Origin of the sequence: Lelliottia sp. AC1, assembly GCF_023278595.1 — a bacterium.
In the GTDB taxonomy this organism is placed as follows: Bacteria; Pseudomonadota; Gammaproteobacteria; order Enterobacterales; family Enterobacteriaceae; genus Enterobacter; species Enterobacter nimipressuralis.
In genome coordinates this window covers 2,164,620-2,222,290 of record NZ_CP025699.1, presented here as the reverse complement: position 1 = coordinate 2,222,290, position 57,671 = coordinate 2,164,620, and the positions used below count along the sequence as shown (strand labels likewise).

Genomic DNA, 57,671 nt, shown 5'->3' with positions numbered 1-57,671 from the left:
GGGCGCCGGATAAGGCAAACGCCGCTAACTGATTAAATCCACGCCGGTTAAACAGCCCCGTCAGCTCATCCGTCGTCGCCGCACAGGCGGCAGCGAACTCGTCTTCCGCCAGCGCTGCCAGGTCGCTCAGGGCGTTAAGATCGGCCGCAACAAAATCGCGGGGGACATAGTCCATCAAACACAGCGTGCCGACGATAGCGCCGTCGGGCAGACGCAGCGGATACCCGGCGTAAAAACGTACGCCAGGCTGGCCTTTTACCAGCGGATTATCGGCAAAACGGGGATCATGTCGCGGGTCAGACACCACCAGCGGTGCGTTGTTAAACAGCGTATGCCCACAGAAAGAGAGATTGCGCGGCAGAACGGCGGCCATGGCATTGTCTAAAGAGAGCGCCACCAGCGAACGTTCGTCGATCAGGTTCACCCTCGCCACCGGCACGGCAAACAGGCGTTTTGCCAGCCGGGTGATGCGATCGTAGGGTTGATGGTTGTTCGACTCCAAAAGCCTGGAATCACGCAGGGACAGCAGACGGTCTGATTCATTGGCAGGGATCGCGGGCGCTTTCATGATGTCTCCTGACACGCAGCTTTTTAATAGCTTAGCCTAAAGAAACGACTTGTCAGTGCGCAAAAATTCGATTTTTACCGCCGCGCTTAGCCTGGTAAAGCGCAGTGTCCGCCGCCTGCAGCCAGTCCGTTACGTTTGACATCTCGCGGGTCGCCCCCGCTATGCCAATACTGAGGGTGCAATTGACGGTTTCGTGCGCCACATCTTGCATAATGGCGGCGGCCTCCATGATCCGCGACGCCACCACGTGCGCCTCATCGATGCTGGTATCCGGAAGCAGGATCACAAACTCATCGCCGCCCAGCCGCGCCGGGGTGTCTGTCTGACGTGTGGCAATGTGTAAAATCTCCGAGACCGAGGCGAGCAACGCATCCCCGACTTTATGCCCGAAACGATCGTTCACTTCTTTAAAATTATCGATATCAATGAACATCAGCGCCGATTCCCGGCAGGCCTGCTGAAGTTTATTCAGCTCGTGTTCGATGCGCTTTTCCAGCAGGCGCCGGTTCGCGATATCCAGCAGCGGATCCATCATCGCGATCCGCTCCAGCTCGCGGGATTTGATCCGCAGACGAATGGCAATACTGTCCGTCAGCACGCTAAGCGCAATGATGTAGATCGCAATCAGGGGCAAGGTGGCAAACATGGTCTGTTGCGAAACGGTGATAATAATCGCCATGCCCTGCAACAGCCAGGCAGCGAGAAACACCGCCAGCATGGCTATCGCCGCGCGCTTCATCAGGGCAAAACCGCCTGCGGAGAGACGATCGGCCAGCAGGATCGTGGCAATCACCACCGAGGGCAGCGGATTCACGGCCATCATCGCGATCCAGAACCCTCCCGCCCCTGCATCAATCACCAGATTTTGATGTTCTGCGGCCAGCGGCGTAGAAGACCGACTGGCGCGCAGCCAGGCGACGGTCGGCCAGACAAACGCGTTTAGCGCCAGCAAAAGCATTAGCCACACTGAACGTTGATGTTCAGTCAGGACAGAAAGAATAGGAATAAAGCAGAGAAAGGTGCCCAGGATACGCATCAGATACATGCGTTTAACAAAACGACTCCCTGGTAAGCGATGGTTTTTACTCAGTTTATCAGTTCCGTTCATTACGCGATTTTTCCGATGTGTTATCACCGGTATCTTATTGAGCTTAAAAATACGTAGCAAGCAATTTATCAGCAAAGTGATAACATCAGGGCCGCATTCTGCCTGGGATGGATACGTTTACATCTGTTCCGTACTTTTTTGCGGTTCGACGACGCGCAGATCGTCTGGATGACGCGCACTGGTACGATTTCGCCCAGCTTTTTTCGAACGATAGAGATACTCGTCGGCTTCGGCTAACAGCTTATTAAAGACCTCCGTGAGTTGCCAGGATTCTGCTTTCGCACTCCCAAGCCCAATACTCACCGTCAAAAACAGCGTGTGCTGACCCCAGCTGAAGGGATGCGAAGCAACAGATTCTCTGATACGTTCTGCCAGCTCAACGCCCTGACGGGCATCAACGGTATTGGCCACGACCGCAAACTCTTCCCCGCCCATGCGCGCCACCAGCCCGTCCTCGCCCACCACCTGCTGAACCTGCCCGGCGAAAGAGGCCAGCACCCGGTCGCCACACTCATGACCATAGTTGTCATTAATGCTTTTGAAGTAGTCGATATCGAGCAGCATCACGGTCAGAAAACGGGGATGACGATGGGACTCCTCGTGTTTCAGCGCTTCATACAAACCTGAGCGCGAATAGACGCGCGTCAGGAAGTCATAATCGGCGCGCAATGACACCTGATGAATCAGAGAGTTAATCGCCGCCACGCTCACGGAGACCATCACCGGGCAAATTGCCATGGTCGCGATGCCCAGACGCGCAGAGAACATCATCGGCGTCGAAAGCGGCGTCGCCACGGCAATATTAATAATCGAGTTTGCCACCAGGATGATCTCCACCCCGCCAGTGACAAAGGTCAGCAGACAGGTCGCGGGAAGCGAATAACGCACCGCACACCAGATCAGCGCCGGGAGCGGAAAGGCCAGGCTGCCCGCCCCGCCGATCACCACCGAGGCCAGGACAGAGACGATCAGCGCCACCACGGGCATAAAGTGTTCTACCCGCACCGGGTTCTTGATCTCAGGGATTTTAACGGTCAACAGGCACGGCAGAATCAGCACGCCAGTCGAGAACTGCTCGCTAAACCAGTCGGCAAACAGCGGCCAGAAAGTTTGACTGTCGATTCCGACGGAACCCATCGCCCCCACCAGTGCGCATAGCAGCGCGGCGATAAGGCAAAAGTTAAACAGGCGTAAGGCATTGATCGGGTCCGGAACCGTGCGGCCCCGACGTCTGTCCCGCGTCACCAGCAGCGCCACGGTCACGATAAACACCATATTGGAGAAGTTGATCACCACCGAGGCCATCCCCCAGTTGGTGGTCACCGCGTCGTACATCAGCATCGCGACATAGGACACCGCGTAATAGTGCAGGCGGTTAAGATACGCGTAACGGGCAAATACCCCGGCCATTACGCCATTCAGCGGCCAGAACAGTGAGAGCGCTTCCACCAGACGCAGTTCCGCACCAATAAAATAGAACAGCGTGGTCAGAATAAAAATACCGACCGCATTGCGAAGCGGATTATCGGGCAGAAAAGGCTTAAAGGATGTCAAAGAAGAAGGCATCAAATATCAATCCATATAATTGCTTAGCGCAATTATTTCGCGGTCATCAGCAGAATAATAAAAGATTAGCACGTATCTATAACATACATAGCCGGCATGCATAACCCATCAAGGTTGGGCGTTCATTTGCAGCACCAGCCAGTGGTGGATGACCGTCACAATGTAACGCTGCTGATCGGCATTTAACGCCTCGCCCTGGGGAATATGGTGCCATTTAGCGAGACAACCGCGACAGCAGGTTGCCGTAGCATGCTGGGCGATAAAGACCGGATGCCCGCGCATTGGGGTCTGCTTGCCGTCGTTGACGGGCATGGCCGCCGCCAGACGACGGGCAACGAAATCCGCGGCGTGTTGATCGATAGTTTCCGCCCCTTTATCCCAGCAGTACTGCCGCTCTTTCGCGCCCAGTTTGAAGCGAGAACGAAAGGTTGATCGCCCCAGCCGGGCAAACAGATCGTCAAGGGTGTTCATCAGTAGACGGACCGCCCCAGCCGCTGGGTGAGTTGCTCCAGCACCGCCACGCCTGCCAGCGAGTTCCCGGCGTCATCCAGTTCCGGGCTCCAGACCGCAATCGCCATTTCGTGAGGGACAATGGCCACCACCCCGCCGCCAACGCCTGATTTAGCGGGCAGCCCGACGCGCCAGGCAAATTCCCCGGCGTTCTGATACATCCCGCTTGTCGCCATCAGTGCATTGACCTGACGCGCCTGCATCGGCGTGACAACTGCCTGATTATGCAGCGAGGAGAAGCCCTGGTCGGCCAGAAACAGGAAAGTACGCGCGAGTTCCACGCAGCTCATTTTCAGCGCGCAGTAGTGGAAATAGTTTTGCAGCACGGTAGCCACATCGTTGTGGAAATTACCGAAAGACTTCATCAGCCAGGCGATGGCGGCGTTTCGCGCCGAATGTTCAAACTCAGAGCGAGCAACGTTAGCATCGTAACTCAGATCCGAAACGCCGCTCAGCTGGCGCACAATCTCCAACATTCGCTGACGCGGCGCGCTAAGACGGCTCTGCAGCATGTCGCAGACCACCAGCGCACCGGCGTTGATAAAAGGATTGCGCGGTTTGCCCTGTTCGATTTCCAGCTGGAGCAGCGAGTTAAACGGCTGACCGGAAGGATCTTTCCCCACCCGCTGCCAGATCTCGTCTTCGTCATACTGACGCATCGCCGCAACCAGACTTAACACTTTGGAGATCGACTGAATCGAAAAGCGCTCGGCGGCATCGCCGGCCTGATAAAGCTCACCTTTCACGGTGCAAATGGCGATACCCAGCTTATTGCCACTGACGCACGCCAGCGCCGGAATGTAATCGGCAACCTTTCCCTGCCCGATTAATGGACGAACCTGCGCCAGAATCTCTTCCAGCATCTGATTATCGATGACCGCAGCCACATGTTGCTCCTTGCCTGGAGGCCAAAAACGGGCTGCGAGTATAACAGAGGCGAATGTGTCGCGTCAGGCGGGAAGACGAAAACGCGAAACCGCCTGCATCAGCAAATACGACTCATCGTGTAAGCGACGCGACGCCTGGGAGGCGGTGGTCACCAGTACATCCGTCTGTTGCGACACCTGATTCAGCGCCTGCAGCTGGCGCGTCATCTGATGAATACTCTCCCCCTGACTCATCGTGGCAGCAGAAATATCGTCAAGCAGACCGCTCAGATTTGCCACCAGCCCGGTCACCTGCTGCAGGTTGTTCTCAAGCTTCACCACCGCTTTCGATCCGTCTTCAATTCCCTGTAACGAGTGATTAATCAGCTCCTGAATGGTTTGCGTCGAGTGACTGCTTTTTCTCGCCAGCAATCCCACCTCACGCGCGACAACCGCAAACCCTCGCCCCTGATTGCCCGCATGGGCGGCTTCAATAGCGGCGTTCAGCGCCAGAATGTTTGTCTGAAACGCCACGCTGTCGATCATCGAGACGATCCCGCGCATCTCTGACGATCGTTCTACGATCGCCTGCATGGAGGCATTAACGGTCGACATCATGATATCGCCCCCCGCCGCCGTCTTACGTGCCTCATCCGCACGCGAGCTGGCGAGCTTCGCGTACCCGGTATTGCCCTCCACGTGGGTTTCCAGCGTGGCGATGTGCGCCGTCACGTCGCTCAGTTCCTGGGCCTGCCGCGCGGATTGCTGATACAGCTTCTGATTGCCTTCCGCCAGTTCGCCGATGTTTTCTACCATTGCGGTTGTGGCTTCACTCACCTGCGTCACCAGCTGCTGTAATCCGCGCTGCATGGTGCTAATACTGGCGCTCAACTGCCCGATTTCGCGGTTAAAACTGTTTACAGCTGGTGCGGCACCTGAGAGATCTCCGGCAGCGAGCTGGTTAATATGAGCGATAAGCCTGCGCAGCGGGGCAATCACCCAGCGCGACATCCCAAACCACACCGCCACCGCAATCAGCAGCAGGACCACTGGCGCCAGCAGGAACAGCGAGTGCAAATCGGCGAGGCGATCCATCAGCGACTGGCGCCCTTCTCCTGCTCGTTGCTCGCTCAGCTGCTGATAGCGCGCGTAGTTATCATTAAAGTCGGTCTGAAACGCCTGGGCGGGGACGGCAAAAAAGGCGTCAATGGAGTGGGTCTTTACCAGCCCTTCCGCCTGCTCATTGATGGCGCCGTAGAATAACTGATAGCTATTAATCAGCGCCTCGTCTTTGGGCGGATTCAGCGCCAGCCAGCCCTTCCAGGCCTCCTGGGAAGCATTAAGCGCCTTTTGCGCTTCATCCATCAGGCTGTTCCAGCTCCCTTCAGAGCCGGTCTCTTTATCCTGCATAAAATAGACGCCCGAGCGATTGAGCAGATCGCTTGCCGCCAGCAGGGAGACACGCGCCAGATCCAGTTTGCTTTGCTGCTGTTGCGCCAGCTGATTTTGTTGTTCATTGCGCTGGGCATCACGAAGCGAGGCGGTCAGGAGAATTGACGATGAGAGCTGCAGGGCGGAGAAAAGCCCGATAATACAAAAGATGCCCGCCAGCAGACCAAACTGACGCTTCGCAATACGGCTAAAAATTTGCGTTAGGTTCATAATATTCTTCTGTAACAGTACGTTAGACGCGTGGGAGTCTACGAAACGCAAATGACAGAACCATGACACAAAAATGACAAAGGCCTTCGCGGTGAAGGCCTTTTAAGCAAGTTTAACAAGACCTACACGCGGTCTTTCCATACGGTCTGGATATTGCAGAACTCATGCAATCCGAAGTGAGATAACTCACGACCAAAGCCGCTCTTCTTCACGCCGCCAAAGGCCACGCGCGCATCGCTGGCGCTGAAGCCATTAATGAACACCCCGCCACACTCCAGCTGGCGAGCAAACGCCTCGGCACGTTGCGCATCGGCGGTAAACACGGTCGCCGACAGACCAAAATCACTGTCGTTTGCAAGCATCAGGGCATGTTCCGCGTCTTTCGCCACGGTGATCGCGGCGACCGGCCCGAACAGCTCCTGACGAAACGCGGTCATCTCTGGGGTGACGTTGCCTAATACGGTCGCCGGATAGTAATTCCCCGCACCGGCCACTTTCTCTCCGCCGAGTAGAAGCGTTGCGCCCTCGTTAAGCGTCGCCTGCACCTGCTGATGCAGTTCATCACGCAGATCGAACCGCGCCATCGGCCCCAGATAGTTCTCTTCGTTATCGGGCGCGCCCATTTTCAGTGCCGCAGCGGCCGCAACAAAGCGTTCGGTAAACTGCTCAGCGATACCCTCTTCGACAATAAAGCGTTTAGCGGCCGCGCACACCTGTCCGGTATTCTGATAGCGCCCGGCGACGGCCGCTTTCACGGCCAGATCCAGATCCGCATCGTTCAGCACAATAAAGGGATCGGACCCACCCAGCTCCAGCACGCATTTTTTGAGAGCCGCAGCCGCCTGGGCGCCAATCGCCGCCCCGGCACGTACGCTCCCGGTGACGGTAATCGCAGCGATGCGACGATCGTTAATCGCCTGGCTGACGCCGTCGTTCGTGGCGTTGACCCAGCCAAACACCCCTGGCGCAAAACCGGCATCCGCGAACATCTCGCCGATAAGCGTCGCCGACCCCAGAACGTTCGGCGCGTGTTTAAGCAGATAGCTGTTACCGGCGAGCAGAATCGGTACCGCCCCGCGCAGCACCTGCCACAGCGGGAAGTTCCACGGCATCACTGCCAGCACCGGTCCCAGCGGGCGATACTCGATCACCGCTTTTTGATTTTCAACCTGCGTCGGTTCCGCAGCCAGCATCGCCGGGCCGTGCTCGGCGTACCAGTCGCACAGACCGGCAGATTTCGTCACTTCGGCGCGTGCCTGCAAAATAGGTTTACCCATCTCACGGGACATCATTTGCGCCATCTCTTCTGCGCGCGCCCGCAGTGCGGTAGCAAGATCGCGCAGTTTCTGCGCCCGGTGAGTAACGCTTTCATTGCGCCACTGACAGAAACCGCGATCCGCCCGCGCGATTGCCTGATCTACCTCGGCGGCGGTGGCCCACGGATAGGTCGCGAGGGTTTCGCCGTTAGCCGGATTAACTGACAGCGCATGGGTAGCCGGTGAATGAGTCATAGTCTTCTCCACGTAATAAGGGTTGATTGATTGTGGCTCACTCTGCTATTTCTTAAAAATGAATAATACTGACTCACTTATTCACGAAAAGAGAATGCTATGGATTTAACTCAGCTCGAAATGTTTAACGCCGTCGCCCAGACCGGGAGCATCACCCAGGCGGCGCAAAAGGTGCATCGTGTGCCGTCCAACCTGACCACCCGAATCCGACAGCTGGAGGCGGATCTTGGCGTTGAGCTGTTTATCCGTGAAAACCAGCGTTTGCGCCTCTCACCCGCCGGGCATAACTTTCTGCGCTACAGCAAGCAGATCCTCGCCCTGGTCGATGAGGCGCGGATGGTGGTCGCCGGGGATGAGCCGCAGGGGCTGTTCGCTCTGGGGGCGCTGGAGAGCACCGCCGCGGTGCGCATTCCTGAATCCCTGGCGCAGTTTAACCAGCGCTATCCGCGCATCCAGTTCGCCCTGTCCACCGGACCTTCCGGCACGATGATTGATGGCGTGCTGGAGGGCACGTTGAGCGCAGCGTTTGTCGACGGGCCGCTCTCGCATCCGGAGCTGGACGGGATGTCGGTCTATCAGGAAGAGATGATGCTGGTCGCCGCCGCCGGGCATGAAAAGGTGTCGCGCGCCACGCAGGTAAGCGGTCGGGACGTGTATGCGTTTCGCGCTAATTGCTCCTATAGACGGCATCTGGAGAGCTGGTTTCACGCAGACCGCGCCACGCCGGGGCGGATCCATGAGATGGAGTCGTACCACGGTATGCTGGCCTGTGTGATTGCGGGCGCAGGTATTGCGCTGATGCCCCGCTCGATGCTGGAGAGCATGCCGGGGCATCTTCAGGTGGAGGCGTGGCCGCTGGCAGAAAACTGGCGCTGGCTCACGACCTGGCTGGTGTGGCGACGCGGCGCAATGACGCGTCAGCTTGAAGCGTTTATAGCACTGCTAAACGAACGTCAGCCACCAGCACCTTCTCCATAAACAGGCTCAGCGGATCTTCGTCGTAGGGCGGAAACGCCGGGCGCGCCTGATAACCGCAGCGCTCATACAGCTGGATAGCCGCGTGCTGCTTGATACCGGTTTCGAGGCGCAACGTGTGGCAGTGGCGGCTCAGGGCTTCGTCTTCCAGTGCCGCCAGCAGTTTTTCCCCAAGCCTTTGTCCGCGATGGGTGGGATCGATATACACCCGTTTCATCTCCCCGCTGCCGTCGCCGTTGAGCACGATCGCCCCGCAGCCCACGGCATTCAGCTGGTTATCACGGATCACCATCATTAAAAGCGACCCCGCCGCCAGCTGGGTGAGATCGACCAGATGGTTGCTTTCCGCCGGGTAAAGCTCAGTTTGATAGCTGTCCAGGGCGGCGATCAGCGCCACAATATCCGGATGAGAGGCAGATTCAGAGGTAATGGAATACATGGCAGGCTCCTTTTGTTGTTTGTTATCAACATAGCTGCCACCTCGGTTCAGGTGTTCATACTTTTAACTTATCTCTGCACCTCGTTTGAGGATTGCCTGATAAAGGGTGCCAAAAATGCGGGACACTGTAATTATATACAGTCATTATATTTAAACCGCGATAACCTCTCCCCCTACTGGCAGCATGCCCGCAGGCTGCGGGCATGTAGACGGATAGGCGAACCCTATTGGCGCAGGAAGATTTTTCCTTTGAGATACAGCGTGGCTTGCCCGCCAATCAGCACCCGGTCGCCCTGTAGCTCACAGCGCAGATCCCCGCCTCTGGCCGACACCTGGCGCGCCTGCATCTGCGTTTTGCCGAGCTTTTCGCTCCAGTAGGGAATCAGCATACTGTGGGTGGAGCCTGTCACCGGATCTTCTGGCACGCCTTCGCCTGGGCAGAAGAAGCGGCTGACGAAATCCGCTTCGTCACCGGGGGCCGTAATACAGACCATTTTGTCGAGCGGGATCATGGATGAGATATCCGGGCTGATGGACTCAACCTGCTGCTGGTTTTCCAGCACCACCATATAGTCTCGCGCCACGCGAACCTCTTTCGCGCTGGTGATCCCAAGGGAGTAAAACAGCAGCGCCGGAGGATTATCGACGGACTCACTCGCCCACGCCGGGAAGTTGAGCGTCAGCCAGTCGCCGTTGCGCTTCACGGTCAGTTTGCCGACAAAACGGGTAGTGAAGGTAATTTCCGTATGCGGATAGTCGAGATATTCGAAGATCACATGCGACGCCGCCAGCGTGGCATGCCCGCACAGGTCAATCTCATCAAGTGTCGTAAACCAGCGCAGCTCAAAACCTTCGTCCGTACGTACGAAGAACGCCGTCTCCGACTGATTATGTTGCTTCGCCATGCTGAGCAACGTCTCGTCCGGAAGCCACTCCTCCAGCGGACACACTGCGGCGGCGTTGCCACCAAAGGCTTTATCGCTGAAGGCATCCACCAGATAAAAATCAATTTCTTGCATCGTCGTACCGCCTGTTTTTATTGTGCTGTTCTTTATATTCAAGGAAAACAACGTCCTTCGCTACAGGACGAATAAGCAAAATATTGAGATCTGCATCACATAATGATTGTCTTTTAGCCAGTTAAGGCTTTAAGATCGCCCTCTCATCTTTTCAGCAACGAACCCCAAATCTTATGCCTTCGAACACAGTTTCACGCAAGGTCGCGTGGCTACGTGTGGTCACGCTTGCCATTGCCGCGTTTATATTCAATACCACGGAATTTGTTCCCGTGGGTCTGCTTTCCGATATCGCTCAAAGTTTCCAGATGGAAACTGCGCAGGTCGGGATCATGCTGACCATCTACGCGTGGGTGGTAGCGCTGATGTCCCTGCCGTTTATGCTGCTGACCAGCCAGATGGAGCGACGCAAGCTGTTGATTGGCCTGTTTGTGCTGTTTATCGCCAGCCATGTGCTGTCGTTCCTCGCCTGGAACTTTACCGTGCTGGTGATAAGCCGCATCGGTATTGCGTTCGCTCACGCCATTTTCTGGTCGATTACCGCCTCGCTGGCCATTCGACTGGCACCTGCAGGTAAACGCGCGCAGGCGCTGAGCCTGCTGGCGACCGGCACCGCGCTGGCGATGGTGCTCGGCCTGCCTATCGGGCGCATCGTCGGGCAGTATTTCGGCTGGAGAACCACCTTCTTTGCCATCGGTATGGGCGCATTAATCACCCTGCTGTGCCTGATCAAACTCCTGCCGAAATTACCGAGTGAACACTCTGGCTCGCTTAAAAGCCTGCCGGTGCTGTTCCGCCGCCCGGCGCTGATGAGTATTTATCTGCTGACGGTCATTGTCGTTACCGCCCACTACACGGCCTACAGCTATATTGAACCTTTTGTGCAGGTTGTCGCGGGCTTTAGCGCTAATTTTGCAACGGTCTTGCTGCTGCTTCTCGGTGGGGCTGGCATTATCGGCAGTATCCTGTTTGGTAAACTGGGCAATCAGCACGCGTCGCTACTGGTGAGCGGCGCTATCGGTGCCCTGATGCTGTGTCTGGTGTTGCTGATGCCGGCGGCAGGCAGCGAAACAAATCTGGCGATACTGAGTATTTGCTGGGGCGTGGCGATGATGATTATCGGCCTCGGTATGCAGGTTAAAGTCCTGGCGCTGGCACCGGATGCCACCGATGTAGCGATGTCGCTCTTCTCCGGGATCTTCAATTTAGGCATCGGCGCGGGTGCGCTGGTGGGAAATCAGATCAGCCTGCATTTTTCTATGTCAGCGATTGGCTATCTGGGGGCGATTCCGGCGCTGGCAGCGTTGATCTGGTCGATTCTGATCTTCCGCAAATGGCCGGTGGCGCTAGAAGAGCAGACACATCATGGGTGATGTCTGCCGAAAAAAGTAGCAATTGCCCGGGCCTACAGATTGTGTAGGCCCGGCTGTTTTAGTGGTAGGTCTTAATAATTTCCAGTACGCCGTTAATAATAAACTGCACACCCATACAGACCAGCAGGAAGCCCATCAGACGGGAAATCGCCTCGATACCGCCTTTACCCACCCAACGCATGATCGCGCCGGAACTGCGCAAACATCCCCACAAAATGACGCCGATAATGGCAAAGATCAGCGGTGGCGCCACCATGACGACCCACGCGGAGAAGGTTGTGCCATCACGTACCGTTGACGCGGAGCTGATGATCATCGCTATCGTCCCTGGCCCTGCCGTGCTTGGCATGGCGAGCGGTACAAATGCGATATTAGCGGAAGGCTCAGACTCCATCTCTTCCGATTTGCTTTTCGCTTCCGGCGATTCATGGGCTTTGTGCGCCGGGAACAGCATGCGGAAACCGATAAAGGCGACGATTAAGCCCCCTGCAATTCGTAACCCGGGAATCGAAATTCCGAAGGTATTCATCACCACCTGTCCGGCGTAATAGGCCACCATCATAATGATGAAAACATACACCGACGCCATCAACGACTGGTGGTTACGTTCGGCACTGTTCATGTTGCCCGCCAGCCCTAAAAACAACGCCACGGTTGTTAACGGGTTCGCCAGCGGCAACAGCACCACCAGCCCAAGTCCTATTGCCTGAATTAATTCCACCATAGTGCGTCGTCGTCCTTATCCATAATCAACACTGACAGTATACGGTGAAATGGCCTGACACAGCCACGCAGACAACGTAAGCAGTGTTTTCCGCTGAATTACGATAACCCTGCGTTATGTTTATGATTTAAAAGGACTCAAAAAAAGTTCATGAAACGTTTTAGCAAATCGTGGCATCGGCGGATACATTCGGTTGACTTATACTTGCCTGAGCAATAATATCTGCCGTGATTAAACTACTTGCCAGGGCAACCATTGTGAAAAGCACCAGTGATCTCTTTAACGAAATTATTCCACTGGGCCGTCTTATTCATATGGTGAACCAGAAAAAAGATCGCCTGCTCAACGACTATCTGTCTCCGATGGACATCACTGCGACCCAGTTCAAAGTGCTGTGCTCCATTCGCTGCGAAGTGTGCATCACCCCGGTTGAGCTGAAAAAGGTGCTCTCTGTCGACCTTGGCGCGCTCACGCGCATGCTCGATCGTCTTGTCTGCAAAGGATGGATTGAAAGGCGACCTAACCCCAATGACAAGCGCGGCGTACTGGTGCAGCTCACCAGCGATGGTGCGGCCATGTGCGAACGCTGTCATGAGTTAGTAGGACAAACACTGCACCAGGAACTAACAAAAAACTTAACGGCGGATGAAGTGGTCACTCTTGAGCATTTGCTGAAGAAAATCCTGCCGTAAACAGAAGAGGTATGACGATGTCCAGACGCAATAATGACGCCATCACTATTCATAGCATTTTGGACTGGATCGAAGATAACCTGGAATCGCCGCTCTCACTTGAGAAGGTGTCTGAGCGTTCAGGTTACTCAAAATGGCACCTGCAACGGATGTTCAAAAAAGAGACCGGTCATTCTTTAGGGCAATACATCCGCAGCCGTAAGCTGACGGAAATTGCGCAGAAACTGAAAGAGAGCAACGAGCCGATTCTGTATCTGGCTGAGCGTTATGGGTTTGAATCGCAACAAACCCTGACCCGCACGTTCAAGAACTATTTCGACGTGCCGCCGCACAAGTACCGAATCACCAGTATGCCCGGCGAATCCCGCTATCTGCATCCGCTAACACATTGTAATTGCTAATCGCCTGTAATAAGACGTAACCGAGGAAATCATGAAACGTATCGCCTCCGCCGCTCTCACCTTACTGGTGCTGGTCTCCGGCCAGACTTTTGCGGAGCAAACCACTCACGCTAATCAGCAGAACAGCCGCACCACGATGGTTCTGCCTACCGCACACGATCAATCACCGTTTGATTTCAATCATATGGGTGCGGGTAGCGACAAATCCGACGAATTAGGCGTGCCGTATTACAATCAGCACGACCTCTGATTCGTTTTTGCCCCGCGTTTGCGGGGCTTTTTTCATCCCCTGATGCGCGTCGCCCGACGCAGCCGCAATCCAAAGACATTGATGTACAACCCGGCCATGATCAGCACCGCGCCGATCAGTTGCAGCATCGTCAGTTTTTCGCCCAGCAGAATTGCCGCACTCGCCAGCCCGACCACCGGCACCAGCAGCGACAACGGCGCCACGCGCCAGGTTTCATAACGCCCGAGCAGCGTACCCCAGATGCCATACCCGACAATCGTCGCGACGAAGGCCAGATACACCAGCGACAAAATGGTGGTGAGGTCGATCTCAATCAGGCTTTTCAGCATCAGCGCCGGGCCGTCAAACATCAGCGACGCCACCATAAACGGAATGACCGGGATCAGCGCGCTCCAGACCACCAGCGACATCACCGCCGGGCGCGCCTCGTGCTGCATAATGAGCTTGTTGAAGATATTTCCGCACGCCCAGCTCAGCCCTGCGGCCAGTGTGAGCATAAAGCCCAGCATCGCCACGTGCTGACCGTTCAGACTCGCTTCGGCGAGCACCAGCACGCCAAATACCGCAAGCGTAATCCCCGCCAGCTGTTTGCCCTGTAAACGCTCACCAAAGACAAACGCGCCAAGAATGATGGTGAAGAAAGCCTGCGCCTGTAACACCAGCGACGCCAGCCCGGCTGGCATCCCAAATTTGATGGCGCAGAACAGAAAGGCAAACTGACCAAAGCTGATGGTCAGGCCGTAGCCGAGCAGCAGACGAAACGGGATCTTTGGACGGGCGACAAAAAACAGCGCCGGGAAGGCCACCAGTAAAAAGCGCAAACCGGCGAGCATCAGCGGAGGCATATTGTGCAGCCCCACTTTAATCACCACAAAATTCAGTCCCCATACCACGACCACCAGCAACGCCAGCAGTCCGTCTTTGCGCGTCATACCCTGCCCCTGATTTATTAAATTTTTGTAAACAGATTCAAGGTAACGAAAAAAGCGAGTGAGGAAAAGATCATTAATTCTGGCAGTCAGACAAAGCGCTTACGGAAAAATTGGGTGGTATACAACTCCCCTTATGGCGTGATAATCATTGAGACATAAAAAAAGCATAAGCATATGTCGGGCAGGAAAATGAAATCATCACTCAGGCGCTCAACCGCAGCGTTGTTGGCATCGTCATTACTGTTAACCATCGGTCGGGGGGCCACGCTGCCCTTTATGACCATCTACCTCACGCGCGTTTACCAGATGAGCGTGGCGAATATCGGCTATGCCCTGACCATTGCCCTGACCATTGGCGTGGTGTTCAGCATGGGGTTTGGCATCCTGGCGGATAAGTTCGATAAAAAGCGCTACATGCTGCTGTCGATTCTGGCGTTTATCGCCGGTTTCGTGGCCATTCCGCTGGTGAATAATGTCACCCTGGTGGTGCTGTTCTTCGCGGTGATTAACTGCGCGTACTCTGTGTTCTCAACCGTACTCAAAGCCTGGTTTGCAGATGTACTGACGCCTGGCGAGAAAGCGCGCGTCTTCTCTCTCAACTACAGTTTTCTGAATATCGGCTGGACGGTCGGGCCGCCGATTGGCACGCTGCTGGTGATGTACAGCCTGCAGTTGCCGTTCTGGCTGGCGGCCTTCTGCGCCGCGCTGCCGCTGGTGTTTATTCAGGTGTATGTGCAAAAGAGCATTGCGGCAGACAGTGACAACGTCACCGTTCCGTGGCAACCCTCGGTGCTGCTTCGCGACCGGGCGCTGTTCTGGTATACGCTCTCTGGTCTGCTGGCCTCTTACGTCGGTGGCTCATTCGCCAGCTGTATCTCCCAGTATGTACTGGCGGCGGATTACACCAGTGAATTCGCAGAAAAAGTGGTCGCCGTGGTGCTGCCTGCCAACGCCGCGATGGTGGTCTCTCTGCAATATTTTATCGGCCGCAGGCTGAAGGCCAGCAACATTCGTCCGCTGATGGCGCTCGGGACACTCTTCTTCCTGCTCGGGCTGGGCGGGTTTATGCTCTCGGGCACCAATTTGATCTACTGGGGAATTGCCTCGGCGGTGTTTACCATCGGCGAGATTATCTATGCACCGGGTGAATATCTGCTGATCGATAACATCGCGCCGCCGGGGATGAAAGCGAGCTACTTCTCGGCGCAGGCGCTGGGCTGGCTGGGCGCGGCGGCGAACCCGATGATTACCGGGCTTATTCTGACCCACCTGCCGCACTGGTCGCTGTTTGTGATTATGATGGTTGCGATTGTGGTGGCCTGGCTGATGATCCTGCGCGGGATGAGCGTGAAGCCCTGGGCTGAGCGAGTGGAAACGGCGTAGCGTGTTGCCGGGCTGCGTTTTGCGTGCCCGGCGTTTAACAGCATGTCTTGCAGGAACCTTAGTGGTGCAACATCTCCTCCACCACCTGCTTTTTAAACATCTCATTCGGATAATAGGTCGGCCAGTTATCCATCTCTTTCAGCAGCGCCTCATGGGAGGTATTGCCCATAAAAAGATGGAAATGCGCCGAGGCACGCGGGCCGATAGTGTGGTCGCTGAACTGCACAAATTTTGGTGCTTTAGAGCTGGCGTCTTTACACTCAAACAGGTAACGCACGCCCTTCTTGCCTGACGCGTAGGTCAGGATCTTGAACCCGCTGTAGTCATAATGACAACTCGCCACCGTTTTGCCGGTGTGAAACTCCATCACGTTATTTTCAATGCCGATGGTGTCTACGTCCGTGGCGTATCCTTTGCGATAGTAGGCTTTCACCTCGCCAAAGGATTTGCTTCCCTCTTTTTCCGCTTTCTTTTTGAAAACCGGATCCAGTGAACCGTCAACCAGGAAAGGATAAACGGACTGCCAGGTACCGTCCCAGTCGGAGAGCGTGCGGTCTTTAACGTCTTTATCCTCGAATACCCCGTTCGCCGCTTGTTGTTCCGCTTCGGTCATCTGGTGACCGTGCGAGTGGGCAAACAGATGGCCGCTGACCAGCAGCGCCCCCAGAGTCATTGCAAATTTTCCAATATGTGCTGCCAAAACGCGATCCTCACTCCATGTTATGAGAATGCGAATGTTATAATATAACATTTCAAAAAACAATAACCCTCAGATCGCCACTAAGCCGCGAACGCCCTCCTGCTCCATGTTTTCTCCACGCCCGCGCTGAATGATGCTTCCGCGCGACATCAGCAGATAGTTATCCGCCAGTTCCGCGGCAAAATCATAGAACTGCTCCACCAGTAAAATCGCCATATCGCCCCGGCTGGCGAGCTGGCGGATCACCACGCCAATCTCTTTAATCACTGATGGCTGAATGCCTTCTGTTGGCTCATCGAGGATCAGCAGCTGCGGACGGCTTGCCAGCGCGCGGCCAATTGCCAGCTGCTGCTGTTGCCCGCCAGAGAGATCGCCCCCGCGACGGTGCTTCATCTCTTTGAGCACCGGAAACAGCTGCCAGATATCCTCCGGGACGCTTTTTGCCTCTCGTGCGGAAAAACGCGACATCCCCAGCAACAGGTTTTCCTCCACCGTCAGACGCGGAAAAATCTCACGCCCCTGCGGCACGTACGCCACACCAGACTGCACGCGATGGTGCGGCCTGGCGTGAGTGATGGTTTTGCCCTGCCAGACAATCTCCCCGCTGCGCGCCGGAATCAGCCCCATCAGGCATTTGAGTAAGGTTGTTTTTCCCACGCCGTTGCGCCCGAGCAAGCAGGTGACCTCCCCGCCGGGCGCATCAAAACTCACGCCGCGTAAAATGTGGCTGCCGCCGTAATATTGATTCAGTTCGTTAACCTGTAGCATGACGGCTCCTTTAGCGTCCCAGATAGACTTCAATCACCTGCTCGTTGGCCTGCATCTCGCGCAGCGAGCCTTCCGCCAGCACTCGCCCCTGATGCAGAACGGTGACGTGATCGGCGATGGTTTCAACAAAGCCCATGTCGTGCTCGACCACCATCAGGGAGTGTTTCCCGGCAAGCGTGCGAAACAGCTCTGCCGAATATTCGGTTTCTGCATCCGTCATCCCGGCGGCAGGCTCATCGAGCAGCAGCAAATGCGGCTCCTGTACCAGCAGCATGCCGATTTCCAGAAACTGCTTTTGCCCGTGAGAAAGCATCCCGGCGCGCCGGTCGCGCTCGGCGCTCAGGCGCAGCAGCGTTAACATCTCGTGGATACGGTCGCTCTGCTCTGACGTCAAACGCGCACGCAGACTGGCCCACACGGATTTATCGCCCTTCATCGCCAGCTCCAGGTTTTCCCACACCGTCAGGGCTTCGAACACGGTCGGTTTCTGGAATTTGCGCCCGATCCCCTGGCGTGCAATCGCCGCCGGATCGAGACCCGTTAAATCTATCGACTGATCGTAAATCGCCCGCCCGCTTTGTGGCCGCGTTTTGCCTGTAATCACGTCCATCAGCGTGGTTTTCCCCGCGCCGTTAGGCCCAATGACGCAACGCAATTCACCCACGCCAATGTTAAGCGACAGATCCGTCAGCGCCTGAAAACCATCGAAATTGACGTTAATCGACTCCAGCTGGAGCACCGGGTCGGTCTGATCGCGAAAGCGGTCGCCGGGCAACTGCCGGGTAAAGAGTCCTTCGGCTGGTTGCATTATTTCTCTCCCTTACGAAAAAGCCCGTAGACGCCGCGCGGTAAAAAGAGCGTGACGGCGATAAAAATTCCGCCGAGAAACAGCTGCCAGTATTCCGGCATCGCCACGGTGAAATAGCTTTTCGCACCGTTGACCAGCGCCGCGCCAATCACCGGGCCGACCAGCGTTCCTCGCCCACCAAGAGCCACCCAAATCGCGGCTTCAATGGAGTTAGTTGGCGACATTTCGCCGGGATTGATAATCCCCACCTGTGGGACGTACAGCGCCCCGGCAAGCCCACACAGCACCGCCGAAAGCGTCCAGACCAGCAGTTTAAAACCACGCGGATCGTAGCCGCAAAACGTCAGGCGGTTTTCCGCATCGCGCACCGCCGTCAGGATGCGGCCAAATTTGCTCTTCGCCAGCGCAAAACCGATGGCAAGCGAGGCCACCAGCAGGACAACGGTAGCCAGAAACAGGGCGATACGCGTGGTGGTTGCCGTCACCGAGAAACCCAGCAGCGTGGTAAACCCGGTAAAACCGTTGTTGCCACCAAAGCCGGTTTCATTGCGAAAGAACAGGAGCATGCCTGCGTAGGTCAGCGCCTGGGTCATGATCGAAAAATAGACCCCTTTGATTTTTGAGCGAAAGGCAAACCAGCCGAAGATCAGCGCCAGCAGGCCAGGGATCATCACCACCAGCAGCATCGCCCAGGCAAAATGCTGAGTGCCCCACCAGAACCACGGCAGTTCGCTCCAGGAGAGAAACGACATAAACGCCGGGAGGCTTTCGCCCGACGCCTGACGCATCAGGTACATCCCCATCGCATACCCGCCGAGAGCAAAGAAAATACCGTGCCCCAGAGACAGCATTCCGGCATAACCCCAGACCAGGTCGAGGGCGACGGCAACGATCGCATAGCAGAGGATCTTCCCGACAAGCGTCAGCATCCAGGTCGAGACCGCCAGCGGATGGCTGGCCGGCAGCAGCGCCAGAAACGGCAGGACCAGCAAAATGGCAAGTATCAGGCTGCCAAAAAGCGGGATAAAGCGTGGCGCTTTTCGCGCCAGGGTTAACGTCAGCGGCTGGCTCATCAGTCTGTCACCCTCCCTTTAAGTGCAAACAACCCCTGAGGACGCTTCTGAATAAACAGAATGATCGCCACCAGAATCAGGATTTTGCCGAGCACGGCACCCATTTGCGGTTCAAGAATTTTGTTGAAGATCCCGAGGCCAAATGCTGCCGCCACGCTGCCTGCCAGCTGGCCGACACCGCCCAGCACCACCACGAGGAACGAATCGATGATGTAACCCTGCCCGAGTTCCGGCCCGACGTTACCGAGCTGCGACAGCGCCACGCCTACCAATCCCGCGATCCCCGATCCCAGACCAAACGCCAGCATATCGACGCGCCCGGTCGGCACGCCGCAGCAGGCGGCCATACTGCGGTTTTGCGTCACCGCCCGCACGTTTAGCCCCAGGCGGGTTTTGTTGAGGATAAGCCAGGTGAAGAACAGGACCAGCAGCACAAATCCCAGCACCACCAGACGGTTCCACGGCAGGATCAGATTGGCAAACACCTGCACGCCCCCCGACAGCCACGCCGGGTTAGCCACTTCCAGGTTCTGCGCGCCGAAGGTCATGCGCACAATCTGGATAATCATCAGGCTGATGCCCCAGGTCGCGAGCAGCGTTTCCAGCGGTCGACCGTAGAGATGGCGAATAATCGTGCGCTCCAGCGCCATACCGATACCGGCAGTCACCAGGAAGGCCACCGGCAGCGCCACCACCGGGTAAAATGCCAGCCACTGGGGCATAAACTGCGCCATCATTTGCTGAACCATCCACGTGCAGTAGGCGCCCAGCATCAACATTTCGCCGTGCGCCATATTGATCACCCCCAGCAAGCCGTAGGTGATCGCAAGTCCCAGCGCCGCCAGCAGCAGTACGGACCCCAGCGACAGCCCCATAAAGGCCTGCCCCAGCAGATCGCTTATCAGCAGACGATGCTGGATTTTGCTCAGGCTGTTTTCCGCCGCCTCGCGCACGCGGGCGTCGGGTTCCGTTTGGGGCTGGGTATAAGGCAACAGACGGGTCTGGGTTTCCGGATCGGCTGAATGCCCCAGCAGCTCAACCGCCTGCAAACGCACCTCCGCCTGTGGGCTGACCAGCTGGAGATTTGCCAGCGCCACTTCCAGCGCCTGATGCACGCCGTCATCCTTCTCGACGAGCAGACGTTGCTGCAACATGTTCAGCATGTCCGGCGTGGCATCGCGCTGCAACTGAAGCGCGGCACGCGCCCTTTGCGTGACGTTGTCACTGGCGAGCAGGTGCGTGGACAGCGCCGTCGAGGCCAACACCCGCAGGCGGTTGGTCAGACGGACCGCTTTCGGCTCACCCTCCACCGTCGACGCCTCACCCAGCGCGACCATCTCGCCATTGACGCGGGCAAAAGCGTGCTTCTGCCCGTCAGCAAACAGGTTCTCTTTCTGCAGGGCCTGCAACAGCGGCAGGCGTTTGACATCCGGCGCGACGGCCCAGTGTTCCAGCAATGCGGTTTGCTGGCTGCGGCTTGCGGCGACAAAGTTGTCCGCATCCGACGCCTGCGCCATCCCTGGCAGCAGACCGGCAAGCCAGACTATTGCGACGAACATTCGCATTACGCTCATGGCTTTTCTCCGTGCGATTAGGCTTAGTTACTGGCGGTTTTCATCGGCTGGTCGGGCTTTTTATCATTGCCCTGAATGAACGGGCTCCACGGCTGAGCACGGACGGTTTTATCGGTCTGCCAGACCACGTTGAACTGGCCATCGCCTTCGATTTCGCCAATCATTACCGGCTTATGCAGATGGTGGTTGGTTTCATCCATGGTCAGCGTAAAGCCTGACGGCGCTTTGAAGGATTGTCCGGCCATGGCGGCACGCACTTTGTCCACGTCGGTGGTACCGGCTTTCTCTACCGCCTGCGCCCACATATGAATGCCCACGTAGGTGGCTTCCATCGGATCGTTAGTGACTACCGTATCGGCGTTCGGCAGTTTGTGCGCTTTGGCGTAGGCTTTATACGCGGCGACGAACGTCTGGTTGGTCGGGTTATCGACAGACTCGAAGTAGTTCCAGGCGGCGAGGTTACCCACCAGCGGTTTAGCGTCGATGCCGCGCAGCTCCTCTTCACCCACGGAGAACGCCACCACCGGCACATCCGTCGCTTTCACGCCCTGGTTTGCCAGCTCTTTATAGAATGGAACGTTGGAGTCGCCGTTGATGGTGGAGACCACCGCCGTTTTGCCGCCAGCGGAGAATTTCTTGATATTGGCGACGATAGTCTGGTAATCGCTGTGACCAAACGGGGTGTAGACCTCTTCAATGTCTTTATCCTGAACCCCTTTGGAATGCAGGAAAGCGCGCAGGATTTTATTGGTGGTGCGTGGGTAAACGTAGTCGGTCCCCAGCAGGAAGAAGCGTTTGGCACTCCCGCCATCCTCACCCATCAGATACTCGACAGCAGGAATGGCCTGCTGGTTGGGTGCCGCACCGGTATAAAACACGTTTGGCGACATCTCTTCGCCCTCATACTGCACCGGATAGAACAGCAGCCCGTTCAGCTCCTCGAAGACCGGTAATACCGATTTGCGCGATACAGAAGTCCAGCAGCCAAAGACCGCCGCGACTTTATCCTGGCTTAAAAGCTGACGCGCTTTTTCTGCAAACAGCGGCCAGTTCGAGGCCGGGTCTACCACCACCGGTTCGAGCTTTTTACCCAGCACGCCGCCTTTGGCGTTGATTTCATCAATGGTCATCAGCGCCACGTCTTTCAGCGGCGTCTCTGAGATCGCCATCGTGCCGGAGAGCGAGTGCATGATCCCGATTTTAATCGTATCGGCAGCCTGCACGCCGAAACTCATCCCCATTGCGACAACGGAAGCAGACAGTGCGAAAGCTTTGATTAAGGTACGACGGTGCATATTTTCACTCCTGAAAAACAAGCTGTGCGAAAACGTCCGGTACAACCTGGACGCAGAATCAAACGTGTCATTTTCAGGAGAGCAAAAAGGATGCCAGGATGGAAAATCACGGAATTTCAGGAGGGTAAAGGCAGTAAACGGCGGGAAACGACTCAGAATGGCACAGCGCTGCATTAATAAAGTGCAACGCTGTGCCCGAAGCATTACCAGACTTCGTCAGCGATCTGCGTCACCAGACGCACTTTGTCCCACTGCTGGGTTTCCGTCAGGGTGTTGCCCTCTTCCGTCGAGGCAAAACCGCACTGCGGGCTGAGGCAAATCTGCTCTTTTGCCACGTATTGCGCCGCCTCTTCCAGGCGCGCTTTTACCCCTTCCGGGTTTTCCAGTTCGCCATTTTTGGTGGTGATCAGGCCCAGCACCACCTGCTGCTTGCCGGGACGAACAAAGCGTAACGGCGCGAAATCACCGCTGCGGTCGTTGTCATATTCGAGGAAGAACGCGTCCACGTTGACCGAACCAAACAGCACTTCGGCCACCGGCTCATAACCGCCCTCGGAGATCCAGGTGGAGCGGAAATTGCCGCGACAGACATGCAGACCGATGGTCAAATCATCCGGTTTGCCTTCCAGCGCTTTGTTCAGCACGCGGGCATAGGTACGGGCCAGCTGATCCGCATCGTCCCCGCGCGCTTTGATCTGGCGGCGCTGATCGTCAGAACAGAGATAGGCCCAGACCGTGTCGTCCAGCTGCAGATACCGGCAGCCCGCTTCATAAAATGCATGGATCGCATCACGCCAGGTGGTCGCCAGATCGTCGAAATAGGCGTCCAGTTCCGGGTAAACCGTCGCGTCGATATCTTTACGCCCGCCACGGAAATGCAGCACGCTCGGGCTTGGGATGGTCATTTTCGGCTGGGCGTTGCCGCTGATGCTTTTCAGATAGCGGAAATCTTCCAGCATCGGATGGTCGCCAAAGCCCAGTTTGCCGGTAACGCGCACGCCGTGGGCCTTGGTCTGCACGCCGTTAAACTGGATACCTTGGTTCGAATCGTAGCGTTCCACGCCCTGTAAACCGTCGAAGAAATCAAAGTGCCACCAGGCGCGACGAAACTCACCGTCCGTCACCACGTGCAGGCCGCAGGCGCACTGCTGCTCCACCACCTGACGGATGGCGTCGTTTTCAACGGCACGCAGCTGACTGGCGTCAATCTCACCGCTGGCGAATTTCGCTCGCGCCTCTTTAATCGCATCGGGACGTAAAAAACTGCCTACCACATCGGCACGGTACGGGGCGTGTTGTCGTTGCATGATTCTCTCCTTTGCTGCCAGCATTTGATTGCCAACAGTGATAATTCAGTAATTGAACTTTTAGACTTCTGGATGGCTATATGTCCAAAAAGATGTCATAACCCCTGCGTTGCAGCAAACGAGAAAATTTCATGGCAGATGAATTTTTTTCATCTTCAGGTCAATCATCCGTGGCAAAGGCGAAGTTTTCATCTTCCCAGCCAGTGATGCCGCCGATCATGATTTTGACCGGCAAGCTGAGGCGGGAAAGCTTCAGCGCCGCCCGATCTGCGCCGTTGCAGTGCGGTCCGGCGCAGTACACCACAAACAGGGTATCCTGCGGCCACTGCGCCATGGTTTCGGCGTTCATCGCCGACCAGGGCAAATGGATCGCCCCCGGCAAATGACGGCGGGCAAATTGCTCCGGGCGGCCCACGACGTGCAGCAGTACAAAATCCTGCTGATGATGGGCTATGGCGTGGTGCACGTCGGCGCAGTCCGTTTCCACGCTCAGACGGCGCAGAAAATGGGCGACAGACTCTTGTGGGTCGGCGGCGGGAAACTCAGTGACATAACTCATGGTACTTTCTCCTGTATGGCGTTTGTGTTAACAGTACGTTATCCAAAAATTGAGTCAGTGAATGCCTGCGGTTATGCCAGAAAACAGCAAAATGATGACAAACTTACGACAGGTCCCGCGCCCGCGGGTGGTTGCCCTGGCGTACGACGGTCTGTGTACTTTCGAGTTTGGCGTGGCGGTCGAGATTTTCGGCCTGCCGCGCCCGGAAATGGGCGATGACTGGTATCGGTTTAGCGTGGCTTCCGTGGAGCAAGGCGAGCTGCGGGCAACGGGCGGGATCAGAATGGTGGCAGACGGTGATTTAACACTTCTGGAACAGGCCGACCTGATTATCGTCCCCGGCTGGCGCGGTGTGGAGGAAACCGTTCCGCCTGCACTGTGCGAGGCGCTTCGCCATGCCCACGCGCGCGGCTGCCATCTGCTCTCAATCTGTTCCGGCGTGTTCGTGCTGGCCGCAGCGGGCGTGCTTGACGGGCGAAAAGCCACCACGCACTGGCGCTATACAGAGACACTGAAAACGCGCTTTCCGGCAATTGAGGTGATTGAAGATGTGCTTTATCAGGACGAAGGGACAATTCTCACCTCGGCGGGCAGCGCCGCCGGAATCGATCTGTGCCTGCACGTCGTCCGGCGTGATTATGGCATGGACGCAGCGAACCGTGTGGCGCACCGTCTGGTGATTCAGCCGCATCGCGATGGCGCACAAACGCAGCAGGTGAGCCGTCCGGTCGCGGTATTGCGAGAGAGCCAGCGATTCGGGCAACTGTTTGATTTTCTGCATCAGCAGCTGACGGTGAACCACAGCGTGAGTTCCCTGGCGCGTCGTGTGGGAATGAGTGAGCGAACCTTTCTGCGCCGTTTTGCGAATGCCACGGGAACCACGCCCGCGCGCTGGCTACTGAACGAACGGCTGCTGCGGGCAAAGGAGTTTCTGGAAAATAGCCGCTTAAGTATCGACAGCATCGCAGAACAAACCGGGTTCGGCCATTCCGCTACCCTGCGCCACCATTTTCGCCAGCAGTATGATCTTTCGCCTGCGCAATACCGAAAACAGTATTTAGCCCGCCAGTGTCATGCCGATATTCGCTGAATTTAACGCAAAAAAAACCGCCATAATCTGGCGGTAAATGCTTGCATGGATAGATTTGTATTTTGGTATCTACGTCCGGTATTCCATAACCGGTAGCGGATCGCATAATAAACTACCATTCATTTCATAAACGAATATTAAACAAACGCCATCCGGCATTATCACGACTGGACATTATTCGCTGCTGTACTAATTTGCAGATATTTCATCAGCCCCTGACTGGCGCTTTGAATGGCGTTATCGTTAACCGCTTCAAGGTAAAATGCGCGTGATACGGCATAGGGCGCCTCTTCAGCAGGATAGACGTCATATTCGAAGTTTTTGCTTTTCGCTACGTTGTGGCACTCAAGATGCCACTGCTGGCCCTTCACCTGCGTGCTGTTGCAGGAAACGCGGCCATAGTCACTGGTGAGATAAGAGCTGACTCGGGTTTCAGCGGCTTGCAGATAATCGGGTTTATCGTGGAAGTGTGCGTAACCCATATAGGCAGCGCCAACAATTGCGACAGCAATACCGATGGCGGAAAGAGAGGATGCTTTTGTCATTTGATCGACCTGGTCCATAGTCAAAAGCTTATTATATCGGAATCCTCCCAATCTTCTAGCGCCTATTATTTGCAGGTTCTTCAACACGCTGAAATTCCCTTAAAAATGCTGGGTCCATTATTGGACTTGATTCAAATTTGGCGCTAAAAAACTGACAAATTCTTTTCGTTAGTTTGAATAACCGAATAATAACACGACGCAACTATTGGCATAGTAGCCGCAAATATTACGCGGTGGTGATGAAATGGTTAAAACGTGTTTATCAATCGTACTGCTGACCTGCGCGTTGTTTTCGGGTCAGTTAATGGCGGGGCATAAAGGGCATGAATACCTGTTGGTACAGAATGCCGACCATCAGTTGCGTCATAGCGCGGACAGCGACGAACTGCGGTATGTGGCGGAGGAGTCCGCGGAGGGTTTGCGCGAGCACCATCACTGGCTAAAATCGCGCAAACCGGAGACCCATTTTCGCTGATTAAACCCCTTTACGCTTCGGCAGGGTTTTCATCAGATCTTCCGGGCTGACAGATGCCACCACGCTACCCGGCTGTGGCATCTTGAAGATGTGATTTTTCATCTTACCAATGACGTGCATTTCACACGGACGGCAGTCAAATTTCAGCGTTAACACTTCGTCACCGTTCACCAGTTGCATCGGCGTTGCTTTCCAGCTTTTGATGCTGCCTTTAGCCTGTTTCGGACAAAGGTTAAAGGCGAAGCGCAGGCAGTGTTTAGTGATCATCACCGGCACATCGCCCTTCTCTTCGTGCGCTTCATAGGCCGCGTCGATCAGCTGCACGCCATAGCGATGGTAGAACGCCCGCGCTTTGTGGTTGTAGACGTTAGCAAGGAACGACAGATGGGTGTCCGGATAGACCGGCGCAGACACAGAAACCGCTTTACGGCTGCCGCGCGGATAGTTTGCCAGACGCGCGTCATCCAGCATCTCTGCCGTTTCGCGACGGAACGCGTTCAACAGGCTGTTCGGGACAAACAGCGCGGAGGGCAGGTTCACCTGAATATCCCGCGCGTAGTAGATTGTCTGCCCGAGCTTCGCCACGCCCTCTTTAAGGCTGTTCAGCGCTTTTTCGGCGTTATTCGCCTCTTCAAACTGACCGTCCAGTGTATGGGTCACGCTCACGCCATCTTCGCTGGTCATGGTCAGGATCAGCTGCTCTTCCCAGCCGCCCAGTTCGATATCCACGGCGATGCGACGTTCGCTGGAGGTTTTCAGCAGCGCCTGCTGCCAGTTGTGGTCCAGGTTGCGATTGAGCGCCGCATTCGGACGCGCTTTGTAGAGATCGGCAGGCATTTCATTTGGCCAGACGCGATACTGATTTTCGCCGGTTTTCTCCACCGTATTAGCGCGGAAACCAACAATTTCACGTTTGATCATCACATTCAGACCGTCGCCGTTGGCGAGCGTCTCGGTCACTTTCACGTCGAGATGGTCTTTCGCGACTTTTAGCACTTCTCCCACCGGCAGACCGATAAATTTCGGTGAATCGAACGCGCCGATATCGCCTTTTCGCGCATTCACGAAGTAGTCCGTGCTGCCACGGTGGAAGGTTTTATCCGTCGACGGAATAAAGAAATGCTCGGTACGCCCGGCAGACGCACGCGCCAGATCGCCGCGATCGTCAATGATGGCATCCAGCATCTGGCGGTAGTGCGCGGTGATGTTTTTCACGTAGCTCATGTCTTTGTAGCGCCCTTCAATTTTGAAGGAGCGCACGCCTGCGTCGATCAGCGCCGCCAGGTTGGCGGTCTGGTCGTTGTCTTTCATCGACAGGAGGTGTTTTTCGAATGCCACTACGCGCCCCTGATCGTCTTTCAGGGTGTAAGGCAGACGGCACGCCTGAGAGCAGTCGCCGCGGTTCGCGCTGCGCCCGGTCTGCGCATGGGAAATGTTGCACTGGCCGGAATAGGCCACGCACAGCGCGCCGTGGATAAAGAATTCAATGGTGGCGTCGGTGGCCTGGTGGATATCGCGGATCTGGTTCAGATTCAGCTCGCGCGCCAGCACGATCTGGGTAAAACCGACGTCAGAGAGAAACTTCGCTTTTTCAACCGTGCGGATATCGCATTGGGTACTGGCATGCAGCTCAATCGGGGGGATGTCCAGCTCAAGCACGCCCATGTCCTGCACGATCAGGGCATCAACGCCGGTCTGGTACAGATCGGTAATCAGACGCTGGGCAGGCTCAAGTTCATCATCATGAAGAATGGTGTTCAGGGTCACGAACACTTTGGCACCGAAACGGTGGGCAAACGGCACCAGCTCGGCGATATCGCGCAGACTGTTGCTGGCATTATGGCGAGCGCCAAAGCCCGGGCCGCCGATATAGACCGCGTCCGCACCGTGCAGGATCGCTTCACGCGCGATGGAGGCGTCACGGGCCGGGCTTAAGAGTTCAAGATGATGGGATTGCAGGCGCATACTTCGTCGTTATCCGTTATGGTCAAAATGGCGGCTATTGTAGTCAGAAGTCTACGACAGCGAAACCGTTTTGCGTACCTTTAACGGGGATAATGTATCAACGAATGAAAGTGCACGGTCTGCCCGCTGCTGTTGCGGTAGGCATGGGGTTTATCGCCCGCAAAACGCACGCCGGAATCAGGCAAAATCGTGCACCAGACGCCGTCGAGACACATCTCCAGTTCCCCACTGATCACCACTACATGTTCAATCACACCCGCTTCGTGCGGCGTCGATTCACTGATTGCGCCCGGCGCCAGGGTAATCGAAAAGTGGTCAAACTTTAGTGTCTCGTCCCACGGGAAAAGCGGCTTGACCACCATCGCCTGCTGCTGCGGGTCAAAGACGGGCTGCGGGTGCGTTTCCGGTGTAATAAAGGCGGAGAAAGGGACGTTCAGGCCGGTGGCGATTTTCCACAGGGTCGAGACCGTCGGGCTGGACTCGTTACGCTCGATTTGCCCGAGCATCGCTTTCGACACGCCTGTCTCGTCCGCCAGCTTCGACAGACTCCAGCCACGCGCCTGACGCTCGTTTTTCAGCGTTGACGCCAGATGTTGAGTGATATTCATAGATCCTCCCGTTGCCGGGAGTGTACCACTTGTACGCTATAGCGCACAGTGCTACATTCCCACGGACGCTATAACGCACAACGGAGTCTTTATGCGCCCTTCCTCCTCACTTTTTCCGGCAGTGCTGGCCGGATTCGTCGCCGTGCTGGTGGGCTACGCCAGCTCTGCCGCCATCATCTGGCAGGCTGCGGCCGCAGCGGGCGCCACGCCGCAACAGATTGCAGGCTGGATGACCGCGCTCGGCATCGGGATGGGGGTAAGCACGCTCGCCCTCTCCCTGTGGTACAAATCGCCGGTGCTTACCGCCTGGTCCACGCCTGGCGCGGCGCTGCTGGCGATCAGTCTGCAGGGCGTCACCCTTGCCGAAACCATCGGCATTTTTATCTTCGCTAACGCGCTGATCCTGCTTTGCGGCGTGACGGGTCTGTTCGCCCGGCTGATGAAAATTATCCCACATACTCTCGCGGCGGCGATGCTCGCAGGTGTGCTGCTGCGCTTTGGCCTGCAGGCGTTCAGTCATCTTGAGGGCCATTTTCTGCTGTGTGGAAGCATGCTGCTGGCGTGGCTTGTCGCAAAAGCCTTCGCGCCGCGCTATGCCATTGTCGCTACACTGCTGGTCGGAAGTGTGGCAGCCTGGGCGAGAGGTGACGTTGTCACGGATAGTCTTGCTTTTCGCGTGGTGCTTCCGGAATTTATCGCGCCGAAGTTTACCTTCACCACGCTCGTCAGCATCGGCCTGCCTTTCTTTCTCGTGACCATGGCGTCGCAAAACGCGCCAGGTTTCGCCACCATGAAAGCCTCCGGATATCCGGTCGCGGTTTCGCCGCTGATCATCTTTACCGGCGCACTGGCCCTGCTGTTCTCGCCGTTTGGCGTCTTTTCCATCTGCATCGCGGCAATCACCGCCGCCATTTGTCAAAGCCCGGACGCGCACCCGGACGCCAGCAAGCGCTGGCTGGCCGCGGCGGCTGCAGGCGTGTTTTATCTGCTGGCAGGCATTTTCGGCGGATCGATTACCGCGCTGATGGCGGCGCTGCCGCTCAGCTGGATCCAGACGCTGGCCGGGCTGGCGTTGCTGGGCACCATCAGTGGCAGTCTGTATCAGGCGTTACAGCATGAGGCGGAGCGCGATGCGGCCATCGTCACTTTTCTGGTGACTGCCAGCGGTGTAACACTGCTCGGGATTGGGTCGGCGTTCTGGGGGCTTATCGCGGGTGGGATCTGTTTTGTCGTGTTATCACGCTGTCGCCGCGCGTAGCTGCGAGGGGGTTAATCCGAGGGTCGCTTTAAAGCGATTGCTGAAATGGCTGGCCGAGCTAAACCCGCAGGCCAGCGCGATGTCGGTCAAAGGTTGCTGAGTGAACTGCACCAGATTCTTCGCCTTTTCCATACGCTGCTGCATGACGTACTGATGCGGCGCCATATTCATCGACTGGCGGAACATACGGGCAAAGTGGTATTCGCTCAACGCCGCTACCGCAGCCAGTTCAGCCAGCGTTAACGCCTGGGAAAGATGGTTATTCACATACTCCAGTACGTTGCGCAGCACGTAGGGCGACAGGCCGCCCGTCACGACGGGCAGCTTCCACTGCACGCTGGAATAGTTCTGGATCAGGTGGGTCAGCAGCAAGGTGCTGGCGGTGCTGAGCGTCAGCTGGTTGGCCTGCTGCTGCCAGTCGCAGCCGAGCAAAAACTGGCGATAAAGCATCGCGATTTTAGGGTCGCTGGCGAAGGTTTTTTCATCCAGCGCGATCGCCGCCGGGCTTTTATCCCAGATCTTCTCACCCAGTTCGCGCAGGTGCTCGTCAGTGCAGTAGAGGTGCACAAAGGATAAATCGTCGCGGATGTCCCAGCTCGACTCGCTCTCTTTTGGCATCAGGCAAAAACGGTCCGGCCCGCCGCCGTTTTTCCAGCCGCTGGCCGTTTTGTGGTAACTCTCGTAGCCGTCCGCCACATACAGGCTCAGGGTATGGTGGTTACTTTTTACCGTCACCGTATCGTGCTTGTTGTACCACGCCGCCAGCTGGATGCCCGAATTGAGGGCGACCGTCTCCCGCAGCACGGCGTTCTGTTGGCGAAGGGTTTCAAAGGTGTCGTAAGCGTGAGACATAACCGTAACTGGCAAGTAAACAGATCGACAGTCTAAGAAGTGTTGCCCCGCGATACCAGTCATGGGGAAACAAAAAAGCGCAAGAATTTGCAAGTGAGCCGCAAGTGGCTGAAAGCGCGCCGGTTCAGTTCCGGTCACACTTCACTTTTACCCTTTGATAAGAGAGAACGATGAACGCACTTCTGTATGGGCTGGTGGTGGTGATCTGGGGGACGACCTGGATTGCGATTTTCCTGCAACAAGGACCGGTTGCCGCGCCGGTGTCCATTTTCTGGCGCTTTGCCGTGGCGAGCGCCGCGATGATGCTGGTCCTGCTGGCGCTGGGGCGTCTGCGTAAACTGGCGGTGCGCGATCATCTGTTCTGTATGGTTCAGGGCTGCTGCGTGTTTTGCTTCAACTTCTGGTGCTTTTACACGGCGGCGAAGTTTATCAATACCGGGCTGGAGTCAGTCATTTTCTCGATGGCGGTGCTGTATAACGCCATTAACAGCTTTATTTTCTTCGGCCAGCGTCCACCGGCGCGCTTCTGGGCCGCCGCGATCCTGGGGCTGCTCGGCATCATCACCCTCTTCTGGGACGATTTGCTGGCCAGCGGCTGGAGTCACGAACTGCTGCTGGGTATCGGCCTGTCAGCGCTTGGGACTTACGGTTTCTCGCTGGGCAATATGATCAGCCTTCGCCATCAGCGTAACGGCCTGGAAACCATGACCACCAACGCCTGGGCGATGACCTACGGTACGCTGGTGATGGGTGCGATTGCGCTGGTTCGCGGCGACAGTTTTGTCCCCGAGTGGACCATGAGCTACATCGGTGCGCTGCTGTATCTGGCGATCTTTGGATCTGTGATTGCCTTTGGCGCGTACTTCACCCTCGTCGGTCGCATCGGTGCAGGCAAAGCGGCCTACAGCACCCTGCTGTTCCCGCTGGTCGCGCTGTCGATTTCTACGGTGTATGAGGGCTACGTCTGGCACATGAACGCGGTGGCGGGATTATTGCTGATACTGACGGGGAACCTGGTGATGTTCACCCGACCGGAAACCTGGTTCAGGCGTCTGCGGATGGCATAAAAAAACCGGCGGTGTGAGGCCGCCGGTTTCAGATTATTTTTTGGTATTGTTCACATCAAACATGGTGGCATCCGTCGCCATATCATCCACGACCTGTTTCAGCGTCGCCACGGTCATTGGTGAATTTTCGTTACTTAGCTCTTTCCCTTCGCCTTTACGAACCACTTTGATCACCGGTTTACCCGTTGACGCATCGATCAACTCACCTTCAAAGAAGAGATGGGTGTCCATCGTGCGGTGTCCTGTCGCCATTTGCGTACCTGCTACTACCAGCGCAACCGGCACCACTTCATAGATCTGCAGCCCTTCGCTCTTCGAACTCACACCCGTTACCGCGCCGCGGAAGATCAGACTACGTGGCCCTGGTGTTGTCACCAGCGGTTTCGTCTGACCAATGGCCGCTTTCATTTTGGTATTGGTGTAGGCCAGCAGATCGTCCAGTAACTTTTGCCCTACCTGCGTGGTGGGTTTAGGCACCGGATAATAGGTGATTGGATTCCACACAATATTATCGTAATTAGACGGTTTGTAGGATGGATCTACCCAGCGCAGCGTCGGTTTTCCCGTTGCTGACGTTGTCTGCTGCAAGCCTGAATAATCTTTCAAAAAGCCCGAATATTGATCGGGTTGCGCCACTTTGGACGCGCAGCCCGCTAAAACCAGCAGGCCAGAGAGCGCTGCAACTTTAAAAAAAGTGTGAGTACGCATGGTTGTGAATCCCTGTTATGTGCAGATATGCATATGAAGTTATAGCAAAAGAATCAGGGGTTTGTTGTGACAAAAAGGGTGCTGGCGGCACAATTCAAAAAACAAACTGCCCGGAATAGTCACGGGCAGTGATTTATGGTTATTTAATATCCACTTGCCAGAAGAGATGTTTACCAAACGGATCGATTTCGTAACCCGTCACCTCTTTTCTCACCGGTTCGAAAATGGTGGAGTGCGCAATCATCACCGCAGGCATTTGATCGTGCATCATCTGCTGCGCCTCTTTGTACAGCGCCACGCGTTTCTCGTGATCGGTTATCGATTTCGCCTCGTTGATGATCTTATCAAACGGCTGATAGCACCATTTCGCCGAGTTCGAGCCGCCGTTGGCGGACGTACAGGTAAACAGCGGGCCGAAGAAGTTATCCGGGTCGCCCGTCGCCGTGGTCCAGCCCATCAGCGCCGCCTGGTGCTCACCGCCCTTCACACGCTTAAGATATTCGCCCCACTCATAGGTGACGATTTTGGCCTGCACGCCTATTTTCGCCCAGTCAGCCTGAATCATTTCGGCCATCCGTCTGGCGTTCGGGTTATACGGGCGCTGCACCGGCATCGCCCACAGCTCGATACTCACGCCGTTGGCAAATCCCGCCTCTTTCAGCAGCGCTTTGGCCTTATCGGGGCTGTAATCGTAATCCTTCAGCTCGCTGTCGGCGCTCCAGATGCCCGGCGGCAGCAGGTTTTTCGCTGCGGTTCCCGTGCCATGGAACACCGCGTCAATGATCGCCGGTTTGTTGATCGCCATCGCCAGCGCCTGTCGCACTTTCACGTTATCCAGCGGCGGCTTTTGGGTGTTAAACGCCAGAAATCCGGTGTTCAGCCCCGCTTTGCTCATCAGGTTGATATCGTTGTTGGCCTTCATGCGCGGCAGATCGGCAGGATTTGGGAACGGCATCACCTGGCATTCGTTTTTCTCGATTTTAGCAAAACGCACGGAGGCGTCCGGCGTGATGCTAAATACCAGTCGGTCGAGTTTTGATTTGCCCTGCCAGTAGTCCGGGAATGCGGTGAAGAGGATGCGCGAATCTTTCTGGTACTGCGTCAGTTTAAACGGCCCGGTGCCTATCGGGTCCATATCCACTTTTTCCGGCGTACCCGCTTTGAGCATCGCGTCGGCGTATTCCGCAGAGAGAATCGAGGCAAAATACCAGGCGAGATCGGCGACAAACGGCGCTTCCGGGTGTGCCAGGGTAAAGCGCACGGTGTGGTCGTCCACCTTGTCGATAGCGGTAATCAGGCTGCCGAACTCCAGACTTTCAAAGTTGGAATAGCTGCCGTTGGAGACGTTGTGGTACGGGTGGTTAACGTCTTTCTGCCGCATGAAGGAGAAAATCACATCATCGGCGTTAAAATCGCGCGTCGGTTTATAGAATTTATTGCTCTGGAATTTAACGCCCTTGCGCAGGTGGAAGGTGTAAACCTTGCCGTCCTCGCTGACATCCCAGCTTTCGGCCAGGCTTGGCACCAGTTCCGTCGTGCCGGGTTTAAAATCGACCAGTCGGTTATAGACCGGTACGGCACTGGCATCCACGCTGGTGCCAGAGGTGTATAACTGGGGATTAAAATTCTCCGGCGATCCTTCGGAGCAATACACCAGTGTCTTTGCCGCCACGGCGGAACTTACCGTTAATGCAGCAATTGCCAGGGTTAAGGTTGTCAGTTTGCTATTCATCGCATTTTCCTGTCTTTTTAATTCGACGGCTAATTAATTCTTTTGCCATTGCATAAATACCATTAAAGTGACAATGCAAACACCTGATAATACAAATAAAGAGAGAATCACTATGACGAATTCGCTTTCCAGTCAATTAACCCAACGCTTTTATCGCTACCTGGCTATCACCAGCCAGAGCGATCCGAAAAGCGCAACCCTCCCTTCCACACCGGGCCAGCACGAGATGGCGCGGGTACTGGCAGAAGAGCTGAAATCACTGGGGTTGAGCGACATCGTGATCGACGAATTTGCCACGGTGACCGCCGTCAAAAAAGGCAATGTCAGCGGCGCTCCGCGCGTTGGTTTTATTACCCATATTGATACGGTAGACGTGGGATTATCACCGGATATTCATCCGCAAATATTAACTTTTACAGGAGAAGACCTCTGCCTGAATAAAGAGAAACAGATCTGGTTACGGGTGAATGAGCATCCGGAAATACTGGCTTATCCTGGCGAAGAGATTATTTTCAGCGACGGAACCAGCGTATTAGGCGCAGATAATAAAGCCGCGGTGACGGTGGTAATGACGGTTCTGGAAAACCTGACGGCAGAAGATCAGCACGGCGATATCGTGGTGGCGTTTGTGCCCGATGAAGAGATTGGCTTATGCGGGGCGAAAGCGCTGGATCTAAAACGTTTTGACGTTGATTTTGCCTGGACCATCGACTGCTGCGAAATTGGCGAGATTGTTTACGAGAACTTTAACGCGGCAGCGGCAGAAATCCGCTTTACCGGCGTAACCGCTCACCCCATGTCGGCGAAAGGCGTGCTGGTGAACCCGCTACTGATGGCGATGGACTACATTAGCCACTTCGACCGTCAGCAGACGCCGGAATGCACCGAGGGCCGCGAGGGGTATATCTGGTTTAACGGCATTCAGGCCGGGCAAAACGAGGCGGTACTGAAAGCCAATATCCGTGATTTCGACACAGCGAGTTTTGCCGCGCGCAAACAACAGATCGCTGACGTTGCCGGTAAAATCGCCGCGCAACACCCTACTGCCCGCGTCGAGCATCACATTGAAGACACCTACAGCAATATCAGCAATGCGATTGGGGAAGATCGTCGTGCTATCGACCTGATGTTTGAGGCGATGACGTCGCTCGGCATCACGCCAAAACCGACGCCGATGCGCGGAGGCACCGACGGTGCGGCCCTGTCAGCGAAAGGACTGTTGACCCCGAACTTCTTCACCGGCGCGCATAACTTCCACTCGAAGTTTGAGTTTTTGCCGCTGTCGTCGTTCGAGGCCTCTTACAAAACGGCCCTGCAACTCTGCCTGCTGGCGGCGCGTTAGGCCGGTTTGCGGGCAAGCAGTGTGGCGAAACGCAGTTTGATGCGGTTGCCATTGGCGTCGGTGCGGTGTAATTCACCGACGTCTTCATTATATTTCAGCAGTTCCCAGCCTTCGTAGTAGCGGCTCAGCTCGCCGCTTTTAAAGGCGAACGGGAAACCAACGGTGCACGGATAATCTTCCGTATCCATCGCCGCCACAATCAGGTTGTAACCGCCAGGCACGGTGCAGCGCTGCATGTTCGCAATCAGTCCTGGAATGGTTTTGGCTTCCAGGAACATCATCACCACGGTCGAGAGAATAAAATCGTACTCACCGTCAAAGCTCAGGCTGTTCAGATCCTGCACGGAAGCCTGCAGATTGGCGATCCCTTCTTCCGCCTGGATGCGCGTGATGTTATCGATGCTCATCGGGTTTTTATCCCAGGCGGTTACGTCATAACCCTTCGCGGCCAGATACAGACTGTTGCGACCATTGCCGCAGCCCAGATCCAGAGTTTTGCCGGGTTTGACGATCCCGGCGCTGTAAACCACATCCGAGTGAGTACGGGTCAGGCCATATTTTTCCGTAAAATAGTTTTCATCAAAGTGAGTCATCTCTTTTCCTCAGCGTGCATAAGCGTGGCGTTATCTGAACGAACTAAAAGCTTTCCCTGCACCAGTAAAATGAAGGTGCGCACCAGTAAGAGCGCAATGATGCAGTTGGTAAAAATAAACAGCGGTACCGCAATGGCGTGGAAAAAGCCCGATGGACTGCTCTGCCCCAGATGCAGCCCGGTGGTAGCGAGCGCAGAAACGCCGAACGAGAAGCTCCAGAAGGAGGCGTTGAACGGCTGGGAGAGATACCAGGGCATCAGGCGCAGCATAAAGAGCAGCTGCAACAGCCCGTAGCCAAACAGCATTTTGGCGAAGGTATCTGCCTCGCCGCCGTTGACGCTAAACCAGGCGCTGCAGGCCACCAGCGCAGGCGCCAGCTGGATACCCAGAGAGGTGCGCAGCGCCGCCGGTAGCTCGCCAGAACTGCGCAGACGCTGCAATATCACTGGCTCAAGGCTCAACCAGGAGAAAACGCCGGCACCCAAAAATACCAGCCCGGCATCGTGGAAACCGAGCGCGCCGCAGGCCATCGCACTGATGAAATTATTGGCGACCGTCGGGAGATACAGGCCCGGCGTGGTGGCCTCTTCGGGGTGTTTCCCCCGCCACAGACCGGCACTTTGCCAGGCGGCATAGCTCAGCTGCACCACAACGCCGATACCAAACAGCACCAGCGAAACGGGTCGACACCAGGGGACAAACCCTATCGCCACCAGCAGTGTGGTGGCCGGAAACAGACTGACAAAACTGCTCATCAGCGGATGGCGCATCTCCGCAAGAACACTGTGCGGGAAGCGTACGGCGCGGGTAAGCATTGCCAGGGTCAGCAAACACCAGATGAGGATCGCCATAAGCACCAGAATCTCACCCGGCCAACGGGAAACCGGCCAGATCGTGCTGGCATAGCGCCACGCGAAACCCATGCCAATAGTCCCTAATACCATGCCAAAGTAACCGAAGGGTAAGTTAAGAACCAGTTGGGATTTGTGTCTATTATGCATTCATTTTAAAGTATAAATTATATTTGAAATGCTAGTTTAAGGGGTTTCAGACGCGGTTGCCAGCACTTCAGAAGGCGTAAAGTTTGCTACGGTTAGTAAACACCCTTAGCCGAGATCACGAGATGCAAAAATACCGACTCAGCGACGAAACCCGCCTCCACCACTGGCAGAACGGCGAAGCAAAAGCAGACGTAAAGCTCCGGCAAATCATCGCCACACGAGATTTCAGCGATGTGACCGCCGGGACAAAAGGCGGCTGGCTTGAGGATGAAAGCGCCTTGTCCCATGACGGTAACTGCTGGGTTTATGATGAAAACAGCGTAGTTTTCGCACAGGCGCAAATTCGCGATAACGCGCGAATCACCCAGCCTTGTATGATCAGCCACGGCGCGAAAATCGCTGATAACAGCTGGGTCGACGGTTCACACATCAGCCATGGCGCACAGTTAAGTGACAACGTCACCGTTCAGTCTTCCGAAGTGCGCGGTATCTGCCATCTTTACGGCAATGCACGGATTCTGCATCAAAGCACGATCATTGCAGCCCTTGGCCTGACGCCGGATCGTGAACAGGTTCTGAAAATTTACGATAACGCCACCGTCAGCCAGTCCAGGATTGTCCATCAGGCGCAGATTTACGGGGAGGCGATGGTCAATTTCGCCTTTATCGAGCATCGGGCCGAAGTGTTCGAGAATGCGCTCATCGAAGGCAACGATCTGAATAACGTTTGGGTCTGCGACTGCGCAAAAGTGTATGGCAATGCCCGGCTGGTTGCCGGCCGTGAAGACGATGCGATTCCGACGCTACGCTACAGTTCGCAGGTAGCAGAAAACGCAGTGGTCGAGGGGAACGTGATCATCAAACATCATGTGCTGATCGGCGGCCAGGCCTGGCTGCGCGGTGGCCCGATCCTGATTGATGACAAAGTGGTGATTCAGGGACGGGCGAGAATCAGCGGCGATGTGCTGATCGAGCATCGTATTGAAATCACCGACGATGCGGTGATTGAGGCATTCGGTGGCGATAACATCCACCTACGCGGTGAGAAGGTGATCAACGGTAAACAGCGCATCACCCGCACCCCGCTGCTCGGCGCGCTATAGACGAATGATTTTGGCGTAACTGTTTACATCCTGGAACTCGCCGTTTAAAAATTCGGCTTCTTTCAGGCAGCCTTCCAGCTCAAAACCATTGCGCACAGCCACGCTGTTGCTTTGCGCATTCGCCACGCGGCATTTGATGACGAAACGGCGGACTTCCCCGCGCTCAGCGTAATAGCGCATAAACGCCTGCAACGCGTTTGACAAAATACCCTGCCCCTGACTGCCTTTATCCAGCCAGTAGCCGATGTAACCCGTCTTATTCGTCGGCTCAATCGAATTAAATGACAGCACACCTTTCAGGGTCTGATCCTGAAAAATCAGGAACATTTTCGCGTAACCGCGCTGATGCAGCATGTGATTGCTGAGCACATTTTTGCGCGTGTCGTCTTCCGTTCCCACATACTGCGCCCAGTCAAAGGCGGTTTGTAGCCAGCTTTTGTTTTTGACCACCAGATTGTGCAGCTCAGCGGTATAGCGCTCGTCGATGGCCCGCAGTTCGATGCGGTCGGTAACAGGAATGATTTCAGGAGTGTTAGCCGTCATGGGTCCTCACTTTCCCTCTCCCGTTTTGGGAGAGGGAATTCAGCGTTAGCGCATCACGCGATCGTCAACGTAGTTGCGTTTATCAGGCGCAGGCGGGAAATACTGATACAACCAGGTTTCACTGATCGCATCCCCCTGACAGCGCAGGAACATGCGCATTTCGACCGGATCGGTGGAATCGTCCGTTGGGTACCAGTCAAACAAAATACGGTAGCCGTCGAACGGTTCGACGTAGAGGATTTCGACCTGTTTCGCTTCGCCGTTAGAGAGCGTAATCACCGGCTCGATGCCTTTCGGCGCAGCGGCTTTCAGATCGCCCCCCACGAAGTCGATAGCAAAGCGACGCGCCCAGACTTTCGGGTAGTTTTCGCCTGGTGCCCAGCCTTCCGGGAAGCCGCCCATACCGGTGCGGGTGGCGTAGACGTTCGCCAGCGGCGAGCGAACCGGCGGCTGCGCACTCCAGTAGAGACGGTATTTGAAGTCCAGCTCATCGCCAGCTTTAACCGGTTTTTCCGGCTGCCAGAAGCAGACGACGTTATCCAGCGTTTCGCCGGTGGTAGGGATCTCCATCAGACCGACGCTGCCTTTGCCCCACTGATTGCGCGGCTCAACCCACAGGCTCGGACGCTTGTTGTACCAGCCCATGATGTCCTGGTAGTGGGAGAAATCGCGATCCAGCTGCAGCAGGCCAAAGCCTTTCGGGTTTTTATCCTGGAAGGCGTTGAACTGCAGTTTTTGCGGGTTGTTCAGCGGACGACAGATCCACTCGCCGTTGCCCCGCCACATCGCCAGACGATCGGAGTCGTGGATTTGCGGATGGATAGTGTCACACATGCGGCGCTCGTTGTTCCCGCAGCTGAACATGCTGGTCATCGGCGAAATGCCGAGCTGCTTGATGTCTTTACGGGCATACAGGTGGTTATCCACCTCCATGATCACCTGGCTCTTCTCGCAGTGGATCACGAACTTATAGGCACCGGTGATACTTGGGCTGTCGAGCAGCGCATAGACGGTAAACGTGGTGTCGTTCGGCTTGACGGTTTCAAACCAGAATGAGGTGAAGTCCGGGAACTCTTCCGGCGTATCGGTAAAGGTGTCTATCGCCAGACCGCGCGCAGACAGGCCGTACTGATAGGTATCATCCACGGCACGGAAATAGCTGGCGCCCAGGAAGGAGACGATATCGCGACGCGCCAGTTCCGGCGCTTTAAAGGCGCGGAAACCGGCAAAGCCTAAATCGCTCTGCCCCTGCAGCTGTTGGGTGTCGACATCCGTATCGTTGTAGCTAAACAGCTCCGGGCGGAAGTGAATTTCACGCGCCTGGGATGTTGCAGAATCAAGCGAGAACATACGCACACGCCGGCGGAATCCCATTCCCATATGGAAGAACTGCACATCGAGCTGGCGGTCTTCAATATTGTTCCACAGGGACTGTTTCTCGTCGTATTTGATGGCGTTGTACGCCTGCGGCGTCATGGTCGCCAGCGTATTGGGCAGCGGACGCGGCGCACCGCCCCACGCAGTTTGCGCCAGATCGTGCGCCATGGATTGCAGTACAGAGAAGTCAAAACGACGACTCTGACCGTCGGCAATATCCGATTCCGCGGCAAATGCCGCACGGGAAAACAGCGATGAGAGTCCAGCGGTACCGCTCAGCGCAGCCATTGCCAGCGAGCCTTGTAAAAAACGTCTGCGATTCATGCCTGAGAAAACGTCCTTATGGTCGTGTGAATGAGTTTCGCGGGCAGCGAAACGACGGCAAGAAAGAACGCACAGCCTAAACAAAAACGGTTAGAAATCCAATTGTTGAGCGGCGATATTCTGAGCAAAGCGAGAAATATTTTCTGTCGAGGGGAAAGGACTGAATTGACGGTAAAGTTATGTATAAATCGAAAATAAAAAGCCTCTGATGGACATCTGCATCAGAGGCGAAGAGGCGCAATATTATTATTTTACGCTGACATCGATACCCGGGAAGTATTTCTTCGCAAGCAGGTCGATGGTGCCGTCAGCGCGGACTTTTTCGATAGCCGCATCGAGCTGTTTTTTGGTGGCCTCGTCACCTTTGCGTAGCCCGAAACCGATCCCGCTGCCGAGGATAGTGTCATCCGACACCGGTTTGCCAATAAAGCCAAACCCTTTCCCCTGCGGCTTACTCAGGAAACCTGCCTGCCCGGCCGCGGACATCACCAGCGAGGCATCAATACGGCCATTCAGCAAATCACCCCAGGCCATATTCTGATCTTTATAAGACACCACGGTGACACCGTGCTTCTCCCAGTGCTCTTTCGCATAGGTTTCCTGAATGGAACCCTGCAACACACCGATGGTTTTACCTTTCAAACCTTCCGGCGTCGCGTCGACGCCACTCCCTTCTTTCCCGACCAGCTGGGAAGGAATACGGTAGATCGGCTGGGTGAAATCAATGCTCTGACGACGCTGCTCCGTAATGTTCATGGCCGAGTTGATGGCATCGAATTTCTTCGCCATTAACCCTGGGATCAACGCATCAAATGAAGTCTCGACCCAACTGCACTTTAGCTCAGCGGCTTTGCAAATCGCTTTGCCCAGATCGATATCAAAACCTTCCAGTTCACCCGACGCATTACGGCTTTCAAACGGCGGATATTCCGCTTCCAGGCCATAGCGCAGCTCGGTTGCAGCGAAGGAAGAAAAAGAACACAGCAATCCCATGCCGACAACTAACGCGTTAAATTTCATCTCAACACTCCTTAGCGTGGTTTAACCCGACACAGGGCCTGCGCACCTGCCCGTAATGTTGCCTCGTCTTTCGCAAAAGAGAGGCGGATCAATTTGTTATCTGTACCGTCTGTGTAAAACGCCGACAGCGGAATGGTCGCGACACCGGATTCAACGATTAGCCGTTTGACCATCTCACTGTCGCTTTCGTCGCTGAAGTGGCTGTAATCGGCCAGCAGGAAGAACGAACCTGCGCTCGGCAGCAAACGGAACGGCGACTCCGCCAGTAGATTTTGCAGTAAATCGCGTTTGCGCTGATAGAACGCCGACAGCGACAGCCAGGTCTGAGGATCGGCCATATGCTCTGCAAAGGCGTACTGCATAGGGGTATCGGCAGAAAACATCAGGAATTGATGTACTTTGCAGATTTCGTCCATCAGTTCAGCGGGAGCCACACAATACCCTACTCGCCAGCCGGTGACATGATAGGTTTTTCCAAATGATGAAATGATCACGCTACGCTCCGCCAGCTGCGGGTGCGTTGCCATGCCGTGATGCGGCTGGCCGTCAAACACGACGTGTTCGTACACTTCATCAGACAAAATAATGATATCCGTCTGGCGGGTAATCGCCGCCAGCTGTTCGAGGTCGTTCGCCGAGAAGACCTGACCGCTCGGGTTGTGCGGGGTATTAATGATGATCATGCGTGTGCGCGACGTCACCGCGGCGCGGACTTCATCCCAGTCGATGGCAAAATCAGGCACCGTCAGCTTAATCGCCACCGGTGTGGCGCCTTGTAAGCGCACAATCGGCGCGTAGCTGTCGAACGACGGCTCAAAATAGATCACCTCGTCGCCAGGATGCACCAGGCCGCTGATGGCCGAGTACAGCCCTTCGCTGGCACTGGCGGTAATCAGCACTTCGCTGCTGGCGTCATAACGGGTGCCATAGAGTGTGGCAATTTTATCGACGATGCGTTCTTTCAGCGGCTGCAGGCCGGTCATAGCCGCATACTGGTTATGCCCCGCCTCCATGGCGCGGGTTACGCCTGCAATGAGCTTAGGATCGCAGGAGAAGTTAGGTGCCCCCTGAGAAAGATTGATGGCGTTATGTTGAGCAGAAAGCTGCCCAATCACCGTAAAAATAGTCGTGCCAACGTCAGGCAGTTTCGAGCGGGTGTGCACGGGAGTACGCAGAGTCATCATCAATCCTTTCTCGTGGATATTGCATAACTATTCAACGCGAAGGCAGCTTTGGCGACAACCGAATTGTTGTCATAGTAGCCATGATGAAAACGCATGGCTGACCCATTTCGCCGGGCGCAATTCTGACAAAAACAGAGTTTTTATTTTTCCATTAAAAACTCATGCAGCGGTCACAATTATTAAATCACACTGGTGAAAACATAATAAACAAGACGAAATTTTCAGCACTGTTAATTAACAATTAATAACTCCCATCAATAAATAATAGTAATCCATCACTCATTATAATTGAGATTTCATTCCGTTACGGCGGAATTAATTTTTAACATTTTATAAGCGCATACTGTTTGCCGCCCTATTAAAAACAATATTAGGATTCGGGTGATTCTTGTAATGGGCAAAAGTTCATTTCAAATCATAATAAAAACCTTTCTAAGGAATGAAAAAAATGAATAGAAAAGTATTGGCACTTGTTATCCCGGCGCTTCTGGCAGCCGGTGCTGCTCACGCAGCAGAGATTTATAACAAAGACGGTAACAAACTGGATCTGTACGGTAAAGTTGATGGCCTGCACTATTTCTCTGATGATTCTGGTGTGGATGGCGATCAGAGCTACGTGCGTATTGGCTTCAAAGGCGAAACGCAGATCAACGACCAGTTGACCGGTTTTGGCCAGTGGGAATACAACGTTCAGGCGAACAACACTGAAGGTTCGTCTAACCAGTCCTGGACCCGTCTGGGCTTCGCAGGCCTGAAATTTGGTGACTACGGTTCATTCGACTACGGTCGTAACTACGGCGTACTGTACGACGTAGAAGGCTGGACCGACATGCTGCCAGAGTTTGGTGGCGATACCTGGGCACAGTCTGATGTCTACATGACCAGCCGCGCAAACGGCGTTGCAACCTACCGAAACAGCAACTTCTTCGGTGCAGTTGATGGCCTGAACTTCGCCCTGCAGTATCAGGGTAACAACGAAGGTGATGGCAACGGTAACGAAGGCACCAACAACGGCCGCGATATTCGTCATGAAAATGGCGACGGCTATGGTATGTCCACCACCTATGATTTCGGTATGGGCTTCAGCGCAGGTGCGGCGTATGCCTCTTCCGACCGTACTACCGACCAGGTTAACTCTGGTGGTGGCCGTTATGCTGGTGGCGATAGAGCCGAAGCATGGACTGCGGGTCTGAAATATGACGATCGCGATATTTACCTGGCGACCATGTATTCTGAAACCCGTAATATGACCATTTACGGTAACAGCGATGATGGCGGTATTGCGAACAAAACGCAGAACTTCGAAATTACTGCTCAGTACCAGTTCGATTTCGGTCTGCGCCCATCTATTTCCTACCTGCAGTCTAAAGGTAAGGACCTGAGCTATAACGGCAACACCGATAAAGATCTGGTTAAATACGCTGATATTGGTGCGACCTATTACTTTAACAAAAATATGTCCACCTACGTTGACTATAAAATCAACCTGCTGGATGAAGATGATCAGTTCTATAAAGATTCTGGCATCTCTACTGATGATATCGTAGCCCTGGGTCTGGTTTACCAGTTCTAATTCTGCGCATAATCCAAAAACCCGCCACCCGGCGGGTTTTTTTTCGCTGATTGACAGGCACCTTAAGGTCAGGTGTTATGAACGACATGATAAAAACGCATACCTGGAGTGTTTATGTCGCGCCGTTCATTTCCGCACAATGCTGTGGACGCCTTTCTGGTCACCGCTCGTCATCTGAATCTCACCCACGCCGCGATAGAGCTGTGTCTCACTCAGGGTGCCGTCAGTCGTAAAATTGCCACACTGGAGTCCTGGTTCGGCTTTTCTCTTTTTGAACGTCATGCGCGCGGGCTGCGGCTGTCGTCCCAGGGCAGCGCCCTGCTTCCGGATTTACAGGCCGCCTTCGAACATCTGCTGACCGTCGCGGAACAGGCGCGCGCGCAGCAAACGGTGGTGCGTTTGAAAGTCCCGACCTGCGCCATGCGCTGGCTGGTTCCACGCCTGCTTGAAGTGGAGCGCGATCAGCCTGAGCTGCAAATTGCCCTTACGACCACCACCGATCACACGGTGAATTTCAAAACCGAGTCTTACGATGCGGCTATCGTCTTCGGAACGCATCTCAGCGCGGGCGATCTGCTGTTCGAAGAGGCGCTCACGCCGGTGATGAGTCCATTACGAATGAGCGCCCCTCTGGAGTCGCTGACATTCCTGCACCCCACGCGAGATAAAACCGACTGGTCGTTGTGGTTGTCCAGGCAGGAAGAGCTCGCGCTGACAATGCAGCGAAATCAACACTTCGACACCATGGATTTGGCGATAACCGCCGCGATGCAGGGGCTGGGCGTGGCGATTGCGGACGAAACGCTGGTGAGAGAAGATATTCGCGCCGGGCGCCTGGCACGCCCCTTCAATACCAGCGTGAAAACCGGCGCCAGCTATCGGCTGGTGTTACGGGAATCACGCGCAAAAGCCGCCGGGCTGGCCGCGTTTCGCGCGTGTCTGCTCAATCCAGGCTCACGTGATGCTTCATCACCCGTTTAAACAGGCTCATTCTGGCGCGCATAAAGCGGTTTTCCAGGCGAAATCCTGCATGTTTATTCAAACCAATGCGTAACAGCACATCACGCCCTTTCCGGCAGGCTGGCCAGCGCGTCGGGCCATGTAGCGCATCACAGGTTCGGCTCGCGAAACGCGCAAAATTGACCCAATAATCTGCCACCTGCGCGGCAAAGGCCAAATCGCGCTCGTTCACATACTGGCTGGCAGGTTCCACCTTTCCGAGCGTGTCAAAGACATACGGCACTTCGTTGCCGTGCCACGCGCCGTTCTGATAGGTTTCGTGTTCCGCTTCCGCAACGTAATCAAACCAGTAGCGCCAACAGGGTTCACCGACCCGCTGCTGAGCCTGCATCACCACAAATCCCATGGTCGTAAAAGCCATGTCACGACACACCTGCCGCCCCAGCTCTTCATCCCCTTTCACACCAGGGTAAAGCAGCTTGATCAGCCCCAGGCCAAACCGACGTTCCCGACGCAGCTTCTGAATTTGCCCGGCGAGATCGATGCCAAACACCGCCATCACGCTGGCTTCGTCACTGTTGGAACCAATCATCACCGGAACCGGATGCTGGCGGGCCGAGAAAAACACATCCAGCATTGCTTCTGGCAGCACGCAGTCGCCGACAATCGGCGTCGGGGCAATATTAAGTGGCGCCGTCAGTGACCAGAACGCATCGGCGGGGATCGCCCGCAGCTGTTCAGCGGTCGCATTCTCAATGCCGAAATGCGCCGCCAGCGCCTCACCTTTTTGCAGTGCCTGCTCGCGCGGGGTATCAGGAAGCGTGTAACCGCTCTGCACGATCGCCTTGTGAAACAACCCTTTTGCCAGCGGCGAAGCCAGCAGTGACAGCACGCTTCGCGCCCCGGCGGATTCGCCAAACACGGTCACGTTATCCGCATCGCCGCCAAATGCAGCAATATTGTCCTGTACCCAGCGAAGCGCCGCGATTTGATCGTACAGCGCAAAATTATGCACCACATCTGCTTCCTCGCCGGCGAGCGCCGGGTGAGCGAAAAAGCCGAGATGGCCCAGACGGTAGTTAATGGTGACAACAATGACGTCGCGATGTGCCAGCGCTTTCCCCTGGTATGGCGGTAATCCGCCCGCGCCAATGGTATATCCGCCGCCATGCAGCCAGACCATCACGGGAAGTGGCCCGGTCCGGTTTGCGGGAGCCCAGACGTTGAGATAGAGACAATCTTCCGAGAATCGCCCTGGGTCGCCCCCGCCCAGTTCCCGGCAGTAATCGATGTTTTGCCAGCTGGATGCCGAGAACGTATTGGCCGGGCGGATACCTTCCCAGGAGTCGGGGGGTTGCGGCGAACGCCAGCGCAGCGCGCCAACGGGCGGCGCGGCATACGGAATACCGCACCAGACGTGCACATCATCATCAATAAAACCGCTTAACGCTCCCTGACGGGTAGTCACTACTGGGGTCGTGGAATTTTCCATACTTGCCTTCTTTTTCCATCACACCCCAGCAGAGTAGCGATTTCAGAGCAAACCGCAACGCCGTTTACTGCGGTCTTCGGCCTGCTGATACAGCGCAAACTCGTCGTTTACCGGGCATCCCAGTGCGGCCTCAAACGCTTCACGACTTGAATTTCCACGGCTGCGGGCCTGGGTTTCATTCCCCAGATTGGACTGGAAAATGCCCGCTGCACTCACCGGCAGAAAATCCTCATAAATAATCGGCTGCGCCACTACCCAGCCGCGCTCAATGAGCGGCTGAGGATCGTCGCCCGGGCGGAACGCCTGTCGGTGCGCTTCGCCCGCAGGCGTCAGACGGTAGCGGAAATAGGCCAACTCCTGACGGCGCAGGAACATTTCGCTGTCCGGGAAGGTCTGGAACACCTCTCGCAGATGCAGCTGATGCGTCAAATTATCTTTGCCTGTTCCGGCTTGATTCAGCAGACGGTCATACAGTTCGCGGCCTTTTGGCGTGAGCGCAACTCCGCGCTGTTCGATTTCGCCAAAGCGCGCCGTGTGGGTGCCTTTATGCTCTCCGGCAAACAGCACCGGCTCCTCCAGCGCTTTAAAACTGGTCTGGCGCAGTAAAATCGGCACTTCACGACGCGGCGGCCCCTCAATCAGAATCTTCGGCTCAATGCCATATTTCGGCATCAGCTCCTGCACCCGGTCGATATCCAGGGTGCGCGGCGTAAGATGGTTGATATGACATCCCGGGAAACAGACCACATCGGCAATCAGACGGTGCTCATCGTGCAGCGCCTGATAGGTCTCCTGATCGACGGTGGCGTGGCGATGCCAGCGGAACGTCTCCAGTGCTTCTTGAACAAATTCGCGCGCCTGCGTTTCAGTAAACTGCCCTTCTGACTCATGCAGCGCAATCAGTTCCAGGCAGCGCGGAGTAAAAATAGTACGTTGGGCGAGGATCTCAGCCGCGCGTTCGCGCAGGGCGACATTTTCGATAAGCTCCATGCGCAACAACGAGGTAAACACGCGGAACGGGTTGCGCGACAGCGCGGCGTCATCAATGGGACGAAACGCCGTAGAATGCACCGGGACGCCCGCCTGGGAGAGATCGTAATAGCTGACAGGATACATGCCCATAATGGCAAACATCCTGCGCAAGGTGGACAGCTCCTGAGCGCTCCCCACGCGAATCGCCCCGTGGCGTTCGACGTTTAACCGCGCCAGCTCATCGGCGTTGGCCAGCTGTTCATGTAAGTGCGGATTGTTTTCCAGTACCGCCAGATTCACGTCCGCTACCAGTTCCAGCAGCGTGCCGTACTGCGGAACTTCCTGCTGGTACATCGCTGACATAGCCTGCGAAAAGTGTTCCCGAATATCATCAGCCGTGATGGTGTTCGCCATGATGTCATGCCTCCAGTGAATATTACCTGGAGTGTAGAGAAGGCCGCTGGCGTTGGGGGGAAGAATTTGCGATTTGTGATCCTGACAGACAAGTGGTTATTCCCTGCGCTTTTTCTCTTTCTGCGTGAAGAAAAAACCTCAGGAGAATCACCTCATCCATAGGTGAAAAAATTCTTGTAACTCAAATAGATCAAATGTTAATAATATTTTGCTATCAAGTTATCAAAATTAAACATCTTCCCTTGTCACTCGCACGGCTCTGTTCTTAACATCGCATCATGGAAAAAAATGGTTTGTTTAGTCAGCGCATACGCTTGCGCCATCTGCACACTTTTGTGGCCGTCGCTCAACAGGGAACGCTGGGGCGTGCGGCTGAAACTCTTAATCTTAGCCAGCCAGCCCTCTCTAAGACCCTGAACGAACTGGAACAACTCACCGGCGCACGCCTGTTCGATCGTGGGCGTCTTGGCGCGCAGCTCACCTTAGTCGGCGAACAGTTTCTCACCCACGCCGTCAAAGTGCTGGATGCGCTCAATACCGCCGGTCAGGCGCTGAATCGTAAGGACGATCAGATCTCGGATGTGGTCCGCGTTGGCGCGCTGCCTACGGCGGCGCTCGGCATTCTGCCTTCGGCGATTGGTCAGTTTCATAAGCAGCAAAAAAACACCACGCTGCAGGTCGCCACGATGAATAACACCATGCTGCTGGCCGGGTTAAAGTCTGGCGAACTGGATCTGGGCATTGGGCGAATGTCCGATCCAGAGTTGATGGGCGGTCTGAATTACGAGCTGCTGTTCCTGGAATCGCTGAAGCTGGTGGTTCGCCCGAATCACCCGCTGCTGCATGATACAGTCACCCTGAGCCGTGTCATGGAATGGCCGGTGGTGGTATCACCAAAAGGGACTGTTCCGCGCCATAACGCCGAAGTGATGCTGCAAATGCAGGGCTGCAAGCTGCCATCGGGATGTATCGAAACCCTCTCAGCCTCTCTGTCGCGCCAGCTGACGGTAGATTATGACTATGTCTGGTTTGTGCCGTCCGGGGCGGTAAAAGAAGATCTCCGCCAGGGTACCCTGACCGCGCTGCCTGTCGCGTCGCCGGGCGCCGGTGAGCCGATTGGTATCCTGACCCGCGTAGACACCCCGCTCTCATCGGGGGCGCAAGCGTTGCTGAGCGCCATCCGCAAGTCGATGCCGATTTAACCGTCTCCCTTCGCTTTCCAGCTGACCCGTCGTGATGACGGGTTTTTTATCCCTTTTAATCAAATAATGCGAAATTTTTTATTAACAATTGCAACAAACAATTTAACAGACTTATCATAGCCACGAATTCACCAAATGGTTCACACCCTATTTCATTCGGTGGATTTCAAAGCCGTATAAACGGTATTCATCGTATAAATCATCATTAAACCCGTATTCGGTTACCCATTTGGTACAGGCCCCGTGCCCGTGCCACCGGAGGAATACGAGGTCTTTAAGGAGATAGACATGGCATTTGGCAGCGCGCCACGCGGGGTTCCGAGACTCCTGCAGTGGCTCCTGGTCGTCCTGATGGCAATCATCGGACTGGCGGTCGGCGGGCTGGGCTTTAAGCTCGCCACCGTAGGCGGAAGCTGGTACTTCCTGATCATTGGCGTGGTGATGGTTATCGCCGCCGTTTTAATCCTCATGAATCGCACCAGCGGCATCATTCTGTATGCCATCGCGTTTATCGCGTCGTTATTCTGGGCCGTCAGTGATGCAGGCTGGGATTTCTGGCCGCTCTTCTCGCGCCTGTTTACCCTCGCCGTGCTGGCCTTTTTATGTGCCATCGTCTGGCCGTTCCTGCGCGCAGCAAACGGCAACCAGGCCGTAAACAAAACCCCGGCGTTTACACTTGCCGCCGTGCTCGCCGTAGCGATGCTGGTGAGCTTCGGCTGGATGTTTAAGCCGCAAACGCTGGTCACGGCTAACGAAGCGGTGCCGGTGAAACCCGTCGCCCCTGGCGAGCAGCAGAAAAACTGGGAACACTGGGGTAACACCACCCACGGGGACCGTTTTGCCGCGCTGGATCAGATTAACAAGCAAAACATCGGCGAGCTGAAAGTGGCCTGGACCGCGCACACGGGTGATATCCCGGTAAGCAACGGTTCTGGCGCAGAAGATCAGAACACGCCACTGCAGGTGGGCGACACCCTGTTTGTCTGCACGCCATACAGCAAAGTGCTGGCGCTGGACGTGGATTCCGGTAAAGAAAAATGGCGCTACGATTCCAAAGCCACCGCGCCAAACTGGCAGCGCTGCCGTGGCCTGGGCTTCTTTGAAGATCACAGCGTCGTGACAACGTCACAAACAGACACGCAACCGGCCGCCTGTGCCCGTCGCCTGTTCCTGCCAACCACCGATGCGCGCCTGATTGCCATCAACGCCGATACGGGCAAAGTCTGCGAAGACTTTGGCGATCACGGTATTGTTGACCTCAGCGTCGGCATGGGTGAAATCAAACCGGGCTACTATCAGCAAACCTCCACCCCGCTGGTGGCCGGTAATGTGGTGGTTGTCGGTGGTCGCGTGGCGGATAACTTCTCGACTGGCGAACCGCCGGGTGTGGTTCGTGCCTATGACGTGCACACCGGTAAACTGGCATGGGCCTGGGACCCCGGCAATCCGGAGCTGACCGGCCTGCCGCCAGAAGGCCAGACCTATACGCGCGGTACGCCGAACGTCTGGTCTGCCATGTCTTACGACGCAAAACTGAACCTGATCTATCTGCCAACCGGCAACGCAACGCCCGATTTCTATGCTGGCGAACGTACCGCGCTGGACGATAAATACAGTTCGTCAATTGTGGCGGTAGACGCGACTTCCGGTCAGGTGCGCTGGCATTTCCAGACCACACACCACGACCTGTGGGACTTCGACCTGCCTTCGCAGCCGCTGCTGTACGATCTTCCTGACGGTAAAGGTGGCACCACGCCGGTGCTGGTGCAGACCAGCAAACAGGGCATGATCTTTATGCTCAACCGCGAAACCGGCAAGCCGGTAGCCAAAGTGGAAGAGCGTCCGGTTCCGGCAGGTAATATTGAAGGCGAACGTTACTCCCCAACGCAGCCGTATTCCGTTGGCATGCCGATGATCGGCAACCAGACGCTGACCGAATCCGACATGTGGGGCGCAACGCCGGTCGATCTGCTGCTGTGCCGCATTCAGTTTAAAGAGATGCGTCACCAGGGCGTCTTTACCCCACCGGGTCTTGACCGCTCCCTGCAGTTCCCTGGCTCCCTCGGCGGGATGAACTGGGGCAGCGTCTCCGTTGATCCGAATAACGGTCTGATGTTCGTCAACGATATGCGTCTGGGTCTCGCGAACTATATGGTGCCGCGCGCGAACGTTGCCAAAAACGCCAGCGGGATCGAGATGGGTATTGTGCCGATGGACGGTACGCCGTTTGGCGCAATGCGCGAGCGCTTCCTCTCTCCGCTGGGCATTCCGTGCCAGAAACCACCGTTCGGCACCATGTCCGCTGTGGATCTGAAAAGCGGCAAGCTGGTGTGGCAGGTTCCGGTCGGTACCGTTGAAGATACCGGTCCGCTGGGCATTCGTATGCACATGCCGATCCCAATCGGGATGCCGACGCTGGGCGCATCGCTTTCCACCCAGTCTGGTCTGCTATTCTTCGCGGGCACTCAGGATTTCTACCTGCGCGCGTTTGATACCGCAACCGGGAAAGAGATCTGGAAAGACCGTCTGCCAGTGGGCAGCCAGTCAGGCCCGATGACCTACGTGTCGCCGAAAACCGACAAACAGTACATCATCATTAACGCAGGTGGCGCGCGTCAGTCACCGGACCGTGGTGATTACATTATTGCGTACGCCCTGCCAGATAAAGCGTAAAAGCAGTAATGAAAAAGGGGCCGATTGGCCCCTTTTTTTATCGCCCGGCGACGTTTCACGTTTACGGACGTATGATGTTATCGATGGGGAAAGACATAGCAGCCCATCGATATGTCACCCACTCAGAATGTTTCCCAGTTATCCCCACCGTCAACCACCGCCTGACGCAATGGCGCAGGCTGGGTGGCCGGTGAAGCTTTATTCCCGCGACTGGCGGTTGTGCCGTTAAGACGGAACGCGCCCACGGCTTCGGTCAGACGAGCCCCCTGTTCTTCCAGCGATGCCGCCGCCGCAGAAGCTTCCTCCACCAGCGAGGCATTCTGCTGGGTCACTTTATCCATCTCAGAGATCGCCTGGCTCACCTGCACGATACCCCGGCTCTGTTCGTCGGAGGCTGCGGCGATCTCCAGCATGATATCGGTGACGCGTTTCACGGCTTCAACAATTTCATTCATGGTATTCCCCGCGGCAACCACTTCGCCGGAACCCTGGTCGATCAGGGTGACGGATTCATTAATCAGGCCTTCAATCTCTTTTGCCGCGTTGGCGCTGCGGCTTGCCAGCGTACGCACTTCGCTGGCGACCACGGCAAATCCGCGCCCCTGCTCACCCGCACGGGCTGCTTCCACGGCGGCGTTAAGGGCCAGGATGTTGGTCTGGAAAGCGATGCTGTTGATCACCGCCGTGATTTCCGAGATTTTCTTCGAGCTGGTAGAGATATTGCTCATGGTTTTCACCACGCCAGAGACCATCTGGCCGCCACGGCTGGCTTTCCCGGAAGCGTCTTCCGCCAGTTTGCTCGCATGATGGGCGTTATCGGCGTTCTGTTTCACGGTCGCCGTCAGCTCTTCCATGCTGGCAGCGGTCTGTTCGATGGCCGCCGCCTGCTGTTCGGTTCGGGAAGAGAGATCGGTGTTACCGGCAGAAATCTCGCTGGTGCCACGGTAAATCTGCTCCGCGCCCTGGCGAACTGTCCCGACGGTATTCACCAGCGAGTGCTGCATGGTTTGCAGATCGCGGGTTAAACGCCCGATCTCGCTGCGACCGGTCAGGTCGTCCGCCATGGTCAAATCCCCCTTCGCAATCTGTTCGATGCGGCGGGCAGCGCGTTGCAGCGGATGAATCACCGTGCGGCGCAGTACCACGAAGGTCATCGCGGTCAGCACCAGCGCCAGCGCAAAGGCGCCGACCATAAACATCAGGCCAAGCTGAGTACGCTTGTGAGCGTCCGTCGTGAGGGCATTCGCGCGATCGGTACGGATCTTAATCGCCTTCAGCAGGATTTCGTTGTAGCCATCGTCCAGCGGGCGCGCAGATTCATTTTCGTGATTAATGATGGCTTCAAACATGCCGTTTTTGGCGTATTTCAACATCGGCTGCAGGCCGGTGATATAGGCATCAAAGCGGGTTTTCAGCTCGCCATCCAGCGCTTCGTCCGCAGGCGTGCGCACGGCACGATTCATATAGGCGGCGAAGCTCTCCTGCGACTGCTTAATACGCGTCTCGGCTTCAGCGATGTTTTGCTTCATCGCGTCCATCTCAGCGATACGGCTGGCCGCACCGGCATGGATCATATTGATGCGCGCCGTGCGTAAATGGTTCGAGCTATTCGACAGCCCCGTACGTACCTGGATTTCTGACGTGACATCCTGCAGATCCGTGTCAGCCTGCAGCAGGAAATACCCCGCCAGAGCCGAACTCAATGCGAATAACAAAATGATGCCACCGAGAATTGAGGAAAACAGCGGAACCAGCCGGATATGATGCAGGAAGCTCAGCGTTTGCGGGCTGCGCATCGTTTTTGTGTTGTCCATGACCGTCGACTCTCTTTATAGGTAAATGCGTGAAAAACACGCCTGTAAAATAGTCATCGGCACGGCAGGAAATTTGCTTATGGCTAAAAGCGCCAGACAGGTCACACTTTAGAGAAGAATATGCAGGAAGGGCCAGCGGCAAAACACCGCTGGCAGAATAATTAGTTGCTGCCGAAATGTATGACGGTGCGGATCGACTTTCCTTCGTGCATCAGATCGAAGGCTTCGTTGATCTGCTCAAGCGGCAGACGGTGGGTAATGAACGGGTCGAGATTGATTTTCCCGGCCATTGCATCCTCGACCATCCCAGGCAGCTGGGTGCGCCCTTTTACGCCGCCAAATGCGGAGCCGCGCCAGACGCGCCCGGTCACCAGCTGGAATGGACGGGTTTTGATCTCCTGACCCGCCCCTGCCACGCCGATAATGATGCTCTCGCCCCAGCCTTTGTGGCAGCATTCCAGCGCAGAGCGCATGACATTCACGTTGCCGATACATTCAAAGCTGAAATCCACGCCGCCGTCGGTCAGTTCAACAATCACATCCTGAACCGGTTTGTCGTAGTCTTTCGGGTTGATGAAATCCGTTGCGCCCATTTCACCGGCCAGTTTGAATTTCTCCGGATTGGTATCCACCGCGAGGATGCGCCCGGCTTTCGCCTGTACCGCGCCCTGAATCACCGCCAGACCGATCCCGCCGAGACCAAACACCGCCACGGTGTCGCCCTCTTTCACTTTCGCCGTGTTGTGTACCGCGCCGATACCGGTGGTCACGCCGCAGCCCAGCAGGCAGACTTTATCCAGCGGCGCCTGTGGATTCACTTTCGCCAGGGAAATCTCCGCACAAACGGTGTATTCGCTGAAGGTACTGGTGCCCATATAGTGATAAATCGGCTCACCGTTGTAAGAGAAACGCGTGGTGCCATCAGGCATCAAGCCCTTGCCCTGCGTGGCGCGAACGGCCTGACAGAGGTTGGTTTTACCGGATTTACAGAACTTACACTCGCCACATTCGGCGGTATACAGAGGAATAACATGATCGCCCGGCTTCAGGCTGGTGACGCCTTCACCGACTTCCACTACCACGCCACCGCCTTCATGGCCTAATACCGCCGGGAAGACGCCTTCCGGATCGTCACCCGACAGGGTAAAGGCATCGGTGTGGCACACGCCCGTATGGGTGATTTTGATCAGCACTTCGCCCTTCTTCGGCGGCGCTACGTCAATTTCGACGATCTTCAACGGCTGGCCGGGGCCAAATGCGACAGCTGCACGTGATTTCATATTGCTTTCCTTTATGTGATGCCAGTGTTTTATTTTAGATAAGAGCGAAGCAAATGACCGACTTCCGCCATGCGAACCGCACGCTGGTCGGCGGTGGTTTCGCCCGTCACCAGCTCATCTTTAAGGTGAATTTCGACCATCTCGCCCATCAAACCGTTCGCCGCACCGCGCACCGCCGCGATTTGCTGCAGGATGGCAAGGCAGGGTTCGCCGGACTCCAGCGCACGTTCAAGGGCATCAACCTGCCCCCGAATGCGCCGCACGCGAGTCAGTACGCGTTTTTTGTCTTCGGGTGAATGAGGCATACGCCCTCCTCATGGATACTGTAGGGGGGTATAGTAACTACTTTCAGGTATCCATGTAAACAAGGGATTTGAGGCACTAAGCGATAGTAATACCAGGTGACTCATTAACGCGGTCCTTCATATTTCACTTAATCCTGAATGAAGCCTAAAATTTAAAACCGTAAAACGCCAACTAACATTATATCTGCAAATAGTTGATTTATTTTTATAACGTACACAAGTAATGGTTAACATCACTTAACCATGTATTACAAAATAATATTCGAAACAGGCGTAAAACATGACTCATTTCTTCTTCAATAATAAGGATATTGAAAATGATATGGTCTAAACACGTCGCAGTGACCTATGCTCGTCAGCAATAACACCTCCATAGTACGGGTTATTGCGCACGTGCAGTAGCCGCTGCAATTCGGGCAGGAGGAGTTAAGATTAATGGTGCCGATGCCATGTATTTCGGGCACTCACTTGAAATGGCTGGATTCAGTCAGGTGTACGGCACACCTATTGAGGGAAATGTTGCTGTCATTGACGCCATCCCCGGGGAAAACCAGCACGGTCACGCATGTATTTATGATGGCTCTGGCACCTGGTACTCTGACTTTATCCAACATGGAATGTACCCCGGCCCACGCTATAGAGAATTAAAGCCAGCTTTCAAGCTTTACAGGCACTATTAACATGAAAAGTTTATTATCGCTGTTAATGATCACGACGTCAGTTCTCGCAAATACTCACGATGCGGCTACCCAGGCCGCTGCATTTAATAAATGGTATGTTACTCAGATTAGCGAAAATCACTTTCCTATCACTGACAATCATGAAATTGATCGTTATGTTACTGCATCCACAATGCAGAAACTACGTCATACGCAAGATCAAGATTATGATGATGAACCATTTTATGATGCAGACTTTTTTCTTAAAGCGCAGGATATTGGTGAAGATTGGCCCGATAATATTAACGTCGTTTCAGTAGACACCGATCCGATTTGCGTCAACATCTATATCGCGTTCGGCAAAAACAAGGCTCATACTATTATTGACTGCATGGTCAGAGAAAATGGGCGCTGGAAGGTGCAATCTGTTGCGGCTCGAGACATCAAATAATTCGACTTAAGTAAATTTTGTACTTTAGGAAGGCGTTGAAGAGCGCTCATTTGAAGTACCAGGGAAAATCCGGGAACCTGCCGACATCGGTCAGGTCCCGTAAACACACAGCACTGCAGATTTGGATACACCCTGTCCGTGGTGGATAGTGCATTTATAATCGTTCCCCCTGCTTTTGTCATGGATATATTCATGACTGAAATACAAGAGACTTAAAGCAAATCATCGGGTTAAAGCTCACCTTAAGAACGAATGTTTATTCGCTTAACTGGAATGGCTCTTTTAATGGATTGATGTCGGAAATAAACACAAAAAACCCGCTGACGAGAGCGGGTTTAGGACAGGCAGGAAAGATTATCAGGAACGCTTTTTCGGCATCATGCGCAGAAGCGTGTTGTCTTTCCAGTAATAGTGATGCAGCAGCGCCGCAAAAGCGTGAATGCCGATGACGAAATAGCCGATGTTCGCCAGCGTCACGTGCCACGACTTCAGGCTGTCCACCAGATCGAAATTCGCTTCTGCCGCATGGGGCATCACCAGGCCGAAGGCCAGCCACGGGTTGCCACGGTTGTACATCATCACCAGGCCAATCAATGGCAAAGCAATAAACAGCAGATACACCACCAGATGCCCCAGATGTGACATCCCGGTGATCATCGGTTTTGGCTTAGGCTGAATCGGCGGTGCCGGGAATTTCAGGCGTACCAGCAGACGCGCCACCATCAATACCAGGATCGAAATCCCGCAGGAAACATGAATCATATTAATGACCGGACGCGCGCTGCGTGGGAAGAATCCTCGCAGCTCCATCGCCGCGTAAGCCACGATAACCAGAAGAAACACCAGCCAGTGAATGCCAATTTGCAGGCCAGTATATTTATTACGCATATGATTTCCTGGAAAAGGTCGAACAAAGGGTCAACATAACGGGCTTTCCTTAAAAATTCATTAACTTTTCTTTATGGGTTTTCAAAAACTTCGCCTGCTCATGAATCATCTTCAATTGCCTCACCCGCCGACATGGTCTAA

The 57,671-nt window shown here is 55.4% G+C and carries 54 protein-coding genes (1 of these 54 only partly in view); 17 read left to right on the top strand and 37 right to left on the bottom strand.

Translation table 11 applies throughout. The features are described from left to right. From C0560_RS10550 to sad, 7 genes are all read right to left on the bottom strand, one after another. A protein-coding gene (locus C0560_RS10550; protein WP_181827870.1) for a sensor domain-containing diguanylate cyclase crosses the window boundary here: on the bottom strand, positions 1–568 show its 5' portion. 416 nt of this gene lie to the left of the window's left edge; the window shows 568 of its 984 coding nt (coding positions 1–568); it begins with the start codon at positions 566–568; the stop codon falls past the left edge of the window. Positions 569–620: 52 nt separating this feature from the next. Further along, entirely contained in the window at positions 621–1,613 is a 993-nt protein-coding gene (locus C0560_RS10545) for a diguanylate cyclase (RefSeq protein ID WP_248860277.1), read from the bottom strand. Between the two features lie 180 nt (positions 1,614–1,793). Next, positions 1,794–3,242, bottom strand: a complete 1,449-nt coding sequence (locus C0560_RS10540) for a diguanylate cyclase (protein ID WP_123427934.1) — start codon at positions 3,240–3,242, stop codon at positions 1,794–1,796. A 108-nt stretch (positions 3,243–3,350) separates the two neighbouring features. Beyond that, the gene (locus C0560_RS10535) at positions 3,351–3,713 is read right to left on the bottom strand and encodes a DUF4186 domain-containing protein (protein ID WP_100780174.1); all 363 of its coding nucleotides are present in this window, start codon (positions 3,711–3,713) and stop codon (positions 3,351–3,353) included. Beyond that, the gene (gene glsB, locus C0560_RS10530) at positions 3,713–4,639 is read right to left on the bottom strand and encodes a glutaminase B (RefSeq protein ID WP_100780175.1); all 927 of its coding nucleotides are present in this window, start codon (positions 4,637–4,639) and stop codon (positions 3,713–3,715) included. The genes C0560_RS10535 and glsB overlap by 1 nt, the downstream gene beginning before the upstream one ends. 63 nt (positions 4,640–4,702) lie before the next feature. Next, positions 4,703–6,280, bottom strand: a complete 1,578-nt coding sequence (locus C0560_RS10525; RefSeq protein WP_248858478.1) for a methyl-accepting chemotaxis protein — start codon at positions 6,278–6,280, stop codon at positions 4,703–4,705. 122 nt (positions 6,281–6,402) lie between these two features. Continuing rightward, positions 6,403–7,791 carry a succinate-semialdehyde dehydrogenase gene (gene sad, locus C0560_RS10520; protein WP_248858477.1) on the bottom strand — a complete coding sequence of 463 codons (1,389 nt, stop codon included), beginning with the start codon at positions 7,789–7,791 and terminating at the stop codon, positions 6,403–6,405. A 99-nt stretch (positions 7,792–7,890) separates the two neighbouring features. Between sad and C0560_RS10515 the strand changes: the two genes are divergently transcribed. After that, a complete protein-coding gene (locus C0560_RS10515) occupies positions 7,891–8,769 on the top strand; it encodes a LysR family transcriptional regulator (RefSeq protein WP_248858475.1) in 879 nt (292 codons plus the stop codon). Here the strand turns inward: C0560_RS10515 and C0560_RS10510 are convergent. Both C0560_RS10510 and C0560_RS10505 read right to left on the bottom strand, forming a co-directional pair. Beyond that, positions 8,723–9,205, bottom strand: a complete 483-nt coding sequence (locus C0560_RS10510) for a GNAT family N-acetyltransferase (RefSeq protein ID WP_123427944.1) — start codon at positions 9,203–9,205, stop codon at positions 8,723–8,725. The two genes, C0560_RS10515 and C0560_RS10510, sit on opposite strands and share 47 nt — an antisense overlap. Positions 9,206–9,429: 224 nt before the next feature. Further along, entirely contained in the window at positions 9,430–10,224 is a 795-nt protein-coding gene (locus C0560_RS10505) for a PhzF family phenazine biosynthesis protein (protein WP_102103710.1), read from the bottom strand. Positions 10,225–10,397: 173 nt separating this feature from the next. On the opposite strand from C0560_RS10505, the gene C0560_RS10500 reads away from it, so the two are divergent. Next, a complete protein-coding gene (locus C0560_RS10500) occupies positions 10,398–11,594 on the top strand; it encodes a sugar transporter (RefSeq protein WP_107703584.1) in 1,197 nt (398 codons plus the stop codon). 58 nt (positions 11,595–11,652) lie between these two features. Here the strand turns inward: C0560_RS10500 and C0560_RS10495 are convergent, their stop codons facing one another. Further along, complete coding sequence (locus C0560_RS10495; protein ID WP_100780182.1) at positions 11,653–12,318, bottom strand: MarC family NAAT transporter; 666 nt, start codon at positions 12,316–12,318, stop codon at positions 11,653–11,655. Positions 12,319–12,575: 257 nt separating this feature from the next. Between C0560_RS10495 and marR the strand changes: the two genes are divergently transcribed. From marR to marB, 3 genes are read left to right on the top strand one after another with little or no spacing between them, the layout of a single operon-like run. Then, positions 12,576–13,010, top strand: coding sequence for a multiple antibiotic resistance transcriptional regulator MarR (marR, locus tag C0560_RS10490; RefSeq protein WP_100780183.1), 435 nt, complete (start codon positions 12,576–12,578; stop codon positions 13,008–13,010). Between the two features lie 17 nt (positions 13,011–13,027). Next, positions 13,028–13,411, top strand: a complete 384-nt coding sequence (gene marA / locus C0560_RS10485) for an MDR efflux pump AcrAB transcriptional activator MarA (RefSeq protein WP_142503360.1) — start codon at positions 13,028–13,030, stop codon at positions 13,409–13,411. A gap of 31 nt (positions 13,412–13,442) precedes the next feature. After that, the gene (gene marB, locus C0560_RS10480; RefSeq protein WP_100780185.1) at positions 13,443–13,661 is read left to right on the top strand and encodes a multiple antibiotic resistance protein MarB; all 219 of its coding nucleotides are present in this window, start codon (positions 13,443–13,445) and stop codon (positions 13,659–13,661) included. A 32-nt stretch (positions 13,662–13,693) separates the two neighbouring features. Here marB and eamA read toward each other — a convergent pair whose 3' ends face one another. After that, complete coding sequence (eamA, locus tag C0560_RS10475; RefSeq protein ID WP_194512485.1) at positions 13,694–14,593, bottom strand: O-acetylserine/cysteine exporter; 900 nt, start codon at positions 14,591–14,593, stop codon at positions 13,694–13,696. A gap of 189 nt (positions 14,594–14,782) precedes the next feature. Between eamA and ydeE the strand changes: the two genes are divergently transcribed. Continuing rightward, positions 14,783–15,976 (top strand): efflux MFS transporter YdeE, encoded by a 1,194-nt coding sequence (ydeE, locus tag C0560_RS10470; protein ID WP_123427951.1) that lies wholly within the window; start codon positions 14,783–14,785, stop codon positions 15,974–15,976. A gap of 58 nt (positions 15,977–16,034) precedes the next feature. On the opposite strand, the gene zinT is transcribed toward ydeE, so the two are convergent. The 8 genes from zinT to C0560_RS10430 all read right to left on the bottom strand — a co-directional run bounded on the left by zinT (position 16,035) and on the right by C0560_RS10430 (position 24,060). Next, positions 16,035–16,676 (bottom strand): metal-binding protein ZinT, encoded by a 642-nt coding sequence (gene zinT, locus C0560_RS10465; protein WP_248860237.1) that lies wholly within the window; start codon positions 16,674–16,676, stop codon positions 16,035–16,037. A 69-nt stretch (positions 16,677–16,745) separates the two neighbouring features. Then, on the bottom strand, positions 16,746–17,444 hold the full coding sequence (gene urtE, locus C0560_RS10460) for an urea ABC transporter ATP-binding subunit UrtE (RefSeq protein WP_100780189.1): 699 nt from the start codon (positions 17,442–17,444) through the stop codon (positions 16,746–16,748). A gap of 10 nt (positions 17,445–17,454) precedes the next feature. After that, a complete protein-coding gene (urtD, locus tag C0560_RS10455) occupies positions 17,455–18,252 on the bottom strand; it encodes an urea ABC transporter ATP-binding protein UrtD (RefSeq protein ID WP_248860235.1) in 798 nt (265 codons plus the stop codon). After that, on the bottom strand, positions 18,252–19,325 hold the full coding sequence (gene urtC / locus C0560_RS10450) for an urea ABC transporter permease subunit UrtC (protein WP_102103704.1): 1,074 nt from the start codon (positions 19,323–19,325) through the stop codon (positions 18,252–18,254). The genes urtD and urtC overlap by 1 nt, the downstream gene beginning before the upstream one ends. Continuing rightward, positions 19,325–20,899 (bottom strand): urea ABC transporter permease subunit UrtB, encoded by a 1,575-nt coding sequence (urtB, locus tag C0560_RS10445; protein WP_248860234.1) that lies wholly within the window; start codon positions 20,897–20,899, stop codon positions 19,325–19,327. The genes urtC and urtB overlap by 1 nt, the downstream gene beginning before the upstream one ends. A gap of 23 nt (positions 20,900–20,922) precedes the next feature. Continuing rightward, positions 20,923–22,194 carry an urea ABC transporter substrate-binding protein gene (gene urtA / locus C0560_RS10440; RefSeq protein WP_100780193.1) on the bottom strand — a complete coding sequence of 424 codons (1,272 nt, stop codon included), beginning with the start codon at positions 22,192–22,194 and terminating at the stop codon, positions 20,923–20,925. Between the two features lie 203 nt (positions 22,195–22,397). Continuing rightward, positions 22,398–23,501 (bottom strand): cobalamin-independent methionine synthase II family protein, encoded by a 1,104-nt coding sequence (locus C0560_RS10435; protein ID WP_181827857.1) that lies wholly within the window; start codon positions 23,499–23,501, stop codon positions 22,398–22,400. 160 nt (positions 23,502–23,661) lie between these two features. Then, positions 23,662–24,060, bottom strand: coding sequence for a rhodanese-like domain-containing protein (locus C0560_RS10430; RefSeq protein WP_181827856.1), 399 nt, complete (start codon positions 24,058–24,060; stop codon positions 23,662–23,664). A 73-nt stretch (positions 24,061–24,133) separates the two neighbouring features. Between C0560_RS10430 and ftrA the strand changes: the two genes are divergently transcribed. Next, complete coding sequence (ftrA, locus tag C0560_RS10425; protein WP_231275698.1) at positions 24,134–25,150, top strand: transcriptional regulator FtrA; 1,017 nt, start codon at positions 24,134–24,136, stop codon at positions 25,148–25,150. Positions 25,151–25,311: 161 nt separating this feature from the next. Here ftrA and C0560_RS10420 read toward each other — a convergent pair whose 3' ends face one another. After that, complete coding sequence (locus tag C0560_RS10420; RefSeq protein ID WP_123428175.1) at positions 25,312–25,695, bottom strand: hypothetical protein; 384 nt, start codon at positions 25,693–25,695, stop codon at positions 25,312–25,314. A gap of 244 nt (positions 25,696–25,939) precedes the next feature. On the opposite strand from C0560_RS10420, the gene C0560_RS10415 reads away from it, so the two are divergent. Then, entirely contained in the window at positions 25,940–26,170 is a 231-nt protein-coding gene (locus C0560_RS10415) for a DUF2554 family protein (protein WP_123427967.1), read from the top strand. Here C0560_RS10415 and C0560_RS10410 read toward each other — a convergent pair whose 3' ends face one another. Both C0560_RS10410 and C0560_RS10405 read right to left on the bottom strand, forming a co-directional pair. Further along, a complete protein-coding gene (locus C0560_RS10410) occupies positions 26,171–28,135 on the bottom strand; it encodes a U32 family peptidase (protein WP_248860232.1) in 1,965 nt (654 codons plus the stop codon). Positions 28,136–28,215: 80 nt separating this feature from the next. After that, entirely contained in the window at positions 28,216–28,743 is a 528-nt protein-coding gene (locus C0560_RS10405; RefSeq protein WP_248860230.1) for a helix-turn-helix domain-containing protein, read from the bottom strand. A gap of 70 nt (positions 28,744–28,813) precedes the next feature. Here C0560_RS10405 and C0560_RS10400 point away from each other — a divergent pair, with 70 nt between their 5' ends. After that, the gene (locus C0560_RS10400) at positions 28,814–30,001 is read left to right on the top strand and encodes a benzoate/H(+) symporter BenE family transporter (protein ID WP_256469560.1); all 1,188 of its coding nucleotides are present in this window, start codon (positions 28,814–28,816) and stop codon (positions 29,999–30,001) included. On the opposite strand, the gene C0560_RS10395 is transcribed toward C0560_RS10400, so the two are convergent. Beyond that, a complete protein-coding gene (locus C0560_RS10395; protein WP_123427976.1) occupies positions 29,981–30,853 on the bottom strand; it encodes a helix-turn-helix transcriptional regulator in 873 nt (290 codons plus the stop codon). The genes C0560_RS10400 and C0560_RS10395 overlap by 21 nt on opposite strands. Before the next feature lie 170 nt (positions 30,854–31,023). Between C0560_RS10395 and C0560_RS10390 the strand changes: the two genes are divergently transcribed. Beyond that, a complete protein-coding gene (locus C0560_RS10390; RefSeq protein WP_107703592.1) occupies positions 31,024–31,920 on the top strand; it encodes a DMT family transporter in 897 nt (298 codons plus the stop codon). Positions 31,921–31,953: 33 nt separating this feature from the next. On the opposite strand, the gene C0560_RS10385 is transcribed toward C0560_RS10390, so the two are convergent. Beyond that, on the bottom strand, positions 31,954–32,628 hold the full coding sequence (locus C0560_RS10385) for a DUF3313 domain-containing protein (protein ID WP_123427977.1): 675 nt from the start codon (positions 32,626–32,628) through the stop codon (positions 31,954–31,956). Positions 32,629–32,767: 139 nt separating this feature from the next. Next, on the bottom strand, positions 32,768–34,360 hold the full coding sequence (locus C0560_RS10380; protein WP_123427979.1) for an ABC transporter substrate-binding protein: 1,593 nt from the start codon (positions 34,358–34,360) through the stop codon (positions 32,768–32,770). Between the two features lie 112 nt (positions 34,361–34,472). Here C0560_RS10380 and pepT point away from each other — a divergent pair, with 112 nt between their 5' ends. Next, on the top strand, positions 34,473–35,702 hold the full coding sequence (pepT, locus tag C0560_RS10375; RefSeq protein WP_142503357.1) for a peptidase T: 1,230 nt from the start codon (positions 34,473–34,475) through the stop codon (positions 35,700–35,702). Here pepT and tehB read toward each other — a convergent pair. Together tehB and tehA are read right to left on the bottom strand one after the other, a co-directional pair. Further along, positions 35,699–36,295, bottom strand: coding sequence for a tellurite resistance methyltransferase TehB (gene tehB, locus C0560_RS10370; RefSeq protein ID WP_248860227.1), 597 nt, complete (start codon positions 36,293–36,295; stop codon positions 35,699–35,701). The genes pepT and tehB overlap by 4 nt on opposite strands. Then, on the bottom strand, positions 36,292–37,296 hold the full coding sequence (gene tehA / locus C0560_RS10365) for a dicarboxylate transporter/tellurite-resistance protein TehA (protein WP_248860226.1): 1,005 nt from the start codon (positions 37,294–37,296) through the stop codon (positions 36,292–36,294). Before tehA ends, tehB begins: the two co-directional genes overlap by 4 nt. 122 nt (positions 37,297–37,418) lie before the next feature. On the opposite strand from tehA, the gene ydcK reads away from it, so the two are divergent. After that, on the top strand, positions 37,419–38,399 hold the full coding sequence (gene ydcK / locus C0560_RS10360; RefSeq protein ID WP_248860224.1) for a YdcK family protein: 981 nt from the start codon (positions 37,419–37,421) through the stop codon (positions 38,397–38,399). On the opposite strand, the gene rimL is transcribed toward ydcK, so the two are convergent. The 4 genes from rimL to C0560_RS10340 all read right to left on the bottom strand — a co-directional run bounded on the left by rimL (position 38,394) and on the right by C0560_RS10340 (position 42,844). Further along, on the bottom strand, positions 38,394–38,942 hold the full coding sequence (gene rimL, locus C0560_RS10355) for a 50S ribosomal protein L7/L12-serine acetyltransferase (RefSeq protein ID WP_107703599.1): 549 nt from the start codon (positions 38,940–38,942) through the stop codon (positions 38,394–38,396). The genes ydcK and rimL overlap by 6 nt on opposite strands. A 45-nt stretch (positions 38,943–38,987) precedes the next feature. Then, positions 38,988–40,643: a glucan biosynthesis protein D gene (locus C0560_RS10350; RefSeq protein WP_102103689.1), complete on the bottom strand. Its 1,656-nt coding sequence runs from the start codon at positions 40,641–40,643 to the stop codon at positions 38,988–38,990. A gap of 246 nt (positions 40,644–40,889) precedes the next feature. Continuing rightward, on the bottom strand, positions 40,890–41,663 hold the full coding sequence (locus tag C0560_RS10345; protein WP_123427992.1) for an ABC transporter substrate-binding protein: 774 nt from the start codon (positions 41,661–41,663) through the stop codon (positions 40,890–40,892). A gap of 11 nt (positions 41,664–41,674) precedes the next feature. Beyond that, positions 41,675–42,844 carry a pyridoxal phosphate-dependent aminotransferase gene (locus C0560_RS10340; protein WP_248860276.1) on the bottom strand — a complete coding sequence of 390 codons (1,170 nt, stop codon included), beginning with the start codon at positions 42,842–42,844 and terminating at the stop codon, positions 41,675–41,677. A gap of 451 nt (positions 42,845–43,295) precedes the next feature. Between C0560_RS10340 and ompC the strand changes: the two genes are divergently transcribed. Continuing rightward, entirely contained in the window at positions 43,296–44,420 is a 1,125-nt protein-coding gene (ompC, locus tag C0560_RS10335; protein WP_123427994.1) for a porin OmpC, read from the top strand. A 114-nt stretch (positions 44,421–44,534) separates the two neighbouring features. After that, a complete protein-coding gene (locus C0560_RS10330) occupies positions 44,535–45,401 on the top strand; it encodes a LysR substrate-binding domain-containing protein (RefSeq protein ID WP_248860222.1) in 867 nt (288 codons plus the stop codon). Here the strand turns inward: C0560_RS10330 and C0560_RS10325 are convergent. After that, positions 45,364–46,872 (bottom strand): carboxylesterase/lipase family protein, encoded by a 1,509-nt coding sequence (locus C0560_RS10325; protein ID WP_248860220.1) that lies wholly within the window; start codon positions 46,870–46,872, stop codon positions 45,364–45,366. The genes C0560_RS10330 and C0560_RS10325 overlap by 38 nt on opposite strands. Before the next feature lie 42 nt (positions 46,873–46,914). Then, positions 46,915–48,258 (bottom strand): VOC family protein, encoded by a 1,344-nt coding sequence (locus tag C0560_RS10320; RefSeq protein WP_100780214.1) that lies wholly within the window; start codon positions 48,256–48,258, stop codon positions 46,915–46,917. Between the two features lie 278 nt (positions 48,259–48,536). Here C0560_RS10320 and C0560_RS10315 point away from each other — a divergent pair, with 278 nt between their 5' ends. Both C0560_RS10315 and C0560_RS10310 read left to right on the top strand, forming a co-directional pair. Beyond that, positions 48,537–49,460: a LysR substrate-binding domain-containing protein gene (locus C0560_RS10315; RefSeq protein WP_100780215.1), complete on the top strand. Its 924-nt coding sequence runs from the start codon at positions 48,537–48,539 to the stop codon at positions 49,458–49,460. Positions 49,461–49,748: 288 nt separating this feature from the next. After that, positions 49,749–52,133 (top strand): glucose/quinate/shikimate family membrane-bound PQQ-dependent dehydrogenase, encoded by a 2,385-nt coding sequence (locus C0560_RS10310; RefSeq protein ID WP_248860217.1) that lies wholly within the window; start codon positions 49,749–49,751, stop codon positions 52,131–52,133. 122 nt (positions 52,134–52,255) lie between these two features. On the opposite strand, the gene C0560_RS10305 is transcribed toward C0560_RS10310, so the two are convergent. The 3 genes from C0560_RS10305 to C0560_RS10295 all read right to left on the bottom strand — a co-directional run bounded on the left by C0560_RS10305 (position 52,256) and on the right by C0560_RS10295 (position 55,532). Further along, a complete protein-coding gene (locus C0560_RS10305) occupies positions 52,256–53,947 on the bottom strand; it encodes a methyl-accepting chemotaxis protein (RefSeq protein WP_123428004.1) in 1,692 nt (563 codons plus the stop codon). A 161-nt stretch (positions 53,948–54,108) separates the two neighbouring features. After that, positions 54,109–55,227 carry an S-(hydroxymethyl)glutathione dehydrogenase/class III alcohol dehydrogenase gene (locus C0560_RS10300; RefSeq protein WP_100780218.1) on the bottom strand — a complete coding sequence of 373 codons (1,119 nt, stop codon included), beginning with the start codon at positions 55,225–55,227 and terminating at the stop codon, positions 54,109–54,111. A gap of 29 nt (positions 55,228–55,256) precedes the next feature. After that, entirely contained in the window at positions 55,257–55,532 is a 276-nt protein-coding gene (locus C0560_RS10295) for a metal/formaldehyde-sensitive transcriptional repressor (RefSeq protein WP_032610935.1), read from the bottom strand. Positions 55,533–56,213: 681 nt separating this feature from the next. Here C0560_RS10295 and C0560_RS10285 point away from each other — a divergent pair. Continuing rightward, a complete protein-coding gene (locus C0560_RS10285) occupies positions 56,214–56,642 on the top strand; it encodes a DUF3828 domain-containing protein (protein ID WP_248860216.1) in 429 nt (142 codons plus the stop codon). A gap of 357 nt (positions 56,643–56,999) precedes the next feature. Here the strand turns inward: C0560_RS10285 and cybB are convergent, their stop codons facing one another. Then, positions 57,000–57,530: a cytochrome b561 gene (gene cybB, locus C0560_RS10280; RefSeq protein ID WP_248860214.1), complete on the bottom strand. Its 531-nt coding sequence runs from the start codon at positions 57,528–57,530 to the stop codon at positions 57,000–57,002. Positions 57,531–57,671: the final 141 nt, after the last annotated feature.

Coding starts and splice junctions, on each gene's coding strand:
- C0560_RS10345 (WP_123427992.1), bottom strand. CDS start 41,663: ATGAAATTTAACGCGTTAGTTGTCGGCATGGGATTGCTGTGTTCTTTT.
- sad (WP_248858477.1), bottom strand. CDS start 7,791: ATGACTCATTCACCGGCTACCCATGCGCTGTCAGTTAATCCGGCTAAC.
- C0560_RS10525 (WP_248858478.1), bottom strand. CDS start 6,280: ATGAACCTAACGCAAATTTTTAGCCGTATTGCGAAGCGTCAGTTTGGT.
- pepT (WP_142503357.1), top strand. CDS start 34,473: ATGACGAATTCGCTTTCCAGTCAATTAACCCAACGCTTTTATCGCTAC.
- C0560_RS10390 (WP_107703592.1), top strand. CDS start 31,024: ATGAACGCACTTCTGTATGGGCTGGTGGTGGTGATCTGGGGGACGACC.
- C0560_RS10310 (WP_248860217.1), top strand. CDS start 49,749: ATGGCATTTGGCAGCGCGCCACGCGGGGTTCCGAGACTCCTGCAGTGG.
- C0560_RS10405 (WP_248860230.1), bottom strand. CDS start 28,743: ATGAATATCACTCAACATCTGGCGTCAACGCTGAAAAACGAGCGTCAG.
- C0560_RS10285 (WP_248860216.1), top strand. CDS start 56,214: ATGAAAAGTTTATTATCGCTGTTAATGATCACGACGTCAGTTCTCGCA.
- C0560_RS10395 (WP_123427976.1), bottom strand. CDS start 30,853: ATGTCTCACGCTTACGACACCTTTGAAACCCTTCGCCAACAGAACGCC.
- urtC (WP_102103704.1), bottom strand. CDS start 19,325: ATGAGCCAGCCGCTGACGTTAACCCTGGCGCGAAAAGCGCCACGCTTT.
- rimL (WP_107703599.1), bottom strand. CDS start 38,942: ATGACGGCTAACACTCCTGAAATCATTCCTGTTACCGACCGCATCGAA.
- marA (WP_142503360.1), top strand. CDS start 13,028: ATGTCCAGACGCAATAATGACGCCATCACTATTCATAGCATTTTGGAC.
- tehB (WP_248860227.1), bottom strand. CDS start 36,295: ATGACTCACTTTGATGAAAACTATTTTACGGAAAAATATGGCCTGACC.
- C0560_RS10435 (WP_181827857.1), bottom strand. CDS start 23,501: ATGCAACGACAACACGCCCCGTACCGTGCCGATGTGGTAGGCAGTTTT.
- urtE (WP_100780189.1), bottom strand. CDS start 17,444: ATGCTACAGGTTAACGAACTGAATCAATATTACGGCGGCAGCCACATT.
- C0560_RS10515 (WP_248858475.1), top strand. CDS start 7,891: ATGGATTTAACTCAGCTCGAAATGTTTAACGCCGTCGCCCAGACCGGG.
- urtB (WP_248860234.1), bottom strand. CDS start 20,899: ATGAGCGTAATGCGAATGTTCGTCGCAATAGTCTGGCTTGCCGGTCTG.
- urtA (WP_100780193.1), bottom strand. CDS start 22,194: ATGCACCGTCGTACCTTAATCAAAGCTTTCGCACTGTCTGCTTCCGTT.
- C0560_RS10410 (WP_248860232.1), bottom strand. CDS start 28,135: ATGCGCCTGCAATCCCATCATCTTGAACTCTTAAGCCCGGCCCGTGAC.
- C0560_RS10305 (WP_123428004.1), bottom strand. CDS start 53,947: ATGGACAACACAAAAACGATGCGCAGCCCGCAAACGCTGAGCTTCCTG.
- C0560_RS10300 (WP_100780218.1), bottom strand. CDS start 55,227: ATGAAATCACGTGCAGCTGTCGCATTTGGCCCCGGCCAGCCGTTGAAG.
- C0560_RS10330 (WP_248860222.1), top strand. CDS start 44,535: ATGTCGCGCCGTTCATTTCCGCACAATGCTGTGGACGCCTTTCTGGTC.
- eamA (WP_194512485.1), bottom strand. CDS start 14,593: ATGACGCGCAAAGACGGACTGCTGGCGTTGCTGGTGGTCGTGGTATGG.
- ompC (WP_123427994.1), top strand. CDS start 43,296: ATGAATAGAAAAGTATTGGCACTTGTTATCCCGGCGCTTCTGGCAGCC.
- ydcK (WP_248860224.1), top strand. CDS start 37,419: ATGCAAAAATACCGACTCAGCGACGAAACCCGCCTCCACCACTGGCAG.
- C0560_RS10350 (WP_102103689.1), bottom strand. CDS start 40,643: ATGAATCGCAGACGTTTTTTACAAGGCTCGCTGGCAATGGCTGCGCTG.
- C0560_RS10545 (WP_248860277.1), bottom strand. CDS start 1,613: ATGTATCTGATGCGTATCCTGGGCACCTTTCTCTGCTTTATTCCTATT.
- C0560_RS10295 (WP_032610935.1), bottom strand. CDS start 55,532: ATGCCTCATTCACCCGAAGACAAAAAACGCGTACTGACTCGCGTGCGG.
- tehA (WP_248860226.1), bottom strand. CDS start 37,296: ATGCATAATAGACACAAATCCCAACTGGTTCTTAACTTACCCTTCGGT.
- C0560_RS10510 (WP_123427944.1), bottom strand. CDS start 9,205: ATGTATTCCATTACCTCTGAATCTGCCTCTCATCCGGATATTGTGGCG.
- C0560_RS10340 (WP_248860276.1), bottom strand. CDS start 42,844: ATGACTCTGCGTACTCCCGTGCACACCCGCTCGAAACTGCCTGACGTT.
- C0560_RS10415 (WP_123427967.1), top strand. CDS start 25,940: ATGGTTAAAACGTGTTTATCAATCGTACTGCTGACCTGCGCGTTGTTT.
- C0560_RS10420 (WP_123428175.1), bottom strand. CDS start 25,695: ATGACAAAAGCATCCTCTCTTTCCGCCATCGGTATTGCTGTCGCAATT.
- C0560_RS10505 (WP_102103710.1), bottom strand. CDS start 10,224: ATGCAAGAAATTGATTTTTATCTGGTGGATGCCTTCAGCGATAAAGCC.
- C0560_RS10535 (WP_100780174.1), bottom strand. CDS start 3,713: ATGAACACCCTTGACGATCTGTTTGCCCGGCTGGGGCGATCAACCTTT.
- ftrA (WP_231275698.1), top strand. CDS start 24,134: ATGCCAGAAAACAGCAAAATGATGACAAACTTACGACAGGTCCCGCGC.
- ydeE (WP_123427951.1), top strand. CDS start 14,783: ATGAAATCATCACTCAGGCGCTCAACCGCAGCGTTGTTGGCATCGTCA.
- C0560_RS10325 (WP_248860220.1), bottom strand. CDS start 46,872: ATGGAAAATTCCACGACCCCAGTAGTGACTACCCGTCAGGGAGCGTTA.
- C0560_RS10495 (WP_100780182.1), bottom strand. CDS start 12,318: ATGGTGGAATTAATTCAGGCAATAGGACTTGGGCTGGTGGTGCTGTTG.
- C0560_RS10430 (WP_181827856.1), bottom strand. CDS start 24,060: ATGAGTTATGTCACTGAGTTTCCCGCCGCCGACCCACAAGAGTCTGTC.
- C0560_RS10500 (WP_107703584.1), top strand. CDS start 10,398: ATGCCTTCGAACACAGTTTCACGCAAGGTCGCGTGGCTACGTGTGGTC.
- marB (WP_100780185.1), top strand. CDS start 13,443: ATGAAACGTATCGCCTCCGCCGCTCTCACCTTACTGGTGCTGGTCTCC.
- C0560_RS10380 (WP_123427979.1), bottom strand. CDS start 34,360: ATGAATAGCAAACTGACAACCTTAACCCTGGCAATTGCTGCATTAACG.
- C0560_RS10385 (WP_123427977.1), bottom strand. CDS start 32,628: ATGCGTACTCACACTTTTTTTAAAGTTGCAGCGCTCTCTGGCCTGCTG.
- cybB (WP_248860214.1), bottom strand. CDS start 57,530: ATGCGTAATAAATATACTGGCCTGCAAATTGGCATTCACTGGCTGGTG.
- C0560_RS10540 (WP_123427934.1), bottom strand. CDS start 3,242: ATGCCTTCTTCTTTGACATCCTTTAAGCCTTTTCTGCCCGATAATCCG.
- C0560_RS10315 (WP_100780215.1), top strand. CDS start 48,537: ATGGAAAAAAATGGTTTGTTTAGTCAGCGCATACGCTTGCGCCATCTG.
- C0560_RS10320 (WP_100780214.1), bottom strand. CDS start 48,258: ATGGCGAACACCATCACGGCTGATGATATTCGGGAACACTTTTCGCAG.
- urtD (WP_248860235.1), bottom strand. CDS start 18,252: ATGCAACCAGCCGAAGGACTCTTTACCCGGCAGTTGCCCGGCGACCGC.